This is a genomic window from Anaeromyxobacter dehalogenans 2CP-1 (assembly GCF_000022145.1).
GTDB lineage: Bacteria > Myxococcota > Myxococcia > Myxococcales > Anaeromyxobacteraceae > Anaeromyxobacter > Anaeromyxobacter dehalogenans.
Genome location: NC_011891.1, coordinates 4,663,448 through 4,717,333 on the forward strand (window position 1 = coordinate 4,663,448; position 53,886 = coordinate 4,717,333).

At 75.4% G+C, this 53,886-nt stretch carries 57 protein-coding genes (2 of these 57 only partly in view); 28 read left to right on the forward strand and 29 right to left on the reverse strand.

Annotated features, from left to right (window positions below; all coding sequences use genetic code 11):
• The 6 genes from A2CP1_RS21040 to A2CP1_RS21065 all read right to left on the reverse strand — a co-directional run.
• Positions 1–31, reverse strand: partial view of a LolA family protein gene (locus A2CP1_RS21040; RefSeq protein ID WP_015935210.1) — the 5' portion only. 842 nt of this gene lie to the left of the window's left edge; 31 of the gene's 873 nt are visible here — the first part of the coding sequence; its start codon is at positions 29–31; its stop codon lies off the left edge, out of view.
• 9 nt (positions 32–40) lie between these two features.
• Positions 41–931: a TRAP transporter TatT component family protein gene (locus A2CP1_RS21045; protein ID WP_015935211.1), complete on the reverse strand. Its 891-nt coding sequence runs from the start codon at positions 929–931 to the stop codon at positions 41–43.
• Positions 932–959: 28 nt separating this feature from the next.
• Positions 960–1,958, reverse strand: coding sequence for a MaoC family dehydratase (locus A2CP1_RS21050; RefSeq protein ID WP_015935212.1), 999 nt, complete (start codon positions 1,956–1,958; stop codon positions 960–962).
• 7 nt (positions 1,959–1,965) lie between these two features.
• Positions 1,966–2,400, reverse strand: a complete 435-nt coding sequence (locus tag A2CP1_RS21055) for a MaoC family dehydratase N-terminal domain-containing protein (RefSeq protein WP_012528110.1) — start codon at positions 2,398–2,400, stop codon at positions 1,966–1,968.
• A gap of 12 nt (positions 2,401–2,412) precedes the next feature.
• The gene (locus A2CP1_RS21060) at positions 2,413–3,402 is read right to left on the reverse strand and encodes an NAD(P)H-dependent amine dehydrogenase family protein (protein WP_015935213.1); all 990 of its coding nucleotides are present in this window, start codon (positions 3,400–3,402) and stop codon (positions 2,413–2,415) included.
• A 213-nt stretch (positions 3,403–3,615) separates the two neighbouring features.
• Positions 3,616–4,221, reverse strand: a complete 606-nt coding sequence (locus tag A2CP1_RS21065) for a TlpA family protein disulfide reductase (RefSeq protein ID WP_015935214.1) — start codon at positions 4,219–4,221, stop codon at positions 3,616–3,618.
• 65 nt (positions 4,222–4,286) lie between these two features.
• Here A2CP1_RS21065 and A2CP1_RS21070 point away from each other — a divergent pair, with 65 nt between their 5' ends.
• Complete coding sequence (locus A2CP1_RS21070) at positions 4,287–5,399, forward strand: DUF4388 domain-containing protein (RefSeq protein ID WP_041450574.1); 1,113 nt, start codon at positions 4,287–4,289, stop codon at positions 5,397–5,399.
• A gap of 616 nt (positions 5,400–6,015) precedes the next feature.
• Entirely contained in the window at positions 6,016–7,089 is a 1,074-nt protein-coding gene (locus tag A2CP1_RS21075; protein WP_015935216.1) for an HNH endonuclease, read from the forward strand.
• Between the two features lies 1 nt (position 7,090).
• Here A2CP1_RS21075 and A2CP1_RS21080 read toward each other — a convergent pair whose 3' ends face one another.
• From A2CP1_RS21080 to A2CP1_RS21095, 4 genes are all read right to left on the reverse strand, one after another.
• Positions 7,091–8,344: a penicillin-binding transpeptidase domain-containing protein gene (locus A2CP1_RS21080; protein WP_015935217.1), complete on the reverse strand. Its 1,254-nt coding sequence runs from the start codon at positions 8,342–8,344 to the stop codon at positions 7,091–7,093.
• A gap of 120 nt (positions 8,345–8,464) precedes the next feature.
• Entirely contained in the window at positions 8,465–11,350 is a 2,886-nt protein-coding gene (gene ppdK / locus A2CP1_RS21085; protein ID WP_015935218.1) for a pyruvate, phosphate dikinase, read from the reverse strand.
• Between the two features lie 178 nt (positions 11,351–11,528).
• Entirely contained in the window at positions 11,529–12,584 is a 1,056-nt protein-coding gene (locus tag A2CP1_RS21090) for a thiamine biosynthesis protein (RefSeq protein WP_012528117.1), read from the reverse strand.
• Between the two features lie 44 nt (positions 12,585–12,628).
• Complete coding sequence (locus tag A2CP1_RS21095; RefSeq protein ID WP_012528118.1) at positions 12,629–12,883, reverse strand: sulfurtransferase TusA family protein; 255 nt, start codon at positions 12,881–12,883, stop codon at positions 12,629–12,631.
• Positions 12,884–12,981: 98 nt separating this feature from the next.
• Here A2CP1_RS21095 and A2CP1_RS21100 point away from each other — a divergent pair, with 98 nt between their 5' ends.
• The 12 genes from A2CP1_RS21100 to trpA all read left to right on the forward strand — a co-directional run bounded on the left by A2CP1_RS21100 (position 12,982) and on the right by trpA (position 24,607).
• The gene (locus A2CP1_RS21100; RefSeq protein WP_015935219.1) at positions 12,982–13,515 is read left to right on the forward strand and encodes a hypothetical protein; all 534 of its coding nucleotides are present in this window, start codon (positions 12,982–12,984) and stop codon (positions 13,513–13,515) included.
• Between the two features lie 3 nt (positions 13,516–13,518).
• Positions 13,519–14,349, forward strand: a complete 831-nt coding sequence (locus A2CP1_RS21105; RefSeq protein ID WP_015935220.1) for a hypothetical protein — start codon at positions 13,519–13,521, stop codon at positions 14,347–14,349.
• Positions 14,350–14,493: 144 nt separating this feature from the next.
• On the forward strand, positions 14,494–16,509 hold the full coding sequence (locus tag A2CP1_RS21110; protein ID WP_015935221.1) for a DsbA family protein: 2,016 nt from the start codon (positions 14,494–14,496) through the stop codon (positions 16,507–16,509).
• A 16-nt stretch (positions 16,510–16,525) separates the two neighbouring features.
• Positions 16,526–17,341 carry a glycosyltransferase family 25 protein gene (locus tag A2CP1_RS21115; RefSeq protein ID WP_015935222.1) on the forward strand — a complete coding sequence of 272 codons (816 nt, stop codon included), beginning with the start codon at positions 16,526–16,528 and terminating at the stop codon, positions 17,339–17,341.
• Between the two features lie 87 nt (positions 17,342–17,428).
• On the forward strand, positions 17,429–17,824 hold the full coding sequence (panD, locus tag A2CP1_RS21120) for an aspartate 1-decarboxylase (RefSeq protein ID WP_012528123.1): 396 nt from the start codon (positions 17,429–17,431) through the stop codon (positions 17,822–17,824).
• Between the two features lie 90 nt (positions 17,825–17,914).
• The gene (locus tag A2CP1_RS21125) at positions 17,915–19,429 is read left to right on the forward strand and encodes an anthranilate synthase component I family protein (RefSeq protein ID WP_015935223.1); all 1,515 of its coding nucleotides are present in this window, start codon (positions 17,915–17,917) and stop codon (positions 19,427–19,429) included.
• Complete coding sequence (locus tag A2CP1_RS21130; RefSeq protein WP_015935224.1) at positions 19,426–20,040, forward strand: anthranilate synthase component II; 615 nt, start codon at positions 19,426–19,428, stop codon at positions 20,038–20,040. Before A2CP1_RS21125 ends, A2CP1_RS21130 begins: the two co-directional genes overlap by 4 nt.
• Positions 20,037–21,050, forward strand: coding sequence for an anthranilate phosphoribosyltransferase (trpD, locus tag A2CP1_RS21135; RefSeq protein WP_015935225.1), 1,014 nt, complete (start codon positions 20,037–20,039; stop codon positions 21,048–21,050). The genes A2CP1_RS21130 and trpD overlap by 4 nt, the downstream gene beginning before the upstream one ends.
• The gene (gene trpC / locus A2CP1_RS21140; RefSeq protein ID WP_015935226.1) at positions 21,047–21,829 is read left to right on the forward strand and encodes an indole-3-glycerol phosphate synthase TrpC; all 783 of its coding nucleotides are present in this window, start codon (positions 21,047–21,049) and stop codon (positions 21,827–21,829) included. The genes trpD and trpC overlap by 4 nt, the downstream gene beginning before the upstream one ends.
• Positions 21,829–22,452 carry a phosphoribosylanthranilate isomerase gene (locus A2CP1_RS21145; protein WP_015935227.1) on the forward strand — a complete coding sequence of 208 codons (624 nt, stop codon included), beginning with the start codon at positions 21,829–21,831 and terminating at the stop codon, positions 22,450–22,452. Before trpC ends, A2CP1_RS21145 begins: the two co-directional genes overlap by 1 nt.
• On the forward strand, positions 22,449–23,753 hold the full coding sequence (gene trpB / locus A2CP1_RS21150; RefSeq protein WP_015935228.1) for a tryptophan synthase subunit beta: 1,305 nt from the start codon (positions 22,449–22,451) through the stop codon (positions 23,751–23,753). Before A2CP1_RS21145 ends, trpB begins: the two co-directional genes overlap by 4 nt.
• Positions 23,750–24,607 carry a tryptophan synthase subunit alpha gene (gene trpA / locus A2CP1_RS21155; protein WP_015935229.1) on the forward strand — a complete coding sequence of 286 codons (858 nt, stop codon included), beginning with the start codon at positions 23,750–23,752 and terminating at the stop codon, positions 24,605–24,607. Before trpB ends, trpA begins: the two co-directional genes overlap by 4 nt.
• 7 nt (positions 24,608–24,614) lie before the next feature.
• Here trpA and A2CP1_RS21160 read toward each other — a convergent pair whose 3' ends face one another.
• Positions 24,615–24,839: a hypothetical protein gene (locus tag A2CP1_RS21160; protein WP_015935230.1), complete on the reverse strand. Its 225-nt coding sequence runs from the start codon at positions 24,837–24,839 to the stop codon at positions 24,615–24,617.
• Positions 24,840–25,000: 161 nt separating this feature from the next.
• Positions 25,001–26,014, reverse strand: coding sequence for a 3-deoxy-7-phosphoheptulonate synthase (gene aroF / locus A2CP1_RS21165; protein ID WP_015935231.1), 1,014 nt, complete (start codon positions 26,012–26,014; stop codon positions 25,001–25,003).
• Between the two features lie 235 nt (positions 26,015–26,249).
• Between aroF and A2CP1_RS21170 the strand changes: the two genes are divergently transcribed.
• Both A2CP1_RS21170 and A2CP1_RS21175 read left to right on the forward strand, forming a co-directional pair.
• On the forward strand, positions 26,250–27,113 hold the full coding sequence (locus A2CP1_RS21170; protein WP_015935232.1) for an esterase/lipase family protein: 864 nt from the start codon (positions 26,250–26,252) through the stop codon (positions 27,111–27,113).
• Positions 27,114–27,175: 62 nt separating this feature from the next.
• A complete protein-coding gene (locus A2CP1_RS21175) occupies positions 27,176–27,619 on the forward strand; it encodes a hypothetical protein (protein WP_015935233.1) in 444 nt (147 codons plus the stop codon).
• Between the two features lie 26 nt (positions 27,620–27,645).
• On the opposite strand, the gene A2CP1_RS21180 is transcribed toward A2CP1_RS21175, so the two are convergent.
• The 4 genes from A2CP1_RS21180 to A2CP1_RS21195 all read right to left on the reverse strand — a co-directional run bounded on the left by A2CP1_RS21180 (position 27,646) and on the right by A2CP1_RS21195 (position 29,293).
• Positions 27,646–27,903: a hypothetical protein gene (locus A2CP1_RS21180; RefSeq protein ID WP_015935234.1), complete on the reverse strand. Its 258-nt coding sequence runs from the start codon at positions 27,901–27,903 to the stop codon at positions 27,646–27,648.
• On the reverse strand, positions 27,900–28,112 hold the full coding sequence (locus A2CP1_RS21185; RefSeq protein ID WP_015935235.1) for a hypothetical protein: 213 nt from the start codon (positions 28,110–28,112) through the stop codon (positions 27,900–27,902). The genes A2CP1_RS21180 and A2CP1_RS21185 overlap by 4 nt, the downstream gene beginning before the upstream one ends.
• 175 nt (positions 28,113–28,287) lie before the next feature.
• The gene (locus tag A2CP1_RS21190) at positions 28,288–28,647 is read right to left on the reverse strand and encodes a DUF4279 domain-containing protein (protein ID WP_015935236.1); all 360 of its coding nucleotides are present in this window, start codon (positions 28,645–28,647) and stop codon (positions 28,288–28,290) included.
• 82 nt (positions 28,648–28,729) lie between these two features.
• The gene (locus A2CP1_RS21195) at positions 28,730–29,293 is read right to left on the reverse strand and encodes a MarR family winged helix-turn-helix transcriptional regulator (protein WP_015935237.1); all 564 of its coding nucleotides are present in this window, start codon (positions 29,291–29,293) and stop codon (positions 28,730–28,732) included.
• A gap of 42 nt (positions 29,294–29,335) precedes the next feature.
• Here A2CP1_RS21195 and A2CP1_RS21200 point away from each other — a divergent pair, with 42 nt between their 5' ends.
• A complete protein-coding gene (locus tag A2CP1_RS21200) occupies positions 29,336–30,208 on the forward strand; it encodes an EamA family transporter (RefSeq protein ID WP_015935238.1) in 873 nt (290 codons plus the stop codon).
• Positions 30,209–30,304: 96 nt separating this feature from the next.
• Here A2CP1_RS21200 and fsa read toward each other — a convergent pair whose 3' ends face one another.
• A complete protein-coding gene (fsa, locus tag A2CP1_RS21205) occupies positions 30,305–30,958 on the reverse strand; it encodes a fructose-6-phosphate aldolase (RefSeq protein WP_015935239.1) in 654 nt (217 codons plus the stop codon).
• An 86-nt stretch (positions 30,959–31,044) separates the two neighbouring features.
• On the opposite strand from fsa, the gene A2CP1_RS21210 reads away from it, so the two are divergent.
• A complete protein-coding gene (locus A2CP1_RS21210) occupies positions 31,045–32,091 on the forward strand; it encodes a KpsF/GutQ family sugar-phosphate isomerase (RefSeq protein WP_015935240.1) in 1,047 nt (348 codons plus the stop codon).
• Positions 32,092–32,098: 7 nt separating this feature from the next.
• Positions 32,099–32,806, forward strand: a complete 708-nt coding sequence (locus A2CP1_RS21215; RefSeq protein ID WP_015935241.1) for a class II aldolase/adducin family protein — start codon at positions 32,099–32,101, stop codon at positions 32,804–32,806.
• Positions 32,807–32,947: 141 nt separating this feature from the next.
• On the opposite strand, the gene folK is transcribed toward A2CP1_RS21215, so the two are convergent.
• The 6 genes from folK to argH form a co-directional block, all read right to left on the reverse strand.
• Positions 32,948–33,439 (reverse strand): 2-amino-4-hydroxy-6-hydroxymethyldihydropteridine diphosphokinase, encoded by a 492-nt coding sequence (gene folK, locus A2CP1_RS21220; RefSeq protein ID WP_015935242.1) that lies wholly within the window; start codon positions 33,437–33,439, stop codon positions 32,948–32,950.
• A gap of 22 nt (positions 33,440–33,461) precedes the next feature.
• Positions 33,462–34,214 carry a fumarylacetoacetate hydrolase family protein gene (locus tag A2CP1_RS21225; RefSeq protein WP_015935243.1) on the reverse strand — a complete coding sequence of 251 codons (753 nt, stop codon included), beginning with the start codon at positions 34,212–34,214 and terminating at the stop codon, positions 33,462–33,464.
• Positions 34,211–35,023, reverse strand: coding sequence for a 4-hydroxy-tetrahydrodipicolinate reductase (gene dapB / locus A2CP1_RS21230; protein WP_015935244.1), 813 nt, complete (start codon positions 35,021–35,023; stop codon positions 34,211–34,213). The genes A2CP1_RS21225 and dapB overlap by 4 nt, the downstream gene beginning before the upstream one ends.
• Positions 35,024–35,038: 15 nt before the next feature.
• Positions 35,039–35,926 (reverse strand): 4-hydroxy-tetrahydrodipicolinate synthase, encoded by an 888-nt coding sequence (dapA, locus tag A2CP1_RS21235; protein ID WP_015935245.1) that lies wholly within the window; start codon positions 35,924–35,926, stop codon positions 35,039–35,041.
• Between the two features lie 38 nt (positions 35,927–35,964).
• Positions 35,965–37,248: a diaminopimelate decarboxylase gene (gene lysA, locus A2CP1_RS21240; RefSeq protein ID WP_015935246.1), complete on the reverse strand. Its 1,284-nt coding sequence runs from the start codon at positions 37,246–37,248 to the stop codon at positions 35,965–35,967.
• Between the two features lie 199 nt (positions 37,249–37,447).
• Positions 37,448–38,851 carry an argininosuccinate lyase gene (argH, locus tag A2CP1_RS21245; RefSeq protein ID WP_015935248.1) on the reverse strand — a complete coding sequence of 468 codons (1,404 nt, stop codon included), beginning with the start codon at positions 38,849–38,851 and terminating at the stop codon, positions 37,448–37,450.
• Positions 38,852–38,969: 118 nt separating this feature from the next.
• Between argH and A2CP1_RS21250 the strand changes: the two genes are divergently transcribed.
• On the forward strand, positions 38,970–39,377 hold the full coding sequence (locus A2CP1_RS21250) for an OsmC family protein (protein ID WP_015935249.1): 408 nt from the start codon (positions 38,970–38,972) through the stop codon (positions 39,375–39,377).
• Between the two features lie 231 nt (positions 39,378–39,608).
• Here the strand turns inward: A2CP1_RS21250 and A2CP1_RS21255 are convergent, their stop codons facing one another.
• The 3 genes from A2CP1_RS21255 to A2CP1_RS21265 form a co-directional block, all read right to left on the reverse strand.
• Positions 39,609–41,537 carry a TIGR04551 family protein gene (locus A2CP1_RS21255; RefSeq protein ID WP_015935250.1) on the reverse strand — a complete coding sequence of 643 codons (1,929 nt, stop codon included), beginning with the start codon at positions 41,535–41,537 and terminating at the stop codon, positions 39,609–39,611.
• A 323-nt stretch (positions 41,538–41,860) separates the two neighbouring features.
• Positions 41,861–42,262 (reverse strand): methylmalonyl-CoA epimerase, encoded by a 402-nt coding sequence (mce, locus tag A2CP1_RS21260; RefSeq protein ID WP_015935251.1) that lies wholly within the window; start codon positions 42,260–42,262, stop codon positions 41,861–41,863.
• Between the two features lie 71 nt (positions 42,263–42,333).
• Entirely contained in the window at positions 42,334–43,881 is a 1,548-nt protein-coding gene (locus A2CP1_RS21265) for a transglutaminase-like domain-containing protein (RefSeq protein WP_015935252.1), read from the reverse strand.
• Between A2CP1_RS21265 and A2CP1_RS23565 the strand changes: the two genes are divergently transcribed.
• Complete coding sequence (locus A2CP1_RS23565; protein WP_245529887.1) at positions 43,880–44,563, forward strand: nucleoside recognition domain-containing protein; 684 nt, start codon at positions 43,880–43,882, stop codon at positions 44,561–44,563. The two genes, A2CP1_RS21265 and A2CP1_RS23565, sit on opposite strands and share 2 nt — an antisense overlap.
• Positions 44,560–45,102 (forward strand): spore maturation protein, encoded by a 543-nt coding sequence (locus A2CP1_RS23570; protein ID WP_012528157.1) that lies wholly within the window; start codon positions 44,560–44,562, stop codon positions 45,100–45,102. The genes A2CP1_RS23565 and A2CP1_RS23570 overlap by 4 nt, the downstream gene beginning before the upstream one ends.
• Position 45,103: 1 nt before the next feature.
• Here the strand turns inward: A2CP1_RS23570 and A2CP1_RS21280 are convergent, their stop codons facing one another.
• On the reverse strand, positions 45,104–45,844 hold the full coding sequence (locus A2CP1_RS21280; protein ID WP_015935254.1) for an acyl-[acyl-carrier-protein] thioesterase: 741 nt from the start codon (positions 45,842–45,844) through the stop codon (positions 45,104–45,106).
• 122 nt (positions 45,845–45,966) lie between these two features.
• On the opposite strand from A2CP1_RS21280, the gene A2CP1_RS21285 reads away from it, so the two are divergent.
• Both A2CP1_RS21285 and A2CP1_RS21290 read left to right on the forward strand, forming a co-directional pair.
• Positions 45,967–46,710 (forward strand): TRM11 family methyltransferase, encoded by a 744-nt coding sequence (locus tag A2CP1_RS21285; RefSeq protein ID WP_015935255.1) that lies wholly within the window; start codon positions 45,967–45,969, stop codon positions 46,708–46,710.
• On the forward strand, positions 46,707–47,309 hold the full coding sequence (locus A2CP1_RS21290; protein ID WP_015935256.1) for a DUF938 domain-containing protein: 603 nt from the start codon (positions 46,707–46,709) through the stop codon (positions 47,307–47,309). The genes A2CP1_RS21285 and A2CP1_RS21290 overlap by 4 nt, the downstream gene beginning before the upstream one ends.
• Here A2CP1_RS21290 and A2CP1_RS21295 read toward each other — a convergent pair.
• Positions 47,306–48,109, reverse strand: a complete 804-nt coding sequence (locus A2CP1_RS21295) for a DnaJ domain-containing protein (RefSeq protein WP_015935257.1) — start codon at positions 48,107–48,109, stop codon at positions 47,306–47,308. The genes A2CP1_RS21290 and A2CP1_RS21295 overlap by 4 nt on opposite strands.
• A 155-nt stretch (positions 48,110–48,264) precedes the next feature.
• On the opposite strand from A2CP1_RS21295, the gene A2CP1_RS21300 reads away from it, so the two are divergent.
• The 3 genes from A2CP1_RS21300 to A2CP1_RS21310 all read left to right on the forward strand — a co-directional run bounded on the left by A2CP1_RS21300 (position 48,265) and on the right by A2CP1_RS21310 (position 50,676).
• Positions 48,265–49,086: an ATP-binding protein gene (locus tag A2CP1_RS21300; protein ID WP_015935258.1), complete on the forward strand. Its 822-nt coding sequence runs from the start codon at positions 48,265–48,267 to the stop codon at positions 49,084–49,086.
• A 181-nt stretch (positions 49,087–49,267) separates the two neighbouring features.
• Positions 49,268–49,699: a hypothetical protein gene (locus A2CP1_RS21305; protein ID WP_015935259.1), complete on the forward strand. Its 432-nt coding sequence runs from the start codon at positions 49,268–49,270 to the stop codon at positions 49,697–49,699.
• Complete coding sequence (locus A2CP1_RS21310; RefSeq protein ID WP_015935260.1) at positions 49,696–50,676, forward strand: NAD(P)H-quinone oxidoreductase; 981 nt, start codon at positions 49,696–49,698, stop codon at positions 50,674–50,676. Before A2CP1_RS21305 ends, A2CP1_RS21310 begins: the two co-directional genes overlap by 4 nt.
• 57 nt (positions 50,677–50,733) lie before the next feature.
• On the opposite strand, the gene A2CP1_RS21315 is transcribed toward A2CP1_RS21310, so the two are convergent.
• Positions 50,734–52,590, reverse strand: coding sequence for a DUF4091 domain-containing protein (locus A2CP1_RS21315; protein ID WP_015935261.1), 1,857 nt, complete (start codon positions 52,588–52,590; stop codon positions 50,734–50,736).
• A gap of 214 nt (positions 52,591–52,804) precedes the next feature.
• On the opposite strand from A2CP1_RS21315, the gene A2CP1_RS21320 reads away from it, so the two are divergent.
• A protein-coding gene (locus A2CP1_RS21320; protein ID WP_015935262.1) for a glycosyltransferase family 4 protein crosses the window boundary here: on the forward strand, positions 52,805–53,886 show its 5' portion. It continues 61 nt past the right edge of the window; 1,082 of the gene's 1,143 nt are visible here — the first part of the coding sequence; the start codon lies at positions 52,805–52,807; its stop codon lies off the right edge, out of view.

The window sequence follows — 53,886 nt, forward strand, 5'->3', positions numbered from 1 at the left end:
GCGCGAGGGCGATGCGGGCTCGGGTGGGCATCGGCGGGATCTAGAACAGCCGGCCGGCGCGCTCCAGCAGCGCCTTCGCCCGGCGGCGCGCCACCCCGCGCTCCGGGGCGCGATCCGGGTCGCCCCCGTCGCCCGGCGCGAGCACCTCGCCGAGCAGCCGCTCGAACAGCGCGCGATCCTGGACCAGGACCGCGTAGGTCTCGGCCTCGGCGACGCGGGCCAGCGGCTCGGCGGGGAACAGCGCCCGCGCGCGATCGAAGTGGGCCCGCGCCGCGGCCGCGCCCCCGCCGGCCGCGACCGGGAGCGCCGCGCGCCAGGCGCCCAGGGCGCGGTGCGGGCCGGCCGCGTCCACGCGCTCGTCGAGCGCGGCGGTGCGCGACATCATGGCGAGCGTCGCGTCCTTCACCGCGAGGACCGCGGCGTAGCCGCTCGTCTGGGCCGAGCGCATCGACCCGAGCGCGAGCCAGTAGAGCGCCTCCGCCCCGGGCGCCTCCACCCGCGCGGCGGCGGCGGCCGGATCGTCGCCTTGGTCGATGGCCTGCGCCCACGCCGGCGAGAGCGCCCGCAGCGCCCGCTCCGCCGCCCGCGCGGATGCGTCCCAGGCCTGCCGGGCGCGCGCGGGATCCTCGGCGGCGAGGCCGGCGAACGCCTCGGCGCGCGCGATGCGCAGCTCGGGGCCCGGATCGCGGGGGCGGACCGTGGCGGCGCGCCCGTAGGCGGCGATCGCCTCGGCGAGGCGGGCCGGCTCGTCGCGATCGGCGTAGGCGCGGTCGCCCTCCGCGAGCGCCTGCTCGTAGCGCTCGGCGGCGGCGCGCGCGGCGTCGGGCGACGCGGGCGGCGGCGCCTCTGCGGCGCGCCGGCACGCGGGCCCGGCCAGCGCCACGGCGGCCGCGGCCGCGAGGGCGGCCAGGGGGGTCCGGGAGGCGTTCACGGTGCGTGGCTCCGGCCGGCGGCGGACGTCACCGCCGCTTCTTCCCGCCCGGCTTGCGGCCGGGGGCGCGGGCGCGGGCGCCGGCCGCCTTCTCCTTGCGGGCCGGGCGCTTCGCCGGGTGCGGCCGCGCCGGCCCCTTGGCGTTCCCGGCGGCGGGGCGCTTCGCGGCGGGGCGAGCAGGCGCGGCGGGGCGCTTCGCCTTCACGGCCGCCGCCGGTGCACGGGTGGCGGACGCGGGGCGCGCGCCGGGCGCCGGACGCGCGGCGGGCGCGGGCGGGCGCGCGGCCTGCGTCGCCGGGCGCGGCGGCTGTGCGGGGCGCGACGGGGCGGCGCCGGGCCGGGCCGGCGCGGCGGCGGGGGGACGCGGCGCCGCGGCGGGCGCCGGCGCGGGGCGGGCACCGGCGGGCGGGGCGGGCCGCTGCGGCGCCGGGGGCGGCGCGAGCGGACGCGGCGGCGCCAGCGACCGCCCGGTGACCGGCGCCGGGCGCGGCGGCTGCGCGCGCGACAGCTTCGCGAGCCGCGCCTCCTCCTCGGCCGGCGTCACCACCAGCGGCGCCTGCCCGGCGCGCTGCCGGGTCTCGTCGTCGGCGCTGTAGTAGAGCTGGAACGAGGCGAGGCCGCGCACCACCAGCTCCCCGCGGTGGTTCTCGGCCCAGGTCTCGATGTCCACCGCGTAGCGGCCGCCCTCCTCGAAGCGCCGGTCCACCACGCGGCCGCGCACCGTGAGCACGTCGCCGGGCCACACGATCTTGACGAACCGCGCCTGGAACCGGCGCAGCCGCGCGCCGCGCACCCAGTCCATCACCAGCTCGCCCAGGAAGCCCATGCTGAGCATGCCGGGGGCGAGCGCGCTGGGGAACCCGGCGTTCTTCGCGTGGACCTCGTCGATGCAGAGCGGGTTCCAGTCCTGCGCCGCGCCGGCGTAGCGCGCGATCTGCAGGCGGTCCACCGGCGGCTTCACCAGCGGGGGCAGCTCGTCCCCCACCTTGACCGCCTCGAAGTAGAGCTGGCGTGCGGTGAGCGTCATCGTCCCCTCAGCGGCGCAGCAGCAGCGTCTCGCGCGACCGGAACACCACCTTGCCCTCCGGGTCGCGGCCCTCGTCCTCGAGCACGAGGACGTCGGTGGGGCCGCTCGCGCCGGCGCGCTCCTGCACGTCGGCCACCCGGGTCACCACGGTGATGCGGTCGCCGGCCACCAGCGGCCGGGCGTACTCGAGCTGCTGCTCGCCGTGCAGCACCGAGCGCGTTCCGAGGTCGAGCGAGTGGCGGAAGCGCTCGTTGGAGGTGAGCGCCGCCGGGAACGTCGGCGGGGCGACCAGCGCCGGGAAGCCGGCGGCGCGGGCGACGGCCTCGTCCTGGTAGAGCGGGTTGGGGTCGCCGAGCGCCTCGGCGAAGCGGCGGATCGCGCCGCGCTCCACCTCGTGGACCACCGGCTCGCTCTCCCTGCCGATCAGCGATCTGTCGAGCATGCGCCCTCTCGTTCACCGGCCCGCGGGCAGGTCGAGCACCGTGACCAGCCCGCGCAGCTCCGTCACCGCCGCCGCCGCGTTCACCACCGCCGCGGCGGTGGCGGCGTCGCCGGGGATGCCGCCCGGCACCACCAGCCGGAGCGGCGGGTCCGCGTCCAGCTCGACCTCGTCGCGCGGGTCGTCCGCGTCCACCGCGATGGTCAGCTCGAGCCGCACCACCTCGCGCTCCTCGGCGAACACGCGCGCGACCTGCGTGAAGCCCGCCACCTGCCCGCGCCGGACCGGCACCGGGCCGCCGCGCGCGTCCTCCTCCGCGACCAGCGGCGCGAGCTCCTCGTCCACCTCGTCCACCCCGAGCCCGAGGCCGGTGGCGGCGAGCGCGGCCGACTCGGCCAGGCCCACGTGCCCGACCTCGCCGCGCTCGGCGGCCTCGTGGAACGCGTCCTCGTCGAGGCCGGCGCCGATCTTCCGCAGCAGCGCCGCGCGCCGCTTCGACGCGTCCACCACCCGCAGGCCGCGCACGTGGCGCACCGGGCCGGTCGCGTGCCCGAGCACCGCGGCCAGCCGGTCGAGCACGAAGCCCGGGTTCGCGCCGGTGCCGAGCACGGCCACGTTGCGCTGCTCGCAGAGCGCGTCGAGCGCGTCGGCGGCCTCCTCGTGGCGCAGCCACGGGTACGCGAGCTCCTCGCAGGTGGACACCACCGAGAGCCCGGCGCGCACCGCGCGCTCGAGGTCGGGGCGGACGGCGTCGAGCGTGCTCGCGGTCGCGAGCAGCAGCACGCCCCCCTTCGCCGCGGCGAACGCCGCCTTCGGGTCCGCCGCGATCTTCAGGGCGGGCGCGGGGACCCCCAGCAGCTCGCCGAGCGGCCGGCCGGCCAGCGAGGCGCCGGAGTCCACCGCGCCGACCAGCTCGAGGTCCGGACGGGCGATCACGGCGCGGGCGATCGCCCGTCCGATCTCGCCGAGGCCCATCACCACCACCGGGATGCCGCGCGCGTCCAAACGCCCCTCCGGAGGACCCGGGCGACGTGGCGTCGATCGCCGGATCTTCAAAGATTCACGGGCATTTATAGTGCACGTGATCGGGGCCTATCAAGAATTCCGGGCAGCGGGCCCCGCCGAGCCGTGCGGGGGTGGATGTGCGCGCGCAATCACGCGGGGTGCAGGGCGCACCGAGTCAACCTGCGGGCTTTGCTGGGAAAGGACGGGGCCGGCTCAGGACCCGATGAGCTGCTCGAGGTAGGCGCGCGCCACCGGGACCGACCACTCGCGCGGCCCGATCACCATCGAGACGAGCTTCCCGTCCTTCCCGACGATGTACGACTCGGGGAACTTGTACGAGTCCGGGCAGCCGCCGCGGGCGGCGCAGTAGTAGCGCATCGTGACCGACTGGTCCGCGTCGAGCACCACCGTGGCCCCGGCGGTCGACCCCATGTAGGGAGGCGCGGAGATGAACTCGCGCACGGGGTCCCAGGCCTCGTCGACCGAGACCGCGACCATCCGGAACTTGCCCGGGTACTTCGCCTCCAGCTCCCGACCGAGGGCCAGCATCGAGGGCATCTCGGTGCGGCAGGGCGGGCACCAGGTGGCCCAGAAGTTCACGAACACCACCTGCCCCTTCGCGCTCGCCAGCGAGAACCGGGTGCCGTCGAGCGAGATGAGCTCGATGGGCGGCGCCGGCACCGACGTGGCGCGCTCGATCCCGAAGCGATCGAGCTCGGCCTGGGAGACGGCGGGGCGGGACTCCTTGCAGGCGGCGAGCCCCACCAGCGCAACGAGGGCGGCGAGGGCGGCGGCCGGGCGGACGGACCGGGTGCTCATGGCGGGAAGTTCTTACACGAGGGGCCGCCTTGCCGCCAGCGCGCCGCCCGGTACACACTCCGCGCGTGCGCGGCCTCATGGGCAGCTTCGCGGTGCTCCCGCTCGGCGAGCTGGTGGAGCTGCTCGCGCGGCGCGCCATGACCGGCGCGCTCACCTGCGAGCGCGGCTCGGTGCGCAAGACGCTGCAGCTCCGCGGCGGCGCGGCGGTGGCGGCCGCGTCCAACGATCCGCGCGAGTTCCTCGGCCAGCTGCTCGTCAACTACGGCCACCTCACCGAGGCGCAGCTGCAGAAGGCGTTCGAGACGCAGGAGCAGACGCGCGTCCGGCTGGGCCGGGTGCTCGTCATGGTGGGCCTGGTGGCGCCGGAGACGGTGCGCGAGGTGCTCGCCATCAAGATCCGCGAGACGCTGCTCGACGTGTTCCTGTGGGACTCGGGGGTGTTCACGTTCGACGACGCGCCGCCGGCCGCCGTGGACGAGCTCGATCCGGAGGTGCCGCTCGCCGAGATCGCGCGCGAGGCGGAGTTCCGCGCCACCGCGTGGAGCGCGTTCCGCGCGCAGTTCCCGAGCGGCGCCGCCACGCTGGAGGTGGACGAGGCGCGCGTGCCGCCGGGCCTCGCGCCCGGCACGGTGGACGGGCGGCTGCTCGCGCTGGCGCGCGCCGGGAAGACCATCGACGAGGTCGGCCTCGCGCTCAACGCCACCGACTTCCACCTGCACCAGCGGCTCTACGCGCTCGCGAACCAGGGCGTGCTCCGCGCCGCCGCGCCCGCGCCGGAGGTGGGCGCCGTCGCGGTGGAGCGCGAGGCGGCGGAGCTGGTGGAGCGCGCCCGCGGGCTGCTCGCCGACGGGCGCGCGGACGAGGCGGAGCTGGCGGCCGCGCGCGCGGCCGAGCTGGCGCCGGCGTGGGCGCCCGCGCGCGCGGCGCGGGCGGAGGCGGAGGCGGTGCTCGGGGAGCGGCTCCAGGCGGAGCTGCTCGGAGGAACGCTCCGGCCGGCGGCGCAGGTGTCGGCGCCGGATCTGGCGCGCATGCGGCTGCCGGCGGCGGATCGGTACCTGCTCTCGCGGTGCGACGGGAAGCGCAGCGTGGCCGAGCTGGTGCGCGCGGCGCCGATGCGCGAGCTGGACGTGCTGAAGGCGCTGCGGAGGTTCGCGGATTCGGGGTTGGTGGGGTGGTGAAGGCGGACGGATGCGGCTCGTGGTGAGCTGATGCCCGCTCGTGGTGGGCTGATGCCCGCTCGTGGTGGGCTGATGCCCGCTCGTGGTGGGCTGATGCCCGCTCGTGGTGGGCTGATGCCCGCTCGTGGTGGGCTGATGCCCGCTCGTGGTGGGCTGATGCCCGCTCGTGGTGGGCTGATGCCCGCTCGTGGTGGGCTGATGCCCGCTCGTGGTGAGCTTGTCGAACCGCGGGCGGGGGATGGGCTTTGAGGGGGTGGCTGGGTCGGGGGCGGGGTTGGTTGGCCGGGGCCGGGGCCGCGGGGATCGGCTTGCGAGAGGCTCGTGGGGTGGGACGCGGGGCGCGGGGCGCGGACCTGGCGCGCGCAAGAGGCTGTCACGGTGAGTGACTGAATGCTTGCGGCCCAACGGGAACGCTCAGCGGGCTTGACGGGGTTGGAGCGGGGAGCGGCCTACGCGAGCGGAATCGCTGGGACGCAGGGGCCTGGTGCGCTCGCGGGGCGCGGCTGAGGCGCTGAAGAAGGTGCGGAGGGGTCGCGGGACCTTGGGCGCGTTCGTGCGTCTGGGGCGGTCCTGGTGCGTTTTACGGAGGGCGAAATCCGCGTGCGATGCTTCGTGCATGGACAACGCAGCCGAGTTCACGAAGCGTCTCGTCTCCCTGCTCCGTTCCGAGCGGCACGCCATGGCGGAGTTCCTGGTGGCGCTGGCGGAGTTCGACCGGCGGGGCCTTTGGCAGCAGCGCGGGCACACGTCGCTGTTCTCGTTCCTCCGGCGTGAGCTGGGGCTGTCGGCCGGCGCGGCGCAGTACCGGAAGACGGCGGCGGAGCTCATCCAGCGGTACCCGGCGATCGAGGGTGCGCTTCGGGACGGGAAGTTGTGCCTGTCGTCGGTGTGCGAGTTGGCGAAGGTGGTGACGGCCGAAAACTGCGCGGAGGTCCTGCCGCGGTTCTACGGGCTGTCGAGCCGGGATGCGGCGGAGGTGGCTGCCTCGATCCGGCCCGTGGAGAACCCGCCTCGGCGCGAGGTCGTCGTGCCGATCCGGGCGGCGGCTGTGCCGGCGGCGGTGACGGCGCCTGGCGCAGCGCCGGTTCTATTTCGGGCGCCCGAACCAAATGCACCCAACCGGGTCGAGATCGCGGCTCCTGTAGAACCCGCTCGCAGTGAGCCTGTCGACCTGCGAGCGGCGCCGCGTGCTGCGAAGCCCGGCTCGGTCGACTGGCTCGACGGGGATTCGGCGCGCATGCACCTCACCGTCTCCAAGGCATTCTTGAAGAAGCTCGACGCCGCGCGGGACGCGCTCTCGCACTCCATGCCCGGCGCCAGCCGCGAGAACGTCCTCGAGGCGGCGCTCGATCTGCTCATCGCCGATCGTGAACGGCGCAAGGGGCTCACGGCTCGGCCGCAGAAGACCGTCCGTCCCTCCACGCGGCCGGACCACATTCCTGCCCACGTTCGCCGCGAGGTCTGGGCCCGCGACGGCGGGCGGTGCACCTTCCTCCTCGCGTCGGGGGAGCGCTGCGGGTCGACGCACCGGCTCGAGCTGGACCACATCCTTCCGCGCGCGTGCGGCGGGGCCTCGACGGCGGACAACCTTCGCATCCGCTGTCGTGGCCACAACCTCGATGAAGCCCGGCGGGTCCTCGGGGACGCGCTCGTGGACGCCTACGCGGGCGGCTGGCGCCGGTCCGGATGACTCAGGGCGCCGGGGCCTTCGCGGTCCGCAGGCCGGGCGCGGCAGCGCTGGCGACGCGGTTCGAGAAGTACGCCTCGAGCGCGTCGCGGGCCACGGCGGTGGCGCGGGTCCGCCACTTCTGGCCGTTCACCACCAGGGTCGCGACGGCGACCTCGGGACGATCCAGCGGCGCGTAGCCGACGAACCAGGAGTAGTCGCGGTACGGCGACGGGTCGGTCAGCGAGCCGGTCTTGCCGGCCACCTCGACGCCACGGAGCGAGCCGGGGCCGCCGCGGCGGAACACCTTGCGGGCGGTGCCCTCGGTCACGGTGCTGCGCATGGCCTCGGCGAGCGCGCCGGCGACCTGCTCGTCGATCACGCGCCAGGGCGCGGGGGGCACGGGCGGGGAGGCGCCGTCGGCCTCCTCCACCAGCGAGGGCGGGACGAACACGCCGCCGTTCGCGACGGTGGCGGCGAGGAGCGCGGCGTGCAGGGGGGACAGCCGCACGGGGCCGAAGCCGGCGGCGGTGTTCGCGAGCTCGAAGGGATCCTCGGGGATGGGCGCGGGCGAGACCTCCACGGGCAGCGCGAAGGGGATGGGCTCGCCGAACAGGAACCGGCCGGCGGCGGTGCGCAGCTCGGCGGCGCCGAGGTCGCGGCCGGCGAGCTTCGCGAACACGACGTTGGCGCTGTGGCCGAGCGCGGAGGTGAGGCTGAGGCAGCGGCTGTCGCGGCGCGGGTCGTCGGCGAGGAGCTTGGGCTGCAGGCGGCGCTTGCCGCCGTGGTAGCAGACCTCGTCATCGGGGCGGACGCCGCGCTCGAGCAGCGCGGCGGTGGTCACGATCTTGAAGATGCTGGCGGCGGGCGCCAGGGCGGCGCGCGCGAGCCCCTTGCGCGCGGGCTCGGCCTCCGAGTGCTCGGCCATGGCGAGCACGCGGCCGGTGGCGGGCTCGATGAGGACGGTCACGCCCCAGGGCACGGCGTTCGACGCGAGCGTGCGCTCGAGGCGCGCCTGCAGGCGCGGATCGATCGTCAGCACCGCCCGCCCCTGCCCGAGCGGCGCGACCCATCGGCCCAGCGCGGCGTCGTAGCGGGGCTCCCCGAGCGGCGCTGTCCGCTCGGCGGCGGCGGGGGTGGAGGTGGAAGTAGGGGTCCCGGCCGCGGCGCTCGCCGCCGGGGCCGCCGCGTGGGCGGGCTCGGGGCGCGGGGCGGCCAGTCCCGCGAGCACGAGCGCGCTCGCGGGGAGGAGCCAGACGGAGAGCTTGGAGTGCTTCATCGGACCGGAGGCGGGAGACGGGCGCAGTGTGCCCCACGCGGCCGCCCGCGTCAAAATACGGAGCGTTCGGGCGAGGACCACCGCCTCGCCCGGGCTCCGCCCCCGATCCGACGTCCGCCGCTACGCGCGCGCCCGGGGCCGGCGTCCGGCGCCCTTGCGTGCCCGCGGGACCGCGATCGCGGCGTTCCGCGCCCGCCGCGGGGACGCCTTCGCCGCGCGCGCGGGCTTCGCCTTCCCGTTGCGCGCGCGCTTCGCGCTCCCGTCGCCCGCCTTGCTCTCCTGCGCGCGCTCGCGGAGCGCCGCCTGCGCCGCGGCGAGCCGCGCGATGGGGAGCCGGTAGGGCGAGCAGGAGACGTAATCGAGCCCGATGCGGTGGCAGAACTCCACCGAGGCCGGGTCGCCGCCGTGCTCGCCGCAGATGCCGAGCTTCAGGCCGGGCCGGGTGGCCCGCCCGCCGGCGACCGCGATCTTCATGAGCGCGCCCACGCCGTCCTGGTCCACCGAGACGAACGGGTCGACGGGCAGGATCTCCTTCGCGAGGTAGGTCTGCAGCACCGGGCCCGTGTCGTCGCGCGACAGGCCGAACGTGGTCTGGGTGAGGTCGTTCGTGCCGAACGAGAAGAACTCGGCGGTGCGCGCGATCTCGGCGGCGGTGAGCGCGCCGCGCGGCACCTCGATCATCGTCCCCACCAGGTAGCGCACCTTGCGGCCACGCCGGGCGAACACGTCCTCCGCCACCCGCCGCACCACGCCGGCCTGGTCGTCCAGCTCCTTCACCGAGGCGACGAGCGGGATCATCACCTCCGGCTCGACCTTCACGCCCTGCTCGGCGGCGTCGCAGGCGGCCTCGAAGATGGCGCGCGCCTGCATCTCGGTGATCTCGGGGTGGCTGATCCCGAGCCGGCAGCCGCGGTGGCCGAGCATGGGGTTCGACTCGACCAGGTCCGCGATCTGCGCGCGGATCTCCTCGACGGTGCGCCCGGTGTCGCGCGCCAGCTGCGCGATGCCCTGCTCCTCGTGCGGGAGGAACTCGTGCAGCGGCGGATCCAGCGTGCGGATGGTCACGGGCCGCCCCGCCATCTCCAGGAACAGCCCCCGGAAGTCCTCGCGCTGGACGGGCAGGAGCTTCGCGAGCGCCTTGCGGCGGTCCTCGTGCGTCTCGGCCACGATCATCTCGCGCATCGGGCCGATCTTCCCCTCGCCGAAGAACATGTGCTCGGTGCGGCACAGGCCGATGCCCTGCGCGCCGAACGCGACCGCCACGCGCGCCTGGTCCGGCTGGTCGGCGTTGGCCCGCACCCGGAGCCGGCGGGCCGCGTCGGCCCAGGAGAGCAGCTTCGCGAAGCGCTGGTAGGTGGGCGCGTCCTTCGGCTCGAGCCCGCCCTCCACCAGCACCGCCATCACCTCCGACGGCCGCGTGTCGAGGCGGCCCTCGATCACCTCGCCGGCGGTGCCGTCGATGGAGAGCCAGTCGCCCTCCTTCAGCACCTTCGCGCCGCCGGCGGTCTCCACGGTCATGGTGCGCGCGTGGTAGTCGAACTCGAGCGCGCCGCAGCCCACGATCGCGACCTTGCCCATCTGCCGCGCCACCAGCGCCGCGTGCGAGGTCATGCCGCCGAACGCGGTGAGGAAGCCCTCCGCCGCGGCCATGCCGCGGATGTCCTCCGGGCTGGTCTCGTGGCGGGCCAGGATCACCGGCTCGCCGCGCGCGTGCCACGCCGCCGCGTCCTGCGCGAAGAACACCAGCTTGCCGCTCGCGGCGCCCGGGCCGGCCGGCAGCCCCTTCGCGAGCCCGCGCCCGCCCTTCACCGCCGCCGCCTTCGCCTCGGCGTCGAACACCGGGCGGAGCAGGTGGTTGAGCGCCTCCGGCTCGACGCGCAGCACCGCCTCGTCGCGCCCGATGAGCCGCTCCTCGGCCATCTCCACCGCGATGCGCACCGCCGCGAGCCCGGTCCGCTTGCCGCTGCGCGTCTGCAGCAGGTACAGGCGCCCGCGCTCGATGGTGAACTCGATGTCCTGCATGTCGCGGTAGTGGCGCTCCAGCGTCTCGCGCGCGTCCTCGAGCTGGCGCGCCACCTCCGGCCAGCGCTCCTTCAGCTCGGAGATCTTCTGCGGCGTCCGGATGCCGGCGACCACGTCCTCGCCCTGCGCGTTCACCAGGAACTCGCCGTAGAACTCGTCCTCGCCGGTGGCGGGGTTGCGGGTGAACGCGACCCCGGTGCCGGAGTCGTCGCCCATGTTCCCGAACACCATCGACTGGACCGAGACCGCGGTGCCCCACTCGGCCGGGATCCCGTTCAGCTGCCGGTAGGCGATGGCCCGATCGTTGTTCCAGGAGCGGAAGACCGCGCCGATGGCGGCGAGGAGCTGCTCGTAGGGCGCCTCCGGGAACTCGACGCCCTTGCGCCGCCGGATCTCCGCCTTGAACTCGGCCACCAGCTCGCGGAGCGCCTCGACCGGCAGGTCCTTGTCGTACTTCACGCCGTGCGCGTGCTTCTTCGCGTCGAGGATCACCTCGAACGGATCGCGGTCCTCCTTGCGCTCGGGCTTCAGGCCCAGCACGACGTCGCCGAACATCGCCACGAAGCGGCGGTAGCTGTCCCAGGCGAAGCGCGGGTTCGACGCGCGGGCCGCCAGCCCCGCCACCGTGGCGTCGTTCAGCCCGAGGTTGAGGACCGTGTCCATCATGCCGGGCATCGACGCGCGCGCGCCGGAGCGGACCGAGACGAGCAGCGGGTCGGACGGGTCGCCGAAGCCCTTGCCGGTGAGCGCCTCCACCTTGCGCAGCGCCGCCTTCAGCTCGGGCTCGAGCGCCTTCGGCAGCTTCTGGCCGGCCTTGTAGTACTCGGCGCAGACCTCGGTGGTGATGGTGAAGCCGGGCGGCACCGGGATGCCGATGTTCGACATCTCCGCCAGCCCGGCGCCCTTCCCGCCGAGCAGGTCCTTCATGTCCTTGTTCCCCTCGGCCCTGCCGCCGCCGAAGGCGTAGATGCGCTTCGCCGCCATGCGTCACCTCGAGATGGGAAAATCTCGACTGCGCCCGGAAAACGCAGCCGTGGAGCCACCATGCTCGATCGGAACGGCGCGCGGGACAACCCGCTGGTTCGCGGGACGCCCCGTCCCGGCGGTGCGGCGTTGACCGGGGTCAACCGTGCACAAGCGCGCGCGGCGGCGCGCGCGGACCCTATATCCGCATCGCCTCGACGCGGGCCTCGTCGTGCTCCGGCTCGACCTCGTAGGTCTCGACCAGGTCGCCCTCGCGCCACTCCACCACCACGCGCCCGGCGTCCTTCCCCTTCCCGTAGCGCGCCACGATCCGCGCGGCGAGCTGGCGCTCCTCCCAGGTCGGCACGCCCTCGACCAGGGCCACCGGCCCGAGCACGTCCCGCGCCTCCACCCGGGCGCGCCCCTCCACGTGGTGCTCGAGCAGCGCGTTCTCCACCTCGGTGCGCCCGACGATGAGCTTCGCGCGCGGCGAGAGCCGGAAGTGGCGGCCGGTGGAGAGCAGCACCACGTCCTCGCGCTCCAGCTTCCGCGGCTCGCCCCGCGCCTCGCGCGCGTCGAGCACGTCGAAGAACTTCCGCGAGAACGCCTCGTCGGTGAGGTAGCAGCAGCCGCCCGCCGGCTGCGGCCACTCCGAGATCCCCATCTCCTCGGCGAGCGCCATCTGGCGGGTGCGGCCGCGGCCGCTGATGTCGAGCAGCCGCTCGCGATCGACGATCCCCTCCTTCTCCGGGATGGTCGGGGGCAGGAGCTTCGCCGAGAGCGGGCGGAGCAGGCGCCCGTCGAGCCCGCTCTCGCGCTCGATGATCCGCAGCGTGTCGCGGCGCTGGCTCTTCGGGCGCTGGCCGAGCACCTCGCCGGTGAAGATGAAGTCGGCGCCCTCCGCCTCCATGATCTCCTTCGCCCGGCGCATCATGAACACGCGGCAGTCCACGCACGGGTTCGCGTTCGCGCCGTAGCCCCAGCGCGGGTTCACGAGCATGTCGAAGTAGCCGGGGCCGGAGATGTCCACGTACTCGATGTCCACCTCGAGGTCGGCGGCGGCGCGGAGCGCCTCGTTCTGCGGGACCGTGCCGTCGGGGCGCCCGCCCTTGCGGCGCTGCGTCTCGGTGATGCAGAAGCCGGTGTAGAAGTTCACCGCCTTCACCTCGATGCCCTGCCCGCGGACCAGCGCCAGCGCCAGCGTCGAGTCGAGCCCGCCGGAGATCAGTCCGATCGCCTTGCCCTGCTTGCCCATGTCGCCTTCCAGGCCCGGCGGCGCGCGCGCCGCGGGGCCGCCGTTCAGCGGGCGCGCTTGCGCACGAAGCTCTTCCAGGCCGCGCCGTCCTGGAAGGTCCCGAGGTGCTCGTTCCGCGTCGCCTTGCACCACATCGGCATGTCGAGCGCGATGCCGGGATCGGTGGCGATCACGAGCAGCACCGCCCCCGCGTCCATCGCCTTCACCGCCTTCGCGGTCTCGACGATGGGGAACGGGCACAGCCGCCCCGAGGTGTCGAGGGTGCGCGCGGGCGCGGGCATCGGTGCGGTGAGCGCCATGCGCGTCTCCCTTTAGCCGCTCGCGCCGGCCGCGGCAACGGGCGGTCCGGCCGGGCGCTTCCTTGAGCCCGGCGCCATCGGGGGGTAGCTTGTCCGCCATGCGCACATCCACCGTCCGCAGCCCGCGCGCCGCCGCCGCGCGCGCGCCGTTCGCGATCGCGCTCGCGCTCGCCTGCGCCGTCCCCGCCGCGGCCGCCGCCGCGGCGCCGGCGCCGGGCCCGTCCGGCTTCTCCGTCCTCGCCTCGCTGGGCGGCGGCGGCGAGCTGGGCCTCGACCACGGCCAGGCCGGCGTCATGGAGATCGAGGCGGTGCCGGGGCTGGAGCTGCCCGGGACCGGGCTGCGCCTCGAGGCGGGCCTGGCGCTCGGCCTCGAGCCCGACACGCACTTCGGCTTCCGCCCCGGCGCCCGCTACCAGCTGCCGCGCCTCCCGTTCCAGGTCCGCGTCGCCTTCGACGCCTCCAACTCGCGCGGCGACGGCATGCGCTGGCGCTGGCTGCTGGTCGGCCTCTCCACCGAGGTCCGGCTCACCGGCGCGTTCGGGCTGTTCGCCGAGGCCGACACCGGCGCGCCGCTCGCCGGGCGCTATGGCCTGCCGCTGCTCGTTCGCGGCGGCGCCAGCTTCCGCTTCTAGGCCATGCGATCGCTCGCCTCCGCGGCGCTGGTCGCCGCCCTGGCCGCCCTGATCTCGACCCCCGCCGCCGCCCAGCCCCTCCCCGCGCCCGGCGACGTGGAGGGCTGGACCGCCGGGCTCTCGACCGGCGTGGCGGGGCGCTTCGGCGGGTTCGAGATCGATCCGGGGGAGCACAACCCGCCCTTCCTGATCCTGGTCGGCGCGCGGGCCGAGGGCTGGTTCCCGGGCCGGCTCTCGCAGGCGGTGCGGCTGCGGGCGCGCGTGCTCGCGGGCGGCGAGGACCGGATCTTCGTGCCGTCCGACGGCGAGCTGGAGGCGGCCTGGGCGATCGGCTACCCCGAGTTCCGCTTCGTGCTCGGGCGCGTCGAGGCCGCGCGCGCCCCCGGGCTCGCGCTCCAGTCGCTCGTCCAGCTCGGCACGCTCCCCTCGGTGGAAGGGAACGTGACGGTGGGCTACCAGGCGCGCCTCGATTACCTGGCCGCACCGGTCGAGATGGTGCACGTGCGCTACCGTGGGCGCGCGCACCTCCCCGGCGCCGGTGCGACCACCGAGTCGGAGCAGGTGCACGCGGCGAGCGCCGCCCGGCTCCGCTACACGGTGGAATACCCGGCGGGCCCCATCCTCTCGGTCCAGGCCGAGGCGCTGAAGCTGTGGGAGAAGCCGGATCTGCTGGCGGCCGCCGAGGGTTCGGTCGGCTGGGCGGCGTTCGGGAGGGCGGTCGTGTTCGAGGCGGTGGCGCGCTGGCAGGGCTTCACGCGGCGCGCGCCGGCGCCGGACGATCGGCGGACCGACGGCGAGGTTCAGCTCCTGGCGGTGGCGCGGATCGGCCTGTAGGGGGCCCCTACCCCCGGGGCGGGGAATTGGCGGGAGGGTCCGGTGTTCGGCCTGGCGGCGCGGCGGGGGGCCGGCGCGTTGTCCACCCCGGGCGATCCTGATATCTGCGGTGGCTCTGACTTGGCTGGAAGGGAGACGGGACACATGAAGCACGTGAGCTGGGTGGTCGCGCTCGTCATCGGGTTCGCGATCGGATTCGTCGGGCGCGGCTCGTGGGATGCGGGCGGCCGGCCGTCCCGCGCGCCCGTGGGCGCGCCCACGCGCGCGCGTCCGGTGGAGGATCCGAAGGCCGTCTACCGGGTCCCCGCGGACGACTCGCCGGTGCGCGGCCCGGCCGACGCGCTCGTCACCATCGTCGAGTCGTCCGACTTCCAGTGCCCGTACTGCAAGCGCGGCGCGGCCACCATGAAGCAGGTCGAGGAGGCGTACCGCGGCAAGGTGCGCTTCGTCTTCAAGCACAACCCGCTCTCGTTCCACCCGCAGGCCATGCCGGCCGCGCTCGCCGCCGAGGAGGCGCGGGCGCAGGGCGGCGACGAGAAGTTCTGGGCGCTGCACGACAAGCTGTTCGACTCGGCCCCCGCGCTCGACCAGGCCGCCATCGAGAAGGCCGCCGGCGAGCTCGGCCTCGACGTCGCCAAGGTCCGCGAGGCGATGCAGGCCGGCACCCACCGCGCCCGCATCGAGCGCGACCAGAAGCTGGTGGTCGGCCTGGGCGCACCGGCCACCCCGACGTTCTTCGTGAACGGGCGGAAGATCGCCGGCGCGCAGCCGATCGAGGCGTTCCGCGCGGTGATCGACGAGGAGCTCGCCAGGGCCGAGCAGCTCGTCCGGTCCGGCACGCCGGCGTCGCAGGTCTATGCGAAGGCCATCGAGCGCGGCGCGACCGCCCCGGTGTTCCTGCCCGGCACCGTGCCGCCCCCGACCGCCGCCGCGCCCTCGCCGGCCGCCCCGGCGCCGGCGGCCCCCGCGGCCCCGCCGCCCGCCACCTACGCGAAGGTCCCGCTCCGCGCCGACGACCCGGCGCGCGGCCCGGCGGACGCGAAGCTGACGGTGGTGCTGTTCTCCGACTTCCAGTGCCCGTTCTGCTCCCGCGTCGAGCCCACCCTGAAGCAGCTCGAGCAGGCGTACCCGGGCCAGGTGCGGATCGTGTGGAAGCACCAGCCGCTCTCCTTCCACCCGAACGCCATGCCGGCGGCCATCGCCGCCGAGGCGGCCCGCGAGCAGGGCAAGTTCTGGCCGATGCACGAGAAGCTGTTCTCGAACCAGCAGGCGCTCTCCCCCGCGACCTACGAGCAGTACGCGAAGGAGCTCGGCCTCGACCTGCGCAAGTTCCAGGCGGCGGTGGCGGCGCGCAAGGGCGCCGACCGGATCGCGGCCGATCAGCAGCTCGCCGGGTCGGTGGGCGCGAACGGCACGCCGACGATGTTCTTCAACTGCCGCCAGGTGGTGGGCGCGCTCCCGCTCGAGCGGATGCGCCCGGTGGTCGAGGAGGAGCTGAAGAAGGCGGACGCGCTGCTGAAGGGCGGGAAGGCCGGCGCCGGGTTCTACGAGCAGGCCTGCCAGGCGAACCTGGCGCTGAAGCCGGCCGCGCCGCAGCAGGGCGCGGTGGTCCCGGCGGCGCTGCCGGCCGGCCAGCCGGTGCAGGGCCTCGCGGTCCGCGCCGACGACCCGATCCGCGGCAACCCGAAGGCGCCGGTCACGATCGTGCTGTTCTCGGACTTCCAGTGCCCGTTCTGCGCCCGCGTCGAGCCGACGCTCGCGCAGGTGCAGAAGACGTACGGCGACAAGGTCCGCGTGGTCTGGAAGCACCAGCCGCTCGGCATGCACCCGAACGCGCTGCCCGCGGCCGAGGCCGCCGAGGCGGCCCGCGAGCAGGGCAAGTTCTGGCAGATGCACGAGAAGCTGTTCGCGAGCCAGCGTGAGCTGTCCGACGCGCTGTACGAGCGGGCCGCCCGCGAGATCGGCCTCGACGTGGCCCGCTTCGACGCGGCCCGCCGCTCCGGCCGCGCCCGCACCCGCATCGCCGAGGACCAGGCGCTGGCCGCCCGCATCGGCGCGCAGGCCACGCCCACCATGTTCGTGAACGGCGTGAAGGTGGAAGGCGCGGTGCCGTTCGAGCAGATCCGCGCGGTCGTCGATGCCGAGCTCGCGCGCCGCTAGCGGCCCCGCAGGTCCCGTGGCGTCGGGGGTGGGCGCGCCGGCGCCCGCCCCGCTCGCGCCCGCCGTCGCGGCCGCCTGGGATGCGCTCCACCGCGCGTTCGACCGGATCTTCGTGATCACGATCGAGCGCGCGGCGGAGCGGCAGGAGCGCGTCCGCACGCGGCTGACCGGGCTCGACTACCGCTTCCATCTCGGGATGGACAAGCGGCTGCTCGATCCGGCGCGCCGCGCCGCCGAGGGCTACGACGAGGCGGCGGATCGCGCCGCCGCGCGCCGCTCGCGGACGATGACGCCGGGCGAGCTCGCCTGCGCCATCTCGCACCTGCAGATCTACCGGGCGGCGGTGGAGCACGGCTGGGAGCGCGTGCTGGTGTTCGAGGACGACGTGCTGCCCCGGTACGAAGACCTGGCGCTCCTGCCGCAGACGCTGGAGCAGCTCCCCGACGACTGGGAGCTCGCCTACCTGGGCTACACCAACTTCGAGAAGGTGACGCCCTACCACCGCGCCAAGCAGGCGACGTACCTCGTCGCCGCCGCGCTCGGGCTGATGAAGTGGACGCCGGCGGAGATCCGCCGCTTCCACCCGCGGCGCTTCAGCGAGAACCTCAAGGTGGCGGGCCTGCACCACTGCGCGCACGCCTACGCGTTCACCCAGGCGGCGGCCCGCAAGCTGGTCGCGGCGCAGACCCCGCTGGCGCGCAACGCCGACCAGCTGTTCGTCCACATGGTGCTGAGCGGCAAGCTGCGCGCGTTCGTCACCGAGCCGAAGTTCTTCGACCAGGAGGCCGGGTCCGGCAAGGCGGCCGACTACTCGTTCATCTTCCACGACTGACCGCCGGCCCCCGCCATGCGGGGGGCCGGGCGGCGGGCGCGGGTGTTGCGCGAACCGACCCGACCATGTAAGAAAACGAGTCCTGCCATGCGTCGGACCTTCTTCAAGGCGAAGATCCATCGTGCGACCGTGACGCACGCGGATCTCGAGTACGAGGGCTCGGTCTCCATCGACGAGGACCTGCTCGAGGCCGCGGGCATCTGGGAGTACGAGGCCGTCCACATCTGGAACATCACCCGCGGCACCCGGTTGCAGACGTACGCGATCAAGGGTGAGCGCGGCTCCGGCATCATCTGCATCAACGGCGCGGCCGCGCACCTCAACCGCCCCGGCGACATGGTGATCCTCGCCACGTTCGCCGAGCTGGAAGAGGCCGAGGCTCGCGACTTCAAGCCCACCGTGGTCCTCGTCGACCGCCAGAACAAGATCGTGGCCAAGGACGCCGTCGAGGTGCCCGGCCCGGCACGCAGGGTGACGGCATGACGGTGCGTCTTTGGCAAGTCCGCTGAGCTGCGGACCACCCCCGATCTCCAGACCTTCCTCTCCCTCTGCAGCCCCGGCCGCGCGGTCCCGGTGCGCGTCGAGATCGACGCCGACACCGAGACGCCGGTCTCGGCGTTCCTGAAGCTCTCGCGCGGCGAGCGCCACGCGTTCCTCCTCGAGTCGGTGGAGGGCGGGGAGCGGAGCGCGCGCTTCACGTTCCTGGGCGCGGCGCCGCGGGCGCTGCTCCGCTGGAAGCTGGGCGACCCCGGCGATCCCATCGCCGCGCTCCGCGCCGCGCTCGCCACGCACCGGGCGGTGCGGGTGCCCGGCGTCCCGCGCTTCTCCGGCGGCTTCATGGGCCACGTCTCCTACGACGCGGTCCGCCTGTTCGAGCCGCGCGTCCCCATCGCGAAGGCCGACGAGCTGGGCTTCCCCGACGTCCTGCTCATGGACTTCGACGAGCTGGTGGCGTTCGACAACCGCCGCCACTCGCTCCACGTCATCTGCGAGGTGCGCTGCGACGAGGGCGACGACCCGCGCGCGCTCTACGCCGACGCGGTCCGCCGCATCCGCCGCCGCCTGGCGGTGCTGGCGCGGCCGCTCTCCGATCGCCGCCCGCGCCGGGCCGGGCCGCCGGCGGTGCTCGCGCCGCGGGTCCGCCGCGAGGCGTTCGAGGCGGCGGTGCGGCGCGCCAAGGAGTACGTCACCGCCGGCGACTGCCAGCAGATCGTCCTCTCCCAGCGCTTCGACGCCGAGACCTCGCTCCCGCCGTTCGAGATCTACCGGGCGCTCCGCCGCGTGAACCCCTCGCCGTACCTGTTCTTCGTGAAGGACGGGCCGCGCGCGCTGGTCGGCTCGTCGCCGGAGACGCTGGTGAAGCTCGAGGACGGCGAGGTGACGCTGCGGCCCATCGCCGGCACGCGCCCGCGCGGCGCGGACGCGGCCGAGGACCAGGCGCTCGAGGCCGAGCTGCGCGCCGACCCGAAGGAGAACGCCGAGCACGTCATGCTGGTGGACCTCGGGCGCAACGACGTGGGGCGGGTGTCCGCCACCGGCACCGTGAAGGTCGCCGCGCTGAAGACGGTGGAGCGCTACTCGCACGTGATGCACCTCGTCTCGGAGGTGCGCGGGCGGCTCGCCCCCGGCCGCACGGCGGTGGACGTGCTCCGGGCCGGCTTCCCCGCCGGCACGCTCTCCGGCTCGCCCAAGGTGCGGGCCATGGAGATCATCGACGCGCTCGAGCCGGCCCGCCGCGGCCCCTACGGCGGCGCGGTGGGCTACTTCGACCGCGGCGGCGACATGGAGATGTGCATCGCGATCCGCACGCTGCTCGCGAACGGCCGGCGCGTGTCGGTGCAGTCCGGCGCCGGCATCGTCTACGACTCCGACCCGGCCGCCGAGTACCAGGAGACCGTCAACAAGGCGCGCGCGGTGTTCACCGCGGTGGCGCAGGCCGAGGCGCGCGGGCTGGACGCGCCGCCGGCTGCCGCGCCCCGCGGGCGCGCCGGCGCGCAGAAGGCGCAGGCGGCCCCCGCGCGGCAGCGGCGCGCGGCCGGATCGCGCGGCCGCCGCGCGGCGCCGCGCGGGAAGGGGGCGAGGCGATGAGCGGCGCGCGCCCGGTCCGGCTGCTGCTGGTGGACAACTACGACAGCTTCACCTTCAACCTGGTGCAGTACCTGGGCGAGCTGGGCGCCGAGGTGGAGGTGTTTCGCAACGACGAGATCGACGTGCCCGGCATCCGGGCGCGCCGCCCCGACGCGCTGGTGCTCTCGCCCGGCCCGTGCACGCCGGACCAGGCGGGGGTGACGCTGGAGGTGCTCCGGACGCTCTCGGGCGCGCTGCCCATCCTCGGCGTGTGCCTCGGGCACCAGGCCATCGGCCAGGCGTTCGGGGGCAAGGTGGTGCGGAACGTCCGCATCGTGCACGGCAAGGCGAGCCCGGTGCACCACCGCAACCAGGGCATCTACGCCGGGCTGCCCGCGCCGTTCCAGGCCGGGCGCTACCACTCGCTCGTGGTCGAGCGCGAGAGCCTCCCCGAGGCGCTCGAGATCACCTCGTGGACCGAGGAGGGAGAGATCATGGGCCTGCGCCACCGGGCGCTGGACGTGGAGGGCGTGCAGTTCCACCCCGAGTCGATCCTGACGCTGGATGGCAAGCGCCTGCTCGGGAACTGGCTCGCGCACGTCGCGCCGCGCGGCGAGGAGGCACGGCCGTGATCCAGCAGGCCATCGCGAAGCTCCTGGAGGGCGAGGACCTCACCCGCGCCGAGGCGGCCCTGGTGATGACCGAGATCGCCGACGGCGGCGCCACCCCGGCCCAGTCGGGCGCGTTCCTGGCGGCGCTGCGCATGAAGGGCGAGACGGTGGACGAGATCGCCGGCGCCGCCGACGTGATGCGCCAGCGGGCGGACCGGGTGCGGGTGGATCGCGACGTGTTCATCGACACCTGCGGCACCGGCGGCGACGGGCGCCACACCTTCAACATCTCCACCACCGCCGCGTTCGTGGCGGCCGGCGCGGGCGTGTGCGTGGCGAAGCACGGCAACCGCGCCGTGTCGTCGCGCTCCGGCTCCGCCGACGTGCTCGCCGCGCTGGGCGTGAACGTGGACGCGGACAAGGAGACGGTGGAGCGCTGCATCGAGGAGGTCGGCATCGGCTTCCTGTTCGCGGTGCGGCTCCACCCCGCGTTCAAGGCCATCGCCGGCGTGCGCCGCGAGCTGGGCGTGCGCACCATCTTCAACCTGCTCGGCCCGCTCGCGAACCCCGCCGGCGCGCGCCACCAGGTGCTCGGCGTGTACGAGGCGCGCTGGGTGCCGGTGCTGGGCGGCGTGCTGGCGGCGCTGGGCGCCGCGCACGCGTTCGTGGTGCACGGCGAGGGGCTGGACGAGATCGCCGTGACCGGCATGACGCACGTCTGCGAGGTGAGGGACGGCCAGGTGGAGCGCTACACCATCCGGCCCGAGGACCTGGGGCTGCCGCGGCGCGACGCCGCCGAGCTCGTCGGCGGCGACGCGGTGGCGAACGCCCGCATCGTCACCGACGTGCTGGAGGGACAGGCGGGCGGGCCGCGCGACGCGGTGCTGGCGAACGCCGCCGCCGCGCTGGTGTGCGCCGGCGCCGCCAAGGACCTGCGCGACGGCGTGGCGCGCGCCGCCCGGTCCATCGACTCGGGCGCCGCCCGCGAGAAGCTGCGGCAGCTGGTGGCCGCCACCACGGTGCCGGCGTGACGGTCCTCGACGGCATCCTGGCCCGGAAGGTCGACGAGGTGGCCGCCCGCCGCGCGGCCGAACCCGACGCGGCGCTGGCCGCGCGCGCCGCCGCCGCCCCCCCGCCACGCGGGTTCGAGGCGGCGCTCTCGCCGCGCGGCGGCCCGCTGCGCGTCATCGCCGAGGTGAAGCGCGCCAGCCCCTCCGCCGGCGCCATCCGCGCCGGCCTCGACGCGGTGGCCCAGGCGCGCCGCTACGCCGCCGCCGGCGCTGCGGCCATCTCGGTCCTCACCGACGGCCCCGGCTTCGGCGGCTCGCTCGACGACCTGATGGCGGTCCGCGCCGCGGTGGACGTGCCGCTGCTCCGCAAGGACTTCGTGGTGGACCGGTACCAGCTCCTCGAGGCCCGCGCCGCCGGCGCCGACGCGGCGCTGCTCATCGTGGCCGGGTTGGCGCAGGACGACCTGCGGCGGCTGCTCGACGGCTGCGGCGAGCTGGGGCTCGCGGCGCTGGTCGAGGTCCACGACGACGCCGAGGCCGAGCGCGCGCTCGCGGCCGGCGCGCGCATCGTCGGCGTCAACAACCGCAACCTCCACACCTTCCACGTGGACCTCGCCACCTCCGAGCGCATCCTGCCGTCGCTCCCGGCGGCGGTGAAGGGCGTGGCGGAGAGCGGCGTGCGCACCCCGGAGGACGCGGCCCGGCTGCGCCGCGCCGGGGCCGCGAACCTGCTGGTGGGCGAGGCGCTGGTGCGCGCCGAGGACCCGGCCGCGCTGCTGCGCGCGCTGGGCGAGGCGTGATGGCGCCGCCGCCCAGGGTGAAGATCTGCGGGGTGACCCGGCTCGAGGACGCGCTCGAGGCCGCACGGCTGGGCGCGGACGCGGTTGGCTTCAACTTCTGGCCGCGCTCGAAGCGCTACGTCCCGCCGGCCACGGCGCGCGCGTTGGTGGCCGCGCTGCCGCCGTTCGTGACGGCCGTGGGCGTGTTCGTGGATCCCACGCGCGAGGAGCTGCTCGCCGCGGTGGCGGCCTCCGGGGTGCAGGTCGCGCAGCTCCACGGGGACGAGCCGCCGGAGCTGCTCGAGGGCCTGCCCTTCCCCGTGGTGAAGGCCATCCGCGTGGGCGGGCCCGAGGCGCTCGACCAGCTCGCGCGCTACCCGGCCGCGGCCGGCTTCCTGCTCGACTCCGCCTCGCCGGGCTACGGCGGCAGCGGGGTCGCGTTCGACTGGGCGCTCGCGGCGCGCGCCGCGGAGCGGACCGCGGTCGTGCTGGCCGGCGGGCTCACCCCGGCCAACGTGGCGGACGCGATCCGCGCGGTGCGGCCCTGGGCGGTGGACGTGGCGAGCGGCGTCGAGTCGGCGCCCGGCGTGAAGGATCGGCAGCTCATGGCGCGGTTCGTCCGCGCGGCAAAGGAGACGACGTGAAGACGGCAGCCCTCCCCGACGAGCGGGGGCGCTTCGGCGCCTTCGGCGGGCGCTTCGTGCCCGAGACCCTGGTGCCGGCGCTGGACGAGCTCGAGCAGGCCTGGCGCGAGGCGCGGGCCGACCCCGCCTTCCAGGCGGAGCTGGACGAGCTGCTCCGGCGCTACGCCGGGCGCGAGACGCCGATCTCCGAGGCGCCGCGCATGAGCGCCGACGTGGGCGGGTGCCGCGTGCTCCTGAAGCGCGAGGACCTGTGCCACACCGGCTCGCACAAGCTCAACAACACGCTCGGCCAGATCCTGCTCGCCCGCCGCATGGGCAAGAAGCGGATCATCGCCGAGACCGGCGCCGGCCAGCACGGCGTCGCCACCGCCACCGCGGCGGCGCTGTTCGGCCTGCCCTGCGAGGTCTACCAGGGCGCGGTGGACGTGGAGCGGCAGGCGCTCAACGTCTTCCGGATGCAGCTCCTCGGCGCGCGGGTCATCCCGGTGACGGCCGGCTCCGCCACGCTGAAGGACGCGATGAACGAGGCGCTGCGCGACTGGGTCACCAACGTCCGCGACACGCACTACATCATCGGCTCGGTGGCCGGCCCGCACCCCTACCCGGCCATGGTCCGCACGTTCCAGTCGGTGATCGGGCGCGAGGCGCGCCGGCAGGTGCTGGAGCTGGCCGGCCGGCTGCCCGACGCGGTGGTCGCCTGCGTGGGCGGCGGCTCCAACGCCATGGGCATCTTCTCGGCGTTCGTGGACGACGCGCACGTGGACCTGGTGGCCGCCGAGGCCGCCGGCCTCGGGCTCTCGACCGCGAAGCACGGCGCCTCGCTGGCGAAGGGGACCCCGGGCGTGCTGCACGGCTCGCGGAGCTACGTGCTCCAGGACGGGCACGGGCAGATCCAGGAGGCGCACTCGATCAGCGCCGGCCTCGACTACCCGGGCGTCGGGCCGGAGCTCTCCTACCTGAAGGACCAGGGCCGGCTCACGCTGCTGCCGCAGACCGACGCCGAGGCGCTGGACGCGTTCCAGTACCTCGCGCGCATGGAGGGGATCATCCCCGCGCTGGAGAGCGCGCACGCGGTCTCGGCCGCGCGCAAGGTGGCCCGCGACGCCGGGCCGGGAGGGCTGGTGCTCGTGAACGTCTCCGGGCGCGGCGACAAGGACGTGGAGCAGGTGCGGAAGATGCTCGAGGCGGCCCCGCCGCCGCGGCGCAGCCGCGCCCGCCCGGCACGGCCGGCGCGGCCGAAGGGCAAGGCGAAGGCCGAGGCGAGGCCGCGCGCCGCGGCGCGGAAGGGAGGCCGCCGGTGAGCCCGCGCCCCGCCCGCAAGCCCCGCGCCGCCGCCGCGCCCGTCGCGGCCGAGCGCCCCGACCGCATCTCGGCCGCGTTCGAGCGCTGCCGCGCCGAGCGCCGGGCCGCGCTCGTCACCTACGTGATGGGCGGCGACCCCGACCTCGCCACCGCGCGGGACATGGCGCTCGCCTGCGTGGAGGGCGGCGCCGACCTCGTCGAGCTTGGGGTGCCGTTCTCGGATCCCATCGCCGACGGCCCCACCATCCAGGCCGCCGCGCAGCGCGCGCTCGGCGCTGGCACCACGCTCGAGGACGTGCTCGGGATCGCCGCCGCGGTCCGCGCGCGCTCGCAGGTCCCCATCGCGCTCATGGGCTACCTCAACCCCATGCTGGCGGGCGGGGTCGAGCGGCTCGTGCGCGGCTGCGCCGACGCCGGCGTGGACGCGCTCATCATCCCCGACCTGCTGCCCGAGGAGGCCGAGGTGCTCGCCCCGGCGTCGGCCGAGGCCGGCGTGAAGCTGGTCTACCTGCTCGCGCCCACCTCGAACCCGGCCCGCGTCGAGGCCGCGGCCCGGGCCGCCACCGGCTTCCTCTACTTCGTGTCGGTGACCGGCGTGACCGGGGCGCGCCACGCGGTGGCCGAGGAGATCGCGCCGCTCGTGTCCGCGGTGCGGGCCCGGACCGACCTGCCGGTGGTCATCGGCTTCGGCGTGGCCTCGCCCGAGCAGGCGCGCGCGCTCGGCCCGCTCGCCGACGGCGTGGTGGTCGGGAGCGCGATCGTGAAGCGGATCGCCGAGGGCGGCTCGCGGCGCGCTCGCGCCGAGCGGGTCACGCGGTTCGTGCGATCGCTGGGGCGCGCGCTGCGGCGCTGATCGGGCGCTACGCCAGCCCGCCCGCCGGGTGGATGACCTGCACGGCGCCGTCGGCCCGGCGCATGTGCGGGTGGGAGATCCAGCGGCACCGCGGGCAGAAGCTCGCGGCGTGGCCCCCCTCGCCGAGGCGCACCTCCAGGTCGCCGTCGCACAGCAGGCAGCCGCCCGGCAGGACGATGTCGCGGCGCTCCCCGGCGCCGGCTGCTTCCCTGGGCTCGCGCTCGGCCTTCATGTGGATCAGGTAAGGCTTCCCGCGCGCATGGCAAGCGGCCGCGTCCCGGGCGAGCGCCGGACGGCCCGCGCGACCGGCCAGGAGCGTGCTCGGTTCGGGTGCGTCTCCCGCGGCGGGGCCAGGGCGGCGGGCCGGCCGGGCGTCCCCTCCGCGGCCTCCGGCTATACCCCGCGGCCCACGGCCCCGGCGATCACCCGCACCTGGCGCATCAGCTCGTCGAACTCGGCCGGCGTGAGCGACTGCTGGCCGTCGGAGAGCGCCTTCTCCGGCCGCGGGTGGACCTCGACGATGATGCCGTCCGCGCCGGCGGCGATGCCGGCCCGCGCCATGGCGGGCACGTGGGCGCGCAGGCCGATGCCGTGCGACGGGTCCACGATCACCGGCAGGTGCGTGAGCGCCTTCAGGATGGGGACCGCGTTCAGGTCGAGCGTGTTGCGCGTCATGGTCTCGAAGGTGCGGATGCCGCGCTCGCACAGCGCCACCTGGTAGTTGCCCTCCGAGACCACGTACTCCGCCGCCATCAGCCACTCCTTGATGGTGGCGGAGGGGCCGCGCTTCAGCAGGATGGGCCGGCGCACGCGCCCGAGCTGCCGGAGCAAGGAGTAGTTCTGCATGTTGCGGGCGCCGATCTGCAGCACGTCGGCGTAGTCCGCCACCATGTCGAGGTGCTCGACGTCCATCACCTCGGTGACGACCTTCAGCCCGGTCTCCTCGCGGGCGGCCGCGAGCAGCTTCAGGCCCTCCTCGCCGAGCCCCTGGAACTCGTACGGGCTGGTGCGCGGCTTGAAGGCGCCGCCGCGCAGGAACCGGGCGCCGGCCGCCTTCACCGCGTGCGCCGCCTCGAGCAGCTGACCGCGCGACTCGACCGAGCACGGCCCCGCCATCACCGCCAGGGCCGTGCCGCCGAGCGGCACGCCGCCGACGTCGATGACCGTGTCCTCCTCCTTCACCTCGCGGGACACGAGCTTGAACGGCTGCGACACCCGGATCGCGTCGGCGACGCCCGGCAGCGTGGTGAACAGCTCCGGCTCGAGGCCGCCCTTGTTGCCGGTGATGCCGATCGCCACGCGCTGCGCGCCGGGGATCGGGTGTGCGGTGAGGCCGAGGCTGCGGATCTTCTCGATCACCGCGTCGATCTCCGGCTGGCCGGCGTGGGGCTGCATGACGACGAGCATGGGTCCGCCTCCGGGGAGCCCGGTTGTACTGCGCGGCGGCGGGGGGAACAAGGACGCGGTCGATCGCCCCGCCGTCCGCCCCGGCGTCCCCGGGCCGCGGGGCGCCTTCGCACCCGGCGTCCGTCTCGGCGTCGCCTGGCGGGCCGCGCATGCCCGGATCACGGGACGTCAAGCCCGCTGACGGGCGCTGCCCGCCGCCCGCAAGCTCGCTAGATTGGTCTTCGGAGGCGCGACCATGCGGGTGGCGCGGTGGGTCCGGCAGGCGGCGCGGGTGGTCGAGGAGCTGGCGGCGGCGTACGACGGGAGCGTCCGCCGCCGCCCGGTGGAGCGGCGCACCGACTTCTCGCGCTGCGAGCACCCGGTGCTCATCCTCCACGGCTTCTTCAGCTCGCGGCGCACCTGCGCGGTGCTCGAGCGCCGGCTGCGCCGCGACGGGATGGGCGTCTTCACGCTCGACCTCGGCGGCCTCGGCGGCACGCTCAACACCCGCGGCATCGACGACGTCGCCGACCTGGTCCGGGCCAAGATCGAGCGGCTCTACGCCCGCCACCCCGGGCTCGGCCCGCTCACCATCGTCGGCCACTCCAAGGGCGGGCTCATCGCCGCGTACTACGTGAAGAAGCTGGGCGGCTGGCGGCGCACGCGCGCGGTGGTGACGCTCGGCACCCCGCACCACGGCACGCCGGTCGCGCTGCTCGGGCTGCCGGTGGGCTTCCTGGCGCGCTCGCTCTGGCAGCTCTTCCCGGGCAGCGTCTTCCTGCGCCGGCTCCACGACGGCCCCTGGCCGGGCCAGGTGCGGCTCGTGTCGATCTGGTCGCGCGACGACGGCGCGTCGCCCTACCCGTCGGCGGTCATCGAGACGCACGGGCTGCCCCACCTCGCGAACGTCGAGGTGCAGGCGCACCACGCCGCGTTCCTCACCAGCAAGCGCGTCTACCAGGTGCTGCTGCACGAGGTGCTCGCCGCCGCCGAGGCGGCGCCGGCGCGACGCGGCCCGCTCACCGCCATGGAGGGCGGGCGCGTCGCCTCGGCGTCGGCCAAGGTCGATGCGCCGGCGCGGTCACGGCCCGGCGGCGCCGCCGGCACCGACGCGGCCTGACGCGCGTCGCGCCGCCGCCGCGCGGGGTCGCCGCGCACGCCCCGTCCGGCTATCCTGCCGCCGTGCGCGATCGGCGGTGGGACTTCCTGTACGACCGGCAGCGGCAGCCGGTGAAGGCGTACCTCCTCGAGCGGTTCGCCGAGGAGCTGGCGCGCGAGCTCACGGCGTGGCCGCCGCCGGAGCTCCAGTGGGAGAGCGAGGCGGAGCGCGCGCGCTGGGGCCACGGCGCTGCGGAGCGGCCGCGCGACGACGTCGTGCGGCTCGCCCTGGAGCTGGCGCGGCTCGATCTCGTCCGCGAGTACGACGAGGTCGAGCGGCGGCGTGAGCAGGAGGCGCACCGGCTGCAGACGCCCTCCGAGCAGGCCGCGCTCCACCTGCTCGTGCGCCTCGTCACCGAGGCCTGCCTGGACCTGAAGGAGCGCGCCGAGGGCGCCCACCTCACCCGCGCCGACCTCGCGACCGTGCCAGACCTGCTGGAGCGCAGGCTGTTCCGCGTCACGCTCTAGCGGGCGGGCGCCCGGACGCCGGGGGCTCAGCGGCGCGATCTCGGCAGCAGCGCGCCGTGCGGCCGCTCGGACGGCGGGCGGAGGTTCGGCGGCTTCACCATCCAGAGCACGAACAGGAACAGCGCCACCACGGCGGCGGCGACGAAGGCCGCGAACACCCACGGCAGGATGCCGTCCGCCGCTGCGTGCGGCCGGTAGATCGGCCCCTGCGCGGCGGCGGCGAACGCAAGCACCAGCGCGGTGAGCGCGAGCACGTGGCCTGCGGTGCGCGCGATCGGGTTCACGGCCCCGGCCCCCTCGCCCCCGGCGTCCGGCGCGGCCGGGAGAAGAACATCCGGAACAGCGCCACGATCACGAGCGCCGCGACCAGCATCCACAGCCACCCGTAGCCGCTCCGCGGCGCCGGCGCGGCGTCCCCGCCCGCCTGCGCGAGCGCGGCGAGCGGCAGGAGCGCGGCCCAGAGGCCGGTGATGAGGCGAGCGAGCGGTGACATCGAATCCCCCGCGCCACGCGATGAACCGGCGAGGCGCGACAGGAAGATGCGGACCGTGGACGCCAGGGGGAAGCGGCGCGGGGAGTGCCCAGCCGCGATGATCGGGCGGTCGCTCGGTCTGGGAGCGGGGGAGCGAGCGGCGCCGGCGCCTCACCCGCACCGCGCCCCGCCGGGTTCACCGGGAGGCAACGAACAGGTATCCGACTCCGGCGAGCACGAGCGTCCCGATCACTCCCACGAACACCCCCGCCGTCCTCATGCCGCGCGCTTCCGCCTCGGAGGAGACCTGCGCCCACCCCGCCTCGTCGCCTCCCCGTCGCCAGAAGGTGTCGAGACCACGCGCCACCGTCAGCGGGCTAAGGATGCAGCTTGCCGCGAACCAGAGCGCGCCCCGGTACCAAGGGACCCGGTGACCGGCCGGCACGTCGCCCTTGCGATGCGAACGCGTGGGCGTGAGCCCCACGATCGCGGTCACGGCGTCCGGGTCGAGGTCGTCCGAGGTCATCGCCAGCCTGACGTGCGTTCGATCCTGCATCGGCTCCTCTCCGGGCGCATCGCGCCGTCACTCGCCGGACGCTCGGCCGGCCCTGGCGGCGCTTCTCACGGAACGTCCTATCCTACGTCCGGTCGTCCGCGGCCTGCGAGCCGGATGGGCCCTCCAGGGCCACGAGCAGCGCGGACAGCCGGGCGTCCAGCTCCGCGACCGCGGCGGCGGGCAGCGCGGCGAGGAGCCGGCGCTCGTTCTCGACGTGGGCCTCGACGGCGCGGTCGATGAGCGCGAGCCCCTTGCGCGTCAGCTGGACCAGCACGCTGCGCGCATCCTGCTGGTTGGGGACGCGCTGGACGAGCCCGCGCTGCTCCAGGCGCTTGAGCCGATGCGTCATGGTCCCCGAGGTGACCATCAACGCCGAGAAGAGCTCGGTCGGGCTCAGGCGGTGCGGCGCGCCGGCGCGCCGCAGCGTGGCGAGCATGTCGAACTCCCACAGCTCGAGGCCGAACCGGGCGAAGCCTGCCTCCAGCGCCCGCTCCAGCAAGGCGGCGCAGCGCTTGATGCGGCCGATGGGGCCCATGGGGCTCGCGTCGAGGTCCGGACGCTCGCGGGCCCACTGCTCGAGGACGGCGTCCACCGCGTCCCGCCGGACCGGCCCGGGGTCGCGCCCGGTCGTTTGTCTTGACTTCAAGATGTCTCCCCCGACAAATGTCTCGACCTCAAGGTACCTCACATGCCGACCTCCGTCTCCTCCCCTCGCTGGCGCGACGTGCTCCTCACGGCGGTGGCCCCCGCGATCTGGGGCTCCACCTACATCGTCACGACGGAGCTCCTGCCCCCGCACCGACCGTTCACGGCGGCCCTCCTCCGCGCGCTGCCGGCCGGGGTGCTGCTGGTGCTCGTCGCGCGGCGGGTGCCCGTCCGCCGCGACTGGCCGCGCGTGCTGGTACTGGGCGCGCTCAACATCGGCGTGTTCCAGGCGCTGCTGTTCGTGGCGGCCTACCGGCTGCCGGGCGGGCTCGCGGCGGTGCTGGGCGCAGTGCAGCCGCTGCTGGTCATGGCGCTGGCCTGGGGGGTGGACGGCCGGGTACCGGCCCGGGCCACGCTGGCGTCCGCGGTCTCCGGGATCGGCGGCATGGCCGTGCTGCTCCTGTCCCCGCAGACCGTCTTCGAGCCGGTGGGCATCGCCGCAGCGCTCGCGGGGGCCGCCTGCATGGCGGGCGGCGTGTGGCTCACGCGGCGCTGGCGCCTCGATCTGCCGGTCCTCGCGCTCACCGGCTGGCAGCTCGTCGTCGGCGGGCTGATGCTCGCGCCGCTGGCGTGGCTGGCGGACCCGCCGCTGCCCGTGCTCTCGCGATCGCAGGTGCTGGCCTATGCCTACCTGAGCCTGGCCGGCGCGCTGGTCTCCTATGCGCTCTGGTTCCGCGGCGTCGCGCGGCTGCCCACGGTGGCCGTGTCGTCGCTCGGGCTGCTGAGCCCGCTCACCGCCGTCGTGCTGGGCTGGGCGCTCCTGTCGCAGGCGATGTCGGGCGCGTCGCTCGCGGGCATGGCGATCGTGCTCGCCAGCGTCCTCGGCGTGCAGTGGACCGCCTCGCGGACCAGGTAGCGGCGCCCGGCGGAGGCTCCTGGCCGGTCCTCCGGATCGTCTGACGGCGCCGGGCCGCCGCGCGCCGGGGCGGCCCCGGCGCGCGCGGCGACGCGGCTACTTCGGCGCCTTCGGCACCTTCTCCCAGTCGGCCAGGAACTTCTTCAGGCCGGCGTCGGTGAGCGGGTGCTTCGCGAGCTGCTCGATCACCGAGTACGGGATCGTCGCCACGTCGGCGCCGAGCTTGGCAGCCTCGAGGACGTGGACCGGGTGGCGGACGCTCGCGACCAGCACCTGCGTCTTGAACCCGTAGTTCCGGTAGATCTGGACGATGTCGGCGACCATCGCCATGCCGTCCTGCGAGATGTCGTCGAGCCGCCCGACGAACGGCGAGATGTACGTCGCACCGGCCTTCGCGGCGAGGAGCGCCTGGACCGGCGAGAAGCACAGGGTGACGTTCACCTTGGTGCCCTCGTCGGTGAGCGTCTTCACGGCGCGCAGCCCCTCGACGGTGAGCGGGACCTTGATGACCACCTGCGAGCCGAACTTCGCGTAGTGGCGCCCCTCGCGCAGCATCCCCTCGTAGTCGGTGGCGGTCACCTCGGCCGAGATCGGGCCGGGGACGAGCTGGACGATCTCCTTCAGCACGTCCTCGAAGCCGCGGCCGGTCTTGGCGACGAGCGAGGGGTTGGTGGTCACGCCGTCGCACAGGCCGAGGGCCAGGGCCTTCTTGATCTCGCCGACGTCCGCAGTATCGATGAAGAATTTCATGGTCTTCCTCCAGGGGGCCGGCGTCACATAGCGCACCCGCGCGCCCTGCCGCAAGCGCCGCGGAAGTGCTATATCGGCGGCCGACCATGGCCTCCAGCCGCAGCAGCCGGGCCCGTGTGGTGAAGCTCCCCGTGCGTCGTTCGCGGGCGAGCGCCCGCCCGCGCCCCCGCACCCAGGATCTCGTCGCCTACGGCCGCACCGTCGTCGAGGCCGAGGCGCGCGCCATCGGCGCGGTCCCCCTCGACGACGCCTTCGCCACCGCCGTCCGCTGGATCCTCGGCTGCAAGGGCCGGGTGGTGGTGACGGGGATGGGCAAGCCGGGCTTCGTGGCCCAGAAGATCTCCGCCACGCTGGCCTCCACCGGCACCCCTTCGCTCTATGTCCACCCGGCCGAGGCCGCGCACGGCGACCTGGGCCGCATCGCGCGCGACGACCTGGTCTTCGCGCTCTCGAACTCGGGCGAGACCGAGGAGATCCTCCGGCTGCTCCCGTCGCTCAAGAAGATCGGGGCGAAGATCGTCGCGATCACCGCCGATCGCGCCAACCGGCTGGCGCGGGCGGCGGACCTGGTCATCGCCATCGGGAACGTCGAGGAGGCCTGCCCCATGGGCCTCGCCCCGACCGCGTCCACCGCGGTGCTGCTGGCGGTGGGCGACGCGATCTCGATGACGGTGCTCGCGAACCGCCCGTTCGACCGCGAGGAGTACGCGCTGTTCCACCCGGGCGGCAAGCTCGGGCGCGGGCTGATGAAGGTGCACGAGCTGATGCGCGGCGAGAGCTCGAACCCAGTGGTGCGCGAGGACGCTCCGCTCGCCGCCGCGGTGGCGGTGATGACCGAGACGCCCGGCCGCCCCGGCGCGACCTCGGTGGTCGCCGCCGACGGCACGCTGGTGGGCATCTTCACCGACGGTGACCTGCGCCGCCTGGTCGAGCACGGCGAGACCGACTTCGCGCGCCCGGTCAGCTCCGCCATGTGCCGCGGCCCGAAGACGGTGCGCCCCGACGCGCTGGTGGTGGACGCGGCCCGCGTGCTGCGCCAGGCGCGCATCGACCAGGTGCCGGTGGTGGACGAGGCCGGTCGCCCGGTGGGCCTGCTCGACGTGCAGGACCTCCTCGCCGCCAAGATCCTCTGACCCCGCCGTGGCCCGCGCCCCCCGCCCGCGCGCCGTCCCTCCCCGCCCCGCGCACCGCGCGCGGAGCCTCCCGCGGGAGCGCGCGCTCGTCTCGGCGGTGGTGGAGACCTGCCACCGGCTGGCCGCGCTCGACCTCATCGGCGCGGGCGAGGGGAACGTCTCGGTGCGGCTCGGGCCGGACGCGTTCCTGGTCACCGCCTCGGGCGTGAACAAGGGGCAGCTCCGGCCCGGACACGTGCTGCGCATCGACGGCGACGGCGCGGTGACCCGCGGCGCGGGCCGCCCCTCGACCGAGCTGCGGATGCACCTCGCCGCCTACGCGGCGCGGCCGGACGTGGAGGCCATCGTCCACGCCCACCCCATCACCGCGGTGGCGCTCACCGTCGCGGGCGCGCCGCCGCCGAACGACCTCGTGCCGGAGGCGGCGGTGACGCTGGGCGAGATCGCGCTCGCGCCGTTCGCGACGCCCGGCACCGGCGAGGTGCCCGCCTCGCTCGCGCCGTACCTGGCCCGCCACGACGTGCTGCTGCTCGAGCGCCACGGCGCGCTCGCGCTGGGGCGCACGCTCGCCGAGGCGCTCGACCGGATGGAGACGCTGGAGCGGGTGGCGCGGATCGCGCTCGCCGCCCGGCTCGCGGGCCGCTGCACGCCGCTGCCCGGGGACGCGGTGGACCGGGTGCTCCTCGCCGCCGGCAAGCCGGCGCGGAAGCGCTAGCGCCAGCTCGCGGTTCGACAGGCTCACCGCGAGCGTTCTCGAGCGCCGCTCGCCCCTCGACAGGCTCGGGGCGAGCGGAATCCCGAAAGCCGCTCGGGGTGAGCTCCGTCGAACCCCGAGCGAGGTCGCGGCGCGGAAGCGCTAGGGCAGCGGGTACAGGCCCGCGACCACCAGCGGCGCGCCGGGCGCGCTCGCCAGCAGCTCGGCGACCGTGCGGCCCAGCCCCGGCACCACCAGGTCCGGCGCCAGCTCGGCGAGCGGCTCGAGCACGAAGCGGCGCGCCGCGATGCCGGGGTGCGGGACCATGAGCGCGGGCGTCCGCACCACGCGATCCGCGTGGACGAGCAGGTCGAGGTCGAGCGTGCGCGGGCCCCAGCGCAGGCCGCGGCGGCGGCCGGCGGCGCGCTCGGCCGAGGCGAGCACCGCGTGCAGCGCCTCCGGCGTGAGCCCCGCCTCCAGCTCCAGCACCGCGTTCAGGTAGCGGGGCTGCGGCGGGCCCATGGGCGGCGTGTCGAACACGTGCGAGGCCCGCAGCACCGCCACGCCCGGCGAGGCGCGCAGCACGCGGGCCGCGAGCGCCAGGTTGGCCCAGCGATCGCCGAGGTTGCTGCCCACGCCCACGTACGCGCGCACGATTGCGCCCCTGCCCCGCCGCTCAGGTCACCGGGTTCCGCAGCACGCCGATCCCCGGCACCTCCACCTCCACCCAGTCGCCGCGCCGGATGGGCCCGACGCCCTCGGGCGTGCCGGTGGCGACGACGTCGCCGGGGAGCAGCGTCATGACGCCGGAGATGAACGCCACCAGCGCGTAGACGTCGAACGCCATGTCGCGGGTGTAGCCGCGCTGCCGCTCGGTGCCGTTCACCCGGCAGGCCACCGACGCGTCGAGCGGGTCGAACGCGGTCTCCACCACCGGGCCCACCGGGCAGAACGTGTCGAAGCCCTTCGCGCGCGTGAACTGCTTCTCCTCGCGCTGGATGTCGCGGGCGGTGACGTCGTTCAGGCAGGTGTAGCCGAAGATCGCGCCGCGCGCCTCGGCGGCGCTGGCGTTCGTGAGCGTCCGGCCCATCACCACGCCGAGCTCGCCCTCGTGGTGAACCTCGCGCGACTGCTCCGGGCAGCGGATCGCGTCCTGGGGCCCGATCACCGAGGTGGAGGGCTTCAGGAAGATGAGCGGGGTGGTGGGCACCTCGTTGCCGAGCTCGCGGGCGTGCGCCACGTAGTTGCGCCCCACGCACACGACCTTGGACGGCTCCACCGGCGCGAGCAGCGTCGCCTCGGCGAGCGGCACCCCCGGCCCCTCGGGCAGGCCGCCCGCCCACGGCGCGGCGGTGAGCGGGCGCAGGACCTCGCCCTCCACCAGCGCGTACCGGTCCACGCCGGCGCGCCGGAAGCGGCAGACCCTCACTTCCCGCCCCGCAGGCCCAGCACGTCGGCCATGTCGTAGACACCCGGAGGCTTGCCCGGGAGCCACGCCGCGGCGCGCGCGGCGCCCCGGGCGAACTGCTCGCGGCTGGTGGCGCGGTGGGTGATCTCCACCCGCTCGCCCTCGCCGCAGAAGAACACCGTGTGCTCGCCGACGACGTCGCCGCCGCGCAGCGTCTGGATCCCGATCTGCCAGGGCGGCCGCTCGCCCAGGATGCCGTGGCGCGTGTACGCGAGCGCGTCGGCGGGCGCGCGCCCGAGCGCCTCGGCCGCCACCTCGCCCAGCCGCACCGCGGTGCCGGAGGGCGCGTCGCGCTTGTGCTTGTGGTGGATCTCGACGATCTCGACGTCGTAGCCGTCGCCGAGGACCCGGGCGGCCTGGCGCACCAGCTCGAACACCACGTTCACGCCCACGCTCATGTTCGGCGAGAGCACCACCGGCACCTTCCGCGCCGCCTCGGCCACCTTCGCCTTCGCGTCGGGCGTGAAGCCGGTCGAGCCGATCACGAGCGCGACGCCGGCCGCGGCGCACGCCTGCGCGTGGCGCACCGAGGCCTCGTGGCTGGTGAAGTCGATCACCACGTCGGCGCCGGCGAGCGCCTTCGCGAGGTCGTCCACCACCGCCACGCCGAGCGGCTCGCCGCCCGCGAGCGTCCCCGCGTCCTTGCCGATCGCCGGGCTCCCGGCGCGCTCCACCGCGCCCGACACCGCCAGGCCGGGCGTCGCCCGCACCAGCCGGACGATCTGCGTGCCCATCCGCCCCGCGGCCCCGGTCACCACCACCTTGGTCATGTCAGTCACCCCTGCTCAGGCGAGCTTCAGCCCGAAGCGCACCATCGCGTCGCGCACCTTGGCGAGGCTCGCCTCCGACACCGGCGCGAGCGGCAGGCGCAGCTCGCCGCCCGAGCGGCCGAGCAGCGCCACCGCGGCCTTCACCGGCCCGGGGTTGGTCTCGACGAACATCATCCGGTTCAGCTCGGCCATGGCCGCCTGCTTCGCGAGCGCGCCGGCGAGGTCGCCCGAGCGCGCCGCCACCACCAGCTCCTTCATCGCGCGCGGCGCGACGTTGGCGATCACCGAGATGACGCCGTGGCCGCCGCAGGCGATGTAGGGCAGCACCGTGAAGTCGTCGCCGGAGAGGTAGGCGATCGCGTCCTTGCCGACCTTCTCGACGAGCTGGACCTGCCGGTCCATGTTCGCGGTCGCCTCCTTGATGCCGGCGATGGCGCCCGCCTTCGCGAGCCGGGCCACGGTCTCGGGGAGCAGGTCCACCGAGGTGCGCGACGGCACGTTGTAGGCGACCACCGGGAAGCGCGTCGCCTCCCAGATCGCCTGGTAGTGCCGGAACAGCCCCTCCTGCGTGGGCTTGTTGTAGTAGGGCGTCACCACCAGCGCGGCGTCGGCGCCGAGCGTCTTCGCCAGCTTCACCGACTCGATGGCCTCGTGCGTCGCGTTCGAGCCGGCGCCGGCGATGACCAGCGCCCGGCCGCGCACCGTCTCGATGACGGTCCGGATCACGTCGGCCCGCTCGGCCGGGGTGAGCGTCACGCCCTCGCCGGTGGTGCCGCACGGCACGATGCCGTCCGTCCCCTCGGCGAGCTGCCACTCGGTCAGGTCGCGGAGGGCGCGCAGGTCCACCGCGCCGTCCTTCATCGGGGTGACGATGGCCACCATCGAACCTTCGAGTCGTCGCATGGCGTTCTCCCGGCCGGGGGAAGGTGCTGGATCGTAGCTCATCGCCGCGGGGTGCGGAACCGCTCGGCCTCGGGCTCGGGGGTCTCCCCGCGGACGAGGTCGGCATAGGTCTCGCGCCGGCGCGCCAGCCGGGCGCCGTCGCCGTCCACCAGGACCTCGGCCGCGCGCGGGCGGGAGTTGTAGTTCGAGGACATGGCGAACCCGTAGGCGCCCGCCGAGCGGACCACCAGCAGGTCGCCCCGGACCGGCCGCGGCATGCGCCGCTTGCGCGCCAGGAAGTCCGAGGACTCGCAGATCGGGCCCACCACGTCGCAGACGATCTCCTCCGCGTCCTTCCGCGGCGCGCCGGCCGGCTCGATCTCGTGGTGCGCGTCGTAGTAGCTCGGCCGCACCAGGTCGTTCATGGCCGCGTCCACCACCACGAACACCTTGCGACCGCTCTCCTTCACGTGGAGCACGCGGGTGACGAGCACGCCGGCGTTCCCCACCAGCACGCGCCCGGGCTCGAGCATCACCTCGCCGTCGAAGCGCGAGAGCGCCTTCTTGATGGCCCGGCCGTACTCGTCGGGGTGAGGCGGCTCCTCGTCGGCGTAGGTGATGCCGAGGCCGCCGCCCACGTCGACGTGGCCGAGCCGGATCCCCTGCTTGCCGAGATCCTTCACGAGCGAGAGGACGCGCGCGATGGCGTCCAGGAACGGACGCACCGTGGTGATCTGCGAGCCGATGTGGCAAGCGACGCCGCGGACCTCGAGCGCCGGATCCTGCGCGGCGAGCGCGTAGAGCCGGCGCGCCTCGTCCACCGACACGCCGAACTTGTTCTCGCTGAGGCCGGTGGAGATGTACGGGTGCGTCTTCGGGTCCACGTCCGGGTTCACCCGCAGCGCGACCGGCGCGCGGAGCCCCATGCGCCGCGCGACGATGGAGATCCGCGCCAGCTCCGGCGCGCTCTCCACGTTCAGCACCTTCACCCCGGACTCGAGCGCGAACGCGACCTCGTCGTCGCGCTTGCCCACCCCGCTGAACACCACCTTGCCCGGGTGGCCGCCCGCCTTGAGCACGCGGTACAGCTCGCCGCCCGAGACGATGTCGAACCCGGAGCCGAGCCGCGCGAACAGCGACAGCACCGCCAGGTTGGAGTTCGCCTTCACCGCGTAGCACACCAGGTGGTCGAGCCCGGCCAGCGAGCGGTGCAGCACCTTCCAGTGCCGGGTGAGCGTCGCGGTCGAGTAGACGTAGAGCGGCGTGCCGTACGCCCGCGCCAGCTCCTCCACCGGGACGGCCTCGGCGTGCAGGACGCCGCGCTTGCGCTGGAAGTGGTTCATGGGGTCCCCCCGGGCGCGGCCGGTGCTTCCGGCGCCGGGGCTTCGGTTGGGGTGGCCGGCGGCGCTGCGGGCGGCGAGGCGGGCGCGGCCACCGGGTGCGCCGGGGCGGGTCGCGCGGGCGGGCGCGGCGGGCCCTTCACGCCGCAGCCGGCGAGCCCGGCCGCCGCGAGCGTCGCGAGGAGCAGCTGGCGCGCGCCGCTCATCGGCGCGCCTTCCCGAGCGCCTTCTCCCAGCGGCGCAGCTCGGCGCGGACCGCCCGCGGTCCGGGTGCGCCGGGGAGCTCCCGCCGCCTCAGGCTGCGGCGGGCGTCGAAGCAGCGGAGCACGTCCTTCTCGAACCGCCGGTGGAACGTCGCCCACTCCGCCGCGGTCAGGCGCGCCATCGGCCGCCCCTCGCGCGCCGAGAACGCGGCCGCCTTGCCCACGGCCTCGTGCGCCTCGCGGAACGGGACGCCGCGATCCACCAGGTACTCGGCCGCGTCGGTGGCGAGCGCCTCGCCGGAGCCGAGCGCCTCCTCCATCCGCGCGGCGTGGAACGTGGCCGTCTCGACCGCGCCGGCCACCGCGTCGGCGGTGAGCACCAGCGCCTCGGGCCCGCCCAGCAGCGGCCGCTTGTCCTCCTGCAGGTCGCGGTTGTACGAGAGCGGCAGGCCCTTCAGGATCGCGAGCAGCGCCACGAGGTCGCCCAGCGCGCGCCCGGCGCGGCCGCGGGCCAGCTCGCCCACGTCCGGGTTCTTCTTCTGCGGCATGAGCGAGGAGCCGGTGGCGAACGCGTCCGAGAGCGTCGCGAAGCCGAACTCCTTCGTGGTCCAGAGCACCAGCTCCTCGCCGATGCGCGAGAGGTGCACCGCGGCGAGCGCGCACGCGAACAGCAGCTCGGCGGCGCTGTCGCGGTCGGAGACCGCGTCGAGCGAGTTGTGCGTCACGCCGGCGAGGCCGAGGCGCGCGGCCACCGCCTCGCGGTCGAGCGGCAGGGTGGTGCCGGCGAGCGCGCCCGAGCCGAGCGGCGAGATGGCGGCGCGGCGGCGCACCTCGGCGAACCGCTCGCGGTCGCGCCCGAACATCTCCACGTAGGCGAGCAGGTGGTGCGCGAGCGAGACCGGCTGCGCGCGCTGCAGGTGCGTGTAGCCGGGCAGGATGGTCCGCTCGTGCGCGCGGGCCTGACCGAGGAACGCGCGCTGCAGCCGCTCCAGCGCGGCGTCGCAGCGATCGCAGGCGCCCACGATGAAGAGCCGCTCGTCGAGCGCGACCTGGTCGTTGCGGCTGCGGCCGGCGTGCAGGTAGCCCGCGTCCTTCCCCACCAGCTCGCCCAGGCGCCGCTCCACGTGCGTGTGCACGTCCTCGAGCGCCGGGTCGAAGCGGATCTTGCCGGCGGCGAACTCGGCCCGGACCTGGTCGAGCGCGGCCACGATGCGGCGGGCCGCCGCCTTCGGCACGATGCCCTGCGCCGCCAGCATGGACACGTGCGCCTGGCTGCCGCGGATGTCCTCCGCGTACAGCGCGCCGTCGTCCTGGATGGACACCGAAAGGGCCACGAGGCGAGGATCGGCCTCGCCGGCGAGCGCGGCCCGGGACACGGGTTTCGCCTTCGAATTCGCTCTCATGCGGGGCGGAGGACGCTATCACACCCGGGCGCCACCCAGGAACCTCCGCGCGCCGCGCCGGCTCTCACCTCGCGAGCGCCGGATCCGGGCGCGACACCTTCCAGGAGAGAGGCGTCAGATGGCCAGCGAGACGTTCGTCACGTTCCCCGGCGGCAAGCGGGTGGACACCACCATCGGCAACCACGTCATCCGCACCGACCAGCCGGTCGCGAGCGGCGGCGAGGACTCCGCCCCGTCGCCCTTCAACCTGTTCATGGCCGCGATCGGCACCTGCGCCGGCATCTACGTGCTCGGCTTCTGCCAGAAGCGCGAGCTGCCCACCGACGGCATCCGCCTCCGCCAGCGCGCGCACTTCGACCCGGAGACCGGCGTGCTCGCGCGCGTCGAGCTCGACATCGAGGTCCCGCCGACGTTCCCGGAGAAGTACCGCGAGGCGCTGGTCCGCGTGGCGGACCAGTGCGCGGTGAAGAAGGCGATCCAGGCGCAGCCGGCGTTCGAGGTGAAGACGGTGGTGGCGGCGGGCTGAGCCCCGCCGCCCCACGGGCGCGTTCCGCTCGCCCCTCGACGAGCTCGGGGCGAGCGGCAGCCGGAGACGTCCAGCAGGGAGGGGCCCCAGCCGCAGGCTGGGGAGGGGTGCAACCCCTCCCCGCGGGGACCGCTCGCGCGCCCGCGCAGGCGGGCGCGAGCGGTCACGGCCCCCGCGGAGCAGGAGTGGGGCCCCGACGGCTCCGCCGGCGGGGCGAGGGCGCAGCCCTCGTTAAAACTTGGCCGCCAGGCCGAAGCCCAGCACCCAGCCGCGCGAGAGCGAGTTGCCGAGGCCGCCGAACGGCTGGAGCACGCCGCCCTCGGCCCACGTCGTGAAGCCGTTGCCCGAGTCGAGCGAGAGGCGCGCGTCGGCCTCGACGGCCAGCGGCTTCTTGCCCTGCTTCTGGAGCACGTACGCGCCGGTGGTGCTGGTGGCGTCCTCCGCCACCGCGCTCGGGACCGAGCCGCCGGACAGCGCCTGCGAGTAGACGAGCGCGCCGTCGAGCGCGAGGCCCGGCAGGATGTCCCAGCGCAGCGACGGCTTCAGGTACCAGGCGTCGGTCACCTGGCCGATGATGTGCCGCCACAGGATCAGGTCCACGCGGTAGGCGGGGTTGAAGCGGAAGTTGCGGATGGCGCCGTCCCCGGGCTGGCCGAACTGCGGACCGTCGATGGAGCCGTATGGCGGGAGCATGGTGTTGCCGCTCGCGTCGGTCGCCTTGCGCTCGGTGTCCACGCCGAAGCCAGGGGCCGAGTCGCCGCTCGCGACGCCCAGCTCGGCGCCGAGCGTCACCTTGTTCGGGATGGCCTTGTAGCGCGCGGTCAGCGTGGCCGCCCACTGGCGCAGCAGGACGCGGCCGAGCGACGAGATCACCTGGCGCGTGGGGTCGGTCGCGTCCGGCACGTACTCGAACGCCTCGCCGATGTGGCCGTACACCCCGACCGTCTCCAGCTCGAGGTGCCAGCGCTGGGTGACGAGGCGGGCCCAGAAGTCCGCCACCTGCGTGTACGCGTTCCGCTTCACCTTGTCCGGCTCGGTGGCCGGGTCCCCGGTGTCGCCGTAGGAGCCGTCGTAGCCCTGCGTGCGCCACGTCGGGTAGGTCCAGCGCTGCGTCCGGTACAGGTAGTAGAGGCCGTAGTTGAAGGAGCTGGCGCCGCGCTCGACCTTCCGGCGGATCTCGTCCTCGGTGTCGAGGCGCGCGATCTTGAGCGCGAACGTGCGGGCGTCGTCGCCGGACTCGGCGTCGAACGGCTGGCCCAGCCCGGGGCCGAAGTGCGGATCGGGGTGGAGCACGCCCTCGGAGTCGAAGTCCAGCATCGGCACGAAGCTGAGCTTGCCGATGGGCGTCGCGACCGGCGGGAGCGCGAACTGGATGCGATCCACCGTGTCGCCGTAGTCGTCGTCGATCTTGCTGCCGGCGCTGGTGAGGATGCCGAGGCCCCACTCCGAGGGCATGCGGCCGAAGCTGAGCAGGCCCACCGGCGTCTGCACCTCGGCCCAGGCGCGCTTCGGCTGGATCGCGTCGCGGTCGGCGCTGGCGTCGCGCTTCGAGAGCGCGCGCGACGAGCCGTAGAACGAGGCGGTGTAGGGGGAGTGGTACGAGTCGAACAGGTCGCTGTTCGAGGAGCCGAGCACGTAGTTGTCGAGGACGTCGATCTGGGCCTTCACCCGGACGCGTTCCGAGATGTTCAGCGTGGGCTCGGCGCGCAGGCGCATGTTGGTCGAGGCGAGCGAGCCGCGGTTCGTGCCCTGCAGCGGCCGCGGGAAGTAGCTGTGGCCGGCGGCGTCGGTGCCGCCCAGATCGAGGTTGTCGTAGAGGTCGCCGCGGAGCCGGAGGTAGCCGTCCAGCTGCAGGAACTCGAGCTTCGGCCCCTCGGCGACGGCGCCCATGAACTCGGCGGCCGACTGCGCGCCCTGGATCTCGGCGCGGACCTCGTCGCGCAGCTCCTCCTTCGCCTTCTCGACCGCGCGCTGGATGGCGGCACGCGTCTTCGCGTCCAGCTCGGCGTCCTTGGGCGCCTCCGCGGCGGGCTTGGCCGCGTCCGGGGCCGCGTCCGGGGCCGGAGCCGGGGCCGGCGCGCCGGATTCGGCCGCCTGCGCGCGCGCCGCGCCGGGGAGCAGGAGGAGCGCCGCGATCGCGGCCGCGAGGAGGCGGGACATGTGTGCGACCCCTTCCGAAGAGGAACGGCTGGATAAAACACGCGCTTCGGAGGCGGTCAACTGTTGGAACGAGGGCTGCGCCCTCCGACCTCGGCCGCTCATCCCGAGCGTAGCCCGCACCGGCCGGTGCCGGCGGAGTCGAGGGAGGGCTGGGGGGGTCGCTCGCAACGAGGGCTGCGCCCTCGCCCCGCCGGCGAAGCCGTCGGGGCCCCACTCCTGCTGCGCGGGGCCCATGACCTCGCGCGCCCGCTTCGCGGGTTCGCGCGAGGTCCCCGCGGGCGCGCCTGGCGGCGCGCGGTCGCTGGCCACGGCGCTCGTCGGCCCTATTTGCCGCCCTCCTTCAGCTCGACCAGCACGCCGCGGCTGCCCTTGGGGTGGACGAAGGCCACCCTGGATCCTCCCGCGCCCGGGCGCGGCACCTCGTCGAGCAGCGGCGCGCCCTGCGCCTTCAGCGCGGCCATCGCCCTGGCGATGTCCGGCACCTCCAGGCAGACGTGGTGCAGGCCCTCGCCGCGCTTCTCGATGGTCTTCGCCATCGGGCTGTCGGGCCCGGCCGGCGAGACGAGCTCGATCCGCCCGGCGCCGTGCCCGAAGATGGCGACCCGGACCTTCTCCGTCGGGACCTCCTCGATCTCGGGCTCGGGCAGCCCGTAGACGTCGCGGTAGAGCTTCACCGCCGCGTCGAGGTCGGACACCAGGATGGCGACGTGATCGAGACCGGTCATGCGCGCTCCCTCGGGAAGGTGGGAGCGCGAGTAAACCGCAGCCGGCGGCCCGCCGCAACGCGGGGGGGGCGCTACTTCGCGCCCTTCACGTCGACCTTCTCCACCTTGAGCGCGCCGAGCAGGCCCACCGCGTCCTCCTGCTTGTCGGTGCCGAGCGCCACGTGGGTCGCGTCCGCCACCGGCTGCCCGAAGATCGGGTCGATGGCGATCCACTCGCCGGCGCTCCGCACCTCCGCCCAGGCGTGCCAGTAGAGCGCGTCCTTGCCGTCGGCGTAGCGCGCGTAGACGAGGCCGTAGACCTGCCGCGAGGGGATCCCCAGCGCGCGCGCCAGCGCCACCGTCAGCACCGCGTGCTCGGTGCAGTCGCCCTTCCGCGCCGCGAGCACGTCGCTCGCCCGATCGTTGCTCGCCCCGTACGCCTTCTCGAGGTGCTCGTTCACCCAGCGCGCCAGCGCGAGCGCGGCCTCGTACGTGCCGCGCGCGTCGCCCGCCACCTGCTTGGCCAGCGCTGCGATCGCGGGCGCGTCGGAGTCCACCTGCGGCGTGGCGGCGAGGTCGTCGCGGCTCGCCCCCTCCCCCGCCCGCGCGAGCGGCGTGTCCCGGGCCGGCTCCGCCGCGGCGGGCGGCTTCGCGGTGATGGTGAGGAGCGTGGTGCCCTCCGGGCCGCGCTCGTACCGCTGGCGCTGGTCCGCCTTCTGGAACGCGGCCGGGAGCCCCCGCAGGCGGTAGGTGATGGTGGAGGGCACGGTGCGCGGCAGCGGCCTCGGCAACGGCACGCGGCCGAGCGCGAACAGGTCCACCTCGTCGAGCCGCTGCGCGCGATCCGACGGCTCGGGACGGCCCACGATCGCGTCGCCGAGGTGCCACTCCACGATCCGTCCGTCGTCCGCCACCTTGTACTGGATGGCCACGCGGTCGCCGATCTCCGACTCCTCGACGACCGAGACCTCCTCCTGCACGCCCGCGCCGGCCACCGGCTCCCGGCGGACGAACACGTGCTGCACCTCGCGGACCCGCAGCTTGAGCAGGTCGAGCTGCTTGCCGCGGACGGTGCTGCGCCGCGCGGCCGCGAGCCGGACGCCGTCCGCCATCTCGGCGGTCTCGGCCACGCCCTCCAGCTCCTGCTCGCGCGTGCCGTCGGCGGCGGTGACGATGAGCTTGCAGCGGTCCTTCGCGCAGGTGCCGGTGACCGTCCGCTCGCCGCCGTCGCCGGAGAACGCCGCCTTGAACCCCACCAGCCGGCCGGCCGCGCGCGCCTCCCAGACGCGCTCCTCGCTCTGGCGCCGCTCCACGGTGTTGCCGCCCACGTTCACGCGCAGCAGCATCTCGCTCCGCCCGACCAGCACGTCGCGCCCGTCGCGCAGCTCGCGGCTCAGCTCGACCTTGCTCCAGCCCGCCTTCTGGCCGACCAGGTACAGGCCGAACCACTCCGGCCCCACCGGCCGCGGCACCGTGAGCACGTCGGCGAGGTCGCCGGACCCGGCGGCCAGCGCCGCCTGCGGCGGGCGCGGCGGCGCCTTCACCGGCTGCGGCCGCTGCTCGGGGCAGGCGGCGAGCGCGAGGGAGGTCGAGCAGCAGAGGGCGACGAGGGCGAGGCGCGCGGAGGTCGGGGTCGTCATGAGGGCGTTCCGAGGAACGCCGCTGTTCTACCAAAAACTCGCCTTCGGGATCGGCCCGGCCAGAATCGGCGCGATGGGCGCGATCTGGACGGTGCTCCTGGGGGCCTCCCTCGTCGTCGCGGCGGTGAACGGGCGGATGGGCGCGCTCACCGCGGCGGCGCTGGACTCCGCCGCGAAGGCGGTGACGCTCTCGCTCGGGCTGGCTGGCGCCATGGCGCTGTGGCTGGGCCTCATGAAGGTGGCCGAGGAGGCCGGCCTGGTGCGGGCGCTCGCCCGGGCGGCGCGGCCGGTGCTCGTCCGGCTGTTCCCGGAGGTGCCGGCGGACCACCCGGCCATGGGCGCGATGCTCATGAACCTCTCCGCGAACGCGCTCGGCCTGGGCAACGCGGCCACCCCGTTCGGCGTGAAGGCCATGCAGGCGCTCGAGGAGCTCAACCCGCGCAAGGGCACCGCCTCCGACGCGCAGGCCCTGCTGTGCGCCCTCAACACCGCCTCGGTGCAGCTCGTCCCGGCGAGCGTCATCGCGCTGCGCGCCGCGGCGGGCTCGCGCGCGCCGGCCGAGATCCTCGGCGCCACGCTCTGCGCCTCGGCCTGCGGGGTGGTGGTGGCGGTCGTCGCCGCGAAGGCGCTCCGCCGGCTCTACCTGGCGGCGGCGCCGGCGGGCCCCGAGGCGGCGCCGTGATCCGCGGCGCGCTCGACGTCCTCTCGACCTGGGCGATCCCGGTGCTGCTGGCGGGCATCCCGGCGGTTGCGCTCGCCCGCGGCGTGAAGGTGTATCCGGTCTTCGTCGAGGGCGCGAAGGAGGGCTTCGCGACCGCGGTGCGGATCATCCCGGCGCTGGTCGCCATCTTCGTCGCGCTGGGGATGCTGCGCGCCTCCGGCGCCATGGAGGCCGCGGCGGCCGCGCTCGCGCCGGTCACCTCCGCGCTCGGCCTGCCCGCGAGCGTCCTGCCGCTCGTCCTCGTCCGGCCGCTCTCCGGCGGGGCGGCGCTCGGCGTGGTCGGGGACGTGCTCCGGAGCGAGGGGCCGGACGGCTACGCCGGGCGGCTCGCCTCGGTGATGGCCGGCTCGACCGAGACGACGTTCTACGTGCTCGCGGTCTACATGGGCGCGGCGGGGATCACCCGGTACCGCCAGGCGCTCCCGGCCGCGCTGCTCGCCGACCTGGCCGGCTTCGCCGCCGCCATCGTGACGGTGCGGCTGCTGCTCGGCGGGCCGTGACCTACCGCGGCGCCCAGCTCGTGGTGATCCGCGCGAGCTCCTTCTCGTCCTCCTCGCGCACGATGGCGTGCGCGAACGCGCCGGGCCCGGTGCGCGCCAGGCGCGAGAGGACCGCGCTGCCGTAGTGGCACTCGGCGAGGTACTGGACCTCGAGCGCCGCCACCCGCGAGCCCGTGTACACGTCCTTCGGGATCGCCTCGAGCGCCCAGGCGACGTAGCTGCCGTTGTTGACGTGCAGGTTCAGGTCGATGTCCTGGTAGCGGACGTGGAAGCGCTTCTGGAACTCCCAGGTGCGCAGCTCCGGGAGCTTGCCCGGCGCGACCTCGACGATGGGCTTGCCGAGCTCGCGCGGGAAGCGCGCGTCGAGCACCGCCTCCGGGCGCACCGGCTTGCGCGTCTTCACGTCGAGCACGAACCACTGCGTGGTGCCGCGCGCCACCTCGGCGCCGTCGCGGCGGCGCACCACGAAGTCGCGGAGCGCGGCGAGCCGGTCCAGGCCCACCGGCCAGGTCTCCACCTCGAGCACGTCGCCGAGCCGGATGGGCACCGGCGTCTCGGTCCGCTGCCGGACCAGCACCCAGGTCAGCCCCTTCTCCATGAGCGCGTCGATGCCGACGCCCAGCCGGCCGGCGTGCAGCCCGGCGGCCTCCATCAGGAAGCCGGTGAGCGCGGGCGGCGCCAGCGTCCCGAACGCGTCCACCTCGTAGCTGTGGACCGCGAACGACTCCTTGAAGGTCTCCATGCCGCGGCTCTCTACCCGATGTCCGGGCGGAAGTGAACGGCGCCCGCCGGCACGATCCACCGGGGCCGCTGCGCCGGTGCACGGCTTGACGCGACCGGCCACGTGGGCTGAACTCCCGCGCGATGTCGGACGGGCGGCAGGCCGGCGGGGTGGGCGCGCGCGCGCCGCGGCGCGAGGTCCGCTGCGGCGACGGGGTGTCGTTCCTGCGCGAGGCGGCGCCGCTCCCGCCGGACCACGCCCTCGTCACCTCGCTGCCGGACGCCTCCGAGCTGCCCGCGCTCGGCGCCGAGGGATGGGAGGCCTGGTTCGTGGACGTCGCGGCGCTCGCCTGCGCCGCGGTGGCGCCGGGCGCGCCGGCGATCTTCTACCAGACCGACGTGAAGCGGGACGGCGCCTGGGTGGACAAGGCGCAGCTCGTGGCGCGGGGCGCCGCGCGCGCCGGCGCGCGGCTGCTGTTCCACAAGATCGTCTGCCGCGTGCCGCCCGGCACCGCCACCTTCGGCCGGCCCGCCTACGCGCACCTGCTCTGCTGCTCGCGCGCGCTCCGCCTCGACCCGGCCCGCGCCACCCCCGACGTGCTCCCCGCGCTCGGGCAGATGCCCTGGCCGCGGGCCATGGGCGCCGCGGCCTGCGAGGCGGTGGCGCGGTTCCTCCTCGCCGAGACCGGCTGCCGGACCGTGGTGGATCCGTTCTGCGGGCTCGGCACCATGCTGGCGGTCGCGAACGCGCACGGCCTCGACGCCCTCGGCGTCGAGCTGTCGCGGCGGCGCGCCGACCGGGCGCGGCGCCTCCACGCCGATCCGGCCGGCCGGCTGCGGCTGCTCCCGCGCGCACCGGGCGACGCCGCCGGGGACGACCCGCCGTGAAGCGGACCGCGAAGCTGGCGCTGCGGAACCGCGAGGCGCTCGCCGCCGCGCTGGACGAGTTCCTGCCCGAGACCGGCGAGGTGCTCGAGCTCGGGAGCGGCACCGGCGAGCACGCCGTGTTCCTCGCGGCGCGCTTCCCCGGACTCACCTGGCAGCCCTCCGACCCCGATGCGGAGGCCCGCGCCAGCATCTGCGCCTGGGCGAAGGAGGCCCGGCTCCCGAACCTGCGCCCGCCGCTCGACCTCGACCTCGTCACGCCGGCCTGGCGGCGCCGGCGCGCCGACGCGGTGCTGTGCGTGAACGTGCTGCACGTCACGCCGCCGGCCTGCGCCGCCGCGCTGTGCGGGGGCGCGGCCGAGGTGCTGCCGGCGGGCGGCCCGCTGTGCGTGTACGGCCCGTTCTCCCACCGCGGCGCGCCGCTCGCCGGGCGGCTGGCGCGCTTCGACGCGGAGCTGCGCGCGCACGACCCGGCGCTCGGCGTGCGCGAGGTGGAGGCGCTCGCCGAGGAGGCGGCGCGCGCCGGGCTCCGGCTCGAGGCCGAGCTCGAGCTGCCGGCGGTCGAGGGCGACCGGCTGCTGGTGTTCCGGCGCGCCGGCTAGGGGGCGAACCGGGCGTTGTGCAGCGCCATCCGGCGGCGCAGCTCGTCGAGCGCGGCGGGGGTGACGAGGCCGCGCTCCACGAAGTACTCGCCGATGCGGCGCTGCTGGCGGAGCTGGCGCCCGAGCAGCGCGAGGAGCTGGAACGAGGTGAGGTAGCCGTGGCGCACCGCCACCTCGCCGAACGGCACGGCGCGCCCGCCGGCGCGGCGCAGCTCGAGGATCCGCGCCACGTCCTCGCGGCGCAGGAAGCCCCAGTCCACCGCGAGGCGTCCCAGCGGCGGCCGCTGCGCGCGCTGCCACGCGACCGCCTCCACGAACGCGGTCCAGGGGATGGCGCCGGCGTGGAAGAGGAACTCGGCGAGCCGGAGCCGGCGCTGCGGCATCGCGGTCGCGCCCGCGGTCGGCGCGGCGCGGCGCGCCTCGGTGGACGGCGCCGGGCGCGGCCGGGGCGTCGGGGGCGCCTCGCTTCGCGCGCCTGCGCCCGGGGCGCGGCGCGCCGGGCGCGCGGGGCCGGCGGCGGGGGCGGGGCGCGGTCGGCGGGCGCGCCCGGGGTCGGCGGGGCCGCGCAGCGCCGAGAGCACGCGGTACGCCTCGGAAACCGCCCGGAACTCGCGCGCCAGCTCGTGCTCGGGACGGCCGGTGGCGCGGGCGCGATCGGGGTGGGTCTCGAGGGCGCGCCGGCGGTAGGCGGCCTTCAGCGCGTCTCGCCAGCCGGCCTGGTCGGCGGCGAAGCCGGGGCCGAACAGCACCCGGCCGGCCGCGACCACCTCCTCCAGGCTGACCTCGACCGTCCTCGCCATCCCGCTCCAGGGGCCCGATCCGGCCCGCCAACCCCGCGATATCGGGCGATGTCCCGGCTTACCCCGCACCCGCCGTCCCGGCCAGTTTTCGCCCCCGCGCCGTAAGCGCGCGCTGACTACCGTCCGGGACGGATCCCGTGCGATAAGGGCGCAAAATGATCCGGAAGATCGTCCACATCGACGAGTCGAAGTGCGATGGCTGCGGCCAGTGCATCCCCTCCTGCGCCGAGGGCGCCATCGCGCTCGTGAACGGCAAGGCGCGGCTCTCGGGCGACGCGCTCTGCGACGGGCTGGGCGCCTGCCTCGGCGAGTGCCCGCAGGGCGCCATCACCGTGGTCGAGCGCGACGCCGACGCGTTCGACGAGGCCGTGGTCGCCGCGCACCTCGCGCGCCAGGGCCGCGCGCCCGCGGCAGACCACGCAGCCAAGGCGCCGGCGCCACCCGCCGCTTCGCCGGCGCGCCCCCGCCCGCTGCTCTCGGTGGTGCCGTCCGGCGACCCCGCGCCCCAGGGCGGCGGCTGCCCCGGCTCGCGGGCCCGCACCTTGCCGCCCCGCGGCCGGCCCGTCGCGGCCGCCGCGTCCCGCGGCCCGGCCACCCCGGCCAGCGGCGAGAGCCGGCTGACGCACTGGCCGGTGCAGCTCCACCTCGTGCCCGTCGGCGCGCCCTGGCTCGACGGCGCCGACCTGCTCGTCGCGGCGGACTGCGTGCCGTTCGCCTGCGCGCGCTTCCACGACGACCTGCTCGCCGGCCACGCGCTGGTGGTCGGGTGCCCGAAGCTCGACGACAACCGCTTCTACGCCGAGAAGCTCGGGCAGATGCTCGCCCGCTCCGACGTCCGCAGCGTGACCGTGGCGCGCATGGAGGTCCCCTGCTGCGGCGGCATCTCCATGGCCGCCCGCCAGGCCATCGCCGCCTCCGGCAAGGCCATCCCGCTCCGCGACGTGGTGGTGGGCGTGGACGGCGCGCTGCACGGGTGAGAGCACGTGAACCCATCCCCTCCCGTCGCCGCGGCGGCCGATCCGCGTCGCATCGCTTCGTTGCTCCTCCCTCACATGCCGACGGGCATGCTCGGTCGTCGCGCCTCGCGCTGCTCGCGGCTCGACCGCCTGGCTCGGTCCGGAGATTGATTCACGCGCTCTGACCGCTACGATCCGGTGCGTGACCGCCCGGATCGTCCTGTTCGCGCTCGAGGACCTGCGCGCCCGCCACGCGAGCGCGCTCCCGCCCGGCGCCGACCCGCGCCACGACACCGCGCCGTTCCGGCGCTTCCGCGCCGCGCTGCTCGACCTCGCGGCCGCGGCGGCCACCGGGCCGGCCGAGCTCTCCATGTGGTGGGAGGGCACGTACAACGGCTACGTGCTGGCGGTGGCCGCCGAGCCCGCCGAGGCGCTCGAGGCCCTCGATCCGTCGCCGGCCTGCCCGCCCGACGGCGAGAGGGTCGCGCCCCCGCGCGCGGATCGGTATCCTCTCGCCCGCGTCGAGCCCGGGCGCGCCGCGGTGGCGCGCGATCCGGACGGCGCCACCTACGAGGCGCCGTTCGGATCGGCCTCCGGCCACTTCGGCGCGCCGGGCATGCGGAGGATCCCATGAAGGCGGTCGTGTTCGGCGGCAAGGGCGGTCCCGAGGTCATCGCGCTGCGCGAGCTGCCGGACCCGGCGCCGGCGCGGGGCGAGGTGCTGGTGCGCGTGCGCGCCGCGGCGCTGAACCGCGCCGACCTGCTGCAGCGGCGCGGGCTCTACCCTCCGCCCCCGGGCTACCGCGAGGACGTGCCGGGCCTGGAGCTCGCCGGCGAGGTGGCCGCGGTCGGCGCGGGCGTCACCGCCTGGAAGCCGGGCGACCGGGTCATGGCCATCGCGGCCGGCGAGGCGCAGGCCGAGCTGTGCCTGGTGCACGAGCGGATGCTCGTGCGCATCCCGGACCGGCTCTCGTTCGAGGAGGCCGGCGCGATCCCGGAGGCCGGGATGACCTCGCACGACGCGCTGTTCACCCTGGGTGGCCTGCGGCCCGGCTGGCCGGTGCTGATCCACGCGGTCGGCTCGGGCGTCTCCACCGCCGCGGTGCAGATCGCGAAGGCGGCCGGGGCGACGGTGATCGGCACCTCGCGCACCGCCGAGAAGCTGGAGCGGGCGAGGGCGCTCGGCCTCGACCACGGGATCCTGGTGGGCAAGGACGAGCCGCGCTTCGCCGACGAGGTGAAGAAGGTCGCCGGCCGCTGCCCGCTCGTGCTCGACTTCGTGGGCGGGCCGTACACCGCCGAGAACCTGGCCGCGCTCGCCACCGGGGGGCGCATCGTGGTGATCGGCACCATGGGCGGCGGGAAGCCGACGGTGGACCTCGGCGCGCTCATGCGCGCGCGGGGCAGCATCGTGGGCACCGTGCTCCGGCCGCGGCCGCTCGAGGAGAAGATCGCGGCCACGCAGGCGTTCGCGAAGGACGTCCTGCCGCTCGTCGCGGCGGGCAGGGTGAAGCCGGTGGTGGACGCGGTGATCCCGGCGGCCCAGGTGCGCGAGGCGCACGAGCGGATGGAGCGGAACGAGAGCTTCGGCAAGCTCGTGCTGGCGTTCTGACGATCCGGGCCGGACCACGGCCGGCCGCGAGGCCGGGCCGTGGTCCGCGTCCCCGCGCTACCGCCGGCGGCGCCGCACCGCGCCGGCCAGGCCGAGCAGCGCCAGCAGCCCGCCCGCGCCGCTGCGGCAGCCGCTCGGCGCGATGACGCCCGCCTGCAGCCCGCCGCCGGCACCGCCGCCGCCCGAGCCGCTCCCCGTGCCGCTGCCCGGAGCCCCCGGCGCGCCGCCGCCCAGCTCCACGATGCGCCGGGCGATCCGCTCGCGCGCGGCGAGCAGGTCGGCCGGGCTCACCTCGGCGTCGTAGGGGTGCGGGAAGAGCGCGCCGGAGATCTCCCGCGCCAGCGCGCCGTCGCCGAGGTCGGTGAGCAGCTTCAGGTACTCGTAGTCCTCCATGCCCTCGCGGATCATCTTCAGGCGGATGGAGGCGACCGGGATCTGCGTGGTGCCGCCCACCTTCGCCGGCGTGCCCGGGTAGAACAGCGTCCCGTCCCCGTTGCCGGAGAAGTCCCACTGGTTGTTCCAGGGGTCGTGCGAGTACGCCATGGTGGTCTCGTAGTAGAGCTCGCCCGTCACCCGGTGGTTGAACGAGATCCACTCCATGGCGCGGTTCCGCACCGCGGACGCGTCGATCATGTAGCTCGGCCAGCCGGTGAAGTAGCGATCCGAGTCGCTCGGCGAGCCCATGTCCACGGTCCCGCCGCAGCCGTGGCTCATGCAGCTCTGGTAGGTCCACACCTCGCGGCGCGGCGACCCGGCCAGGAAGGCGTCGTAGGCGGCGCGCTGCGGCCCGGCGAACCGCTCGCCGGCGCGGTCGTCGAGGAAGTTCACCACCGGCACGAGCACGTCGATGGACGAGGTGACGCCGGCCGCGTCGGCCTGCTGGACGGTGGTGGTGACGAGGGTGCGCAGGGCCGGGGACACCGCGCGCGCCGAGGCGGCGCGCGCCGGGATGTCGCCCCAGGCGCACTGGAGCGGGGGCTCGTCGCAGGTGTACTGGAACAGCCGGTCGTCCCAGCCGCGCGACTGGAAGAAGCTCGCCCAGGAGGCGTAGCCGGAGCTCCCGCCCAGGTACTCGACCGAGGTGGCCTGCGCGCCGGGCAGCGACGTCGCCGCGCCGCCGTCGAACAGCGGGCCGAAGAAGCTCGCGAAGTGGGCGAGGTCGCGGTTGCCGTCGTCGATGCGCGAGAGCGTGACGCGGTGATCGAGCGCGAGCTGGCCGTAGCGCCCGCGCAGCGTCGAGAGCGCGTCGCCGGAGACGCCGTGCGCGGTGTTGAGCGTGCCCCAGGACAGCCCGAACGCGCTCTTCAGCGACGCGGTGGAGGGCAGCGTGAACGGCCAGACGGTGAGCGTCACCGGGACGGTCGCCTCGCCCCCGTCCCAGGTCACCTGCACCGAGCCGGCGTACTCGCCCGCGGGCGCGTCCGGGGGCACGTGGACCTCCACCCAGACGGCCCGGCTCTCGCCCGCCGGCACGGCGAAGGGGAAGGCGTTCCGCCGCTCGCCCGTCAGCTCGTCCACGTCCGGCACCAGGGCGTCGGGCCACGGCCCCGTCCCCCCGTCGAGCGCGGAGGGGTTCGCGAGGTGGATGATCGCCTCGCGGTACAGCCGGACCGGGAGCGAGGCCGGGCCGGTCAGCCCGGCGGTGGTGGCGCGGACGCCGGTGGCGGCGCCGGTGATCACCACCTGGAACGCCTCGAACTCGTTGCGCGCGGCGGTGAGCGCGGCACCGCCGGGCGCGCGCGCGGGGGCGGCGGGGCGGATCTTCTCGGTGGAGGTGGCGGTCCAGACCGAGGCGGCCTGGGCGGGGAGCGCTGCGAACAGCAGGGCGAGGACGGCGGCGAACGCGGCGGGGGCCGCGAGCGGTCGGAGCGTCAAAGGAGGCTCTCCATGTAGGGACGCCGCCCTGATCAGCATACAGCCTGCCCTCCGGCGTCTCGTTCAGGTGCTGATCTGCCATGAGGGTCGGGGCCGACACCACAGACGGGCGAGCAGGCGCCCGCCAGCGGCCGTGCCGGCGCGCGCCCGCCCGGCCGGTCGCCGCTCATCACTGTTCGTGAATTGCCCGTCGGTGAACACGCCCCGCGGCGGCAAGCGCCGCCGCCGGGCGGAGGACCTAGCTTGCGCCCCGATGCGCGTTCTCTACCTGCACTACGGCCCCCAGTCCGGCGTCACCGCCGCCGTCACCCGCAGCCTGGCGGAGGCCGGCGCGGAGGTGGTCGACGCGAACCCGGCCGAGGGCTTCCTCTACCAGCTCCGCCCCGGCTGCCGGATCCCGAACGTCCGGCCCGCGGTGGTGCGCGCCGTCGCCGAGGCGCTGCGCACGCACGGCCGGAGCTGGAAGCCGTACTACCTGCACACCACGTTCGCGTTCGATCACCTCTCGGCGCGGGCCGGCGAGGCCATCCGGCGCGCCGGGGCCGACGCGGTGATCCAGGCCGGCGTGCTGTTCTCGCCCGGCCTCGTCCCCGACGTCCCGTACCACCTGTACCTCGACCACACCCGCGCCATCGCCGAGCGCTACCCGCCGCTCGAGGGCCTCCCGCCGCCGGTGCCCTACGCGCCGGAGTGGCGCGCCCGCGAGGAGGCGGTGTACCGCGGCGCGGCGGGCATCTTCACCATGAGCGAGGCGGTGCGCACCTCCCTCCTCTCCGACTACGGCGTGAGCCCGGCCCGCGTCCACGTGGTGGGCGCCGGCCCGAACGTCGAGCCCGGGCCGCGCGACCTGGGGCTGGCGCGCGAGCCGCTGGTGCTGTTCGTGGGCCGGAACTTCGTGCCGAAGGGCGGGCCGGAGCTGCTCGAGGCGTTCCGCGAGGTGCGCCGCGTCCACCCGCGCGCGCGCCTCGCGCTCGTCACCTCGCGGGCGCCGGCCGCGCTCCCGGAGGGCGTCACCGACCACGGCCTGCTCGGCAAGGAGGCGCTCGCCCGCCTCTACGCCACCGCGGCGGTGTTCGCGCTCCCGACGCTGCGCGAGGCGTTCGGGCTGTCCTTCCTCGAGGCCATGGCGTTCGAGCTGCCGGTGGTGGCGAGCCGGATCGAGGCCATCCCGGAGATCGTGGCCGACGGCGACACCGGGCTGCTCGTCCCGCCGCGCGATCCCGCCGCCCTCGCCGCCGCGCTGACGGCGCTGCTCGGCGACCCGGCCCGCGCCCGTGCCATGGGCGTCGCCGGCCGCGCGCGCGCCGCGGCCCGCTTCGGCTGGGCGCGCGCCGC

What these genes read in the sequence shown, in the direction of transcription:
- A2CP1_RS21190 (WP_015935236.1), bottom strand. Translation starts at nt 28,647, where the DNA reads ATGCAGGATCGAACGCACGTCAGGCTGGCGATGACCTCGGACGACCTC.
- A2CP1_RS21285 (WP_015935255.1), top strand. Translation starts at nt 45,967, where the DNA reads ATGTCGGACGGGCGGCAGGCCGGCGGGGTGGGCGCGCGCGCGCCGCGG.
- dapA (WP_015935245.1), bottom strand. Translation starts at nt 35,926, where the DNA reads ATGCGACGACTCGAAGGTTCGATGGTGGCCATCGTCACCCCGATGAAG.
- panD (WP_012528123.1), top strand. Translation starts at nt 17,429, where the DNA reads ATGCGTCGGACCTTCTTCAAGGCGAAGATCCATCGTGCGACCGTGACG.
- A2CP1_RS21300 (WP_015935258.1), top strand. Translation starts at nt 48,265, where the DNA reads ATGATCCGGAAGATCGTCCACATCGACGAGTCGAAGTGCGATGGCTGC.
- A2CP1_RS21265 (WP_015935252.1), bottom strand. Translation starts at nt 43,881, where the DNA reads ATGACGACCCCGACCTCCGCGCGCCTCGCCCTCGTCGCCCTCTGCTGC.
- aroF (WP_015935231.1), bottom strand. Translation starts at nt 26,014, where the DNA reads ATGCTCGTCGTCATGCAGCCCCACGCCGGCCAGCCGGAGATCGACGCG.
- A2CP1_RS21250 (WP_015935249.1), top strand. Translation starts at nt 38,970, where the DNA reads ATGGCCAGCGAGACGTTCGTCACGTTCCCCGGCGGCAAGCGGGTGGAC.
- A2CP1_RS21315 (WP_015935261.1), bottom strand. Translation starts at nt 52,590, where the DNA reads ATGCTGATCAGGGCGGCGTCCCTACATGGAGAGCCTCCTTTGACGCTC.
- A2CP1_RS21170 (WP_015935232.1), top strand. Translation starts at nt 26,250, where the DNA reads ATGCGGGTGGCGCGGTGGGTCCGGCAGGCGGCGCGGGTGGTCGAGGAG.
- A2CP1_RS21055 (WP_012528110.1), bottom strand. Translation starts at nt 2,400, where the DNA reads ATGCTCGACAGATCGCTGATCGGCAGGGAGAGCGAGCCGGTGGTCCAC.
- A2CP1_RS21200 (WP_015935238.1), top strand. Translation starts at nt 29,336, where the DNA reads ATGCCGACCTCCGTCTCCTCCCCTCGCTGGCGCGACGTGCTCCTCACG.
- A2CP1_RS21185 (WP_015935235.1), bottom strand. Translation starts at nt 28,112, where the DNA reads ATGTCACCGCTCGCTCGCCTCATCACCGGCCTCTGGGCCGCGCTCCTG.
- A2CP1_RS21090 (WP_012528117.1), bottom strand. Translation starts at nt 12,584, where the DNA reads ATGGGCAAGCAGGGCAAGGCGATCGGACTGATCTCCGGCGGGCTCGAC.
- fsa (WP_015935239.1), bottom strand. Translation starts at nt 30,958, where the DNA reads ATGAAATTCTTCATCGATACTGCGGACGTCGGCGAGATCAAGAAGGCC.
- A2CP1_RS21110 (WP_015935221.1), top strand. Translation starts at nt 14,494, where the DNA reads ATGAAGCACGTGAGCTGGGTGGTCGCGCTCGTCATCGGGTTCGCGATC.
- A2CP1_RS21145 (WP_015935227.1), top strand. Translation starts at nt 21,829, where the DNA reads ATGGCGCCGCCGCCCAGGGTGAAGATCTGCGGGGTGACCCGGCTCGAG.
- A2CP1_RS21100 (WP_015935219.1), top strand. Translation starts at nt 12,982, where the DNA reads ATGCGCACATCCACCGTCCGCAGCCCGCGCGCCGCCGCCGCGCGCGCG.
- A2CP1_RS21095 (WP_012528118.1), bottom strand. Translation starts at nt 12,883, where the DNA reads ATGGCGCTCACCGCACCGATGCCCGCGCCCGCGCGCACCCTCGACACC.
- A2CP1_RS21160 (WP_015935230.1), bottom strand. Translation starts at nt 24,839, where the DNA reads ATGAAGGCCGAGCGCGAGCCCAGGGAAGCAGCCGGCGCCGGGGAGCGC.
- A2CP1_RS23565 (WP_245529887.1), top strand. Translation starts at nt 43,880, where the DNA reads ATGAGGGCGTTCCGAGGAACGCCGCTGTTCTACCAAAAACTCGCCTTC.
- A2CP1_RS21080 (WP_015935217.1), bottom strand. Translation starts at nt 8,344, where the DNA reads ATGAAGCACTCCAAGCTCTCCGTCTGGCTCCTCCCCGCGAGCGCGCTC.
- A2CP1_RS21075 (WP_015935216.1), top strand. Translation starts at nt 6,016, where the DNA reads ATGGACAACGCAGCCGAGTTCACGAAGCGTCTCGTCTCCCTGCTCCGT.
- A2CP1_RS21255 (WP_015935250.1), bottom strand. Translation starts at nt 41,537, where the DNA reads ATGTCCCGCCTCCTCGCGGCCGCGATCGCGGCGCTCCTCCTGCTCCCC.
- A2CP1_RS21310 (WP_015935260.1), top strand. Translation starts at nt 49,696, where the DNA reads ATGAAGGCGGTCGTGTTCGGCGGCAAGGGCGGTCCCGAGGTCATCGCG.
- lysA (WP_015935246.1), bottom strand. Translation starts at nt 37,248, where the DNA reads ATGAACCACTTCCAGCGCAAGCGCGGCGTCCTGCACGCCGAGGCCGTC.
- A2CP1_RS21050 (WP_015935212.1), bottom strand. Translation starts at nt 1,958, where the DNA reads ATGACGCTCACCGCACGCCAGCTCTACTTCGAGGCGGTCAAGGTGGGG.
- dapB (WP_015935244.1), bottom strand. Translation starts at nt 35,023, where the DNA reads ATGACCAAGGTGGTGGTGACCGGGGCCGCGGGGCGGATGGGCACGCAG.
- A2CP1_RS21295 (WP_015935257.1), bottom strand. Translation starts at nt 48,109, where the DNA reads ATGGCGAGGACGGTCGAGGTCAGCCTGGAGGAGGTGGTCGCGGCCGGC.
- A2CP1_RS21065 (WP_015935214.1), bottom strand. Translation starts at nt 4,221, where the DNA reads ATGAGCACCCGGTCCGTCCGCCCGGCCGCCGCCCTCGCCGCCCTCGTT.
- A2CP1_RS21105 (WP_015935220.1), top strand. Translation starts at nt 13,519, where the DNA reads ATGCGATCGCTCGCCTCCGCGGCGCTGGTCGCCGCCCTGGCCGCCCTG.
- mce (WP_015935251.1), bottom strand. Translation starts at nt 42,262, where the DNA reads ATGACCGGTCTCGATCACGTCGCCATCCTGGTGTCCGACCTCGACGCG.
- A2CP1_RS21280 (WP_015935254.1), bottom strand. Translation starts at nt 45,844, where the DNA reads ATGGAGACCTTCAAGGAGTCGTTCGCGGTCCACAGCTACGAGGTGGAC.
- ppdK (WP_015935218.1), bottom strand. Translation starts at nt 11,350, where the DNA reads ATGGCGGCGAAGCGCATCTACGCCTTCGGCGGCGGCAGGGCCGAGGGG.
- argH (WP_015935248.1), bottom strand. Translation starts at nt 38,851, where the DNA reads ATGAGAGCGAATTCGAAGGCGAAACCCGTGTCCCGGGCCGCGCTCGCC.
- A2CP1_RS21130 (WP_015935224.1), top strand. Translation starts at nt 19,426, where the DNA reads ATGAGCGGCGCGCGCCCGGTCCGGCTGCTGCTGGTGGACAACTACGAC.
- A2CP1_RS21210 (WP_015935240.1), top strand. Translation starts at nt 31,045, where the DNA reads ATGGCCTCCAGCCGCAGCAGCCGGGCCCGTGTGGTGAAGCTCCCCGTG.